Here is a 56,143-nt window from a genome sequence, read left to right as displayed (position 1 = left end):
CTGAGCGACCTCTCCGCCGAAATGGAATGACGCGAGGGCTTCCGGCGCAGGTCGGGAGCCCTTTTTGCCGGGCGCAATCCGTCCGAAGACCTCGCTCGCAATCCCACGATGCTCTAGAGATCCGGTCCCGGTCTTGCCTCGGTCTCCCGCCGCCCAGGATCAGACCTCGGCTTCATGGAGATCCAGCGATGCAGCCAGCCGCCGCGACCGTCCGGGTGGTGGACCACCCCCTCGTGCAGCACAAGCTGACCCTGCTGCGCCAGCGCGAGCGTTCGACCAAGGGCTTCCGCCAGATCCTCAACGAGATCGGCATGCTGCTGGCCTACGAGGTCACCCGGGACCTGCCCCTGGAGACGGTGACGATCGAGACGCCGATCCAGTCGATGGAGGCGCCGCAGATCGCCGGCAAGAAGCTGGTCCTGGCGCCGATCCTGCGGGCCGGCGTCGGCTTTCTCGACGGCATGCTGTCCCTGGTGCCCTCGGCCCGCGTGGCGCATGTGGGGCTCTACCGCGACCCCGAGACTCTGGAAGCGGTGGAATACTACTTCAAGGCGCCCTCCGATCTGGTCGACCGGACGGTTCTCGTGCTCGACCCGATGCTCGCGACCGCGAACTCGGCGGTGGCGGCGATCAACCTCCTGAAGCAGCGCGGCGCGCAGGACCTGCGCTTCGTCTGCCTGCTCGCGGCCCCGGAGGGCATCGACCGCCTGCAGGCCGCCCACCCGGATGTCCCCGTCTGGACCGCCGCCATCGACAGCCACCTCAACGACCACGGCTACATCGTCCCGGGCCTCGGCGATGCCGGCGACCGGATGTACGGCACCCGCTGAGCGCCGCCCGCGCGGCGTGATCTCGCCAAGCCGCGATCTTGCTAAGCCGCGATCTTGCCAAGCCGTGATCTTGCCAAGCCGTGATCTTGCCAAGTACCAGCCGGGCGGCACATGACGGGGCTTCCAGGAGGAGACCCCGATGACAGCCAGCCTGCCCGAGACCATGCGACAGATCCGCTTCACCGCTGCCGGCGGGCCGGATGTGCTGGCCCTGGAGACGGTGCCGCTGCCGCAGCCCGGGCCCGGCCAGGTGCTGATCGAGGTCGTCGCCGCCGGGATCAACCGGCCGGACATCCAGCAGCGCGAGGGCAAGTACCCGCCGCCGAAGGGCGCCACCGAGATCCCCGGCCTCGAGGTCGCCGGCCGCATCGTCGCCCTCGGTGAGGGCGTCTCCCGCGTCTCGGTCGGCGACGAGGTCTGCGCCCTGGTGATCAGCGGCGGCTACGCCGAGTTCGCCGTGGCCGAGATCGGCCAATGCCTGCCGAAGCCCGCGTCGCTCTCGCTGGTCGAGGCCGGGGGCCTGCCGGAGAACTACTTCACCGTCTACAGCACCGTGATCGAGCGCGGGCGGCTCAAGGCCGGCGAGTCCTTCCTCGTCCATGGCGGATCGAGCGGCATCGGATCGACCGCCATCCAGATCGCCAAGCATCACGGCGCCCGCGTCTTCGCCACCGCCGGCTCAGCCGAGAAGTGCGCCTTCTGCCGCGACCTCGGCGCCGAGGCGGCGATCAATTACCGCGAGGCCGACTTCGTCGAGGAGGTGAAGCGCCTCACCGACGGCAACGGCGTCGACGTCATCCTCGACATGGTCGGGGCGCCGTACCTCGCCAAGAACCTCTCGGCCCTGGCGATCGAGGGGCGCCTCGTACAGATCGCCTTCATGCAGGGCTACAAGGTCGATGCCTTCAGCATGACCCCGATCATGATGAAGCGCCTGACCTTCACCGGCGCGACGCTCCGAGCCCGGCCGAAGGCCGAGAAGGCGGCGATTGCGGAAGGCCTTGCCCGGGGCGTCTGGCCGCTGCTCGAAGCCGGGACGATCCGCCCGGTGATCCACGCCACCTTCCCGTTGGAGGAGGCCCGCAAGGCGCACGAACTGATGGAGTCGAGCGCCCATCTCGGCAAGATCATGCTGGTGACCGGCCGCTAGGTCGAACCTCGGCGGGAACTCCGCTCTCGACCGTCGCGTTTCAGACCCGAGCTAGAATCACGGGCAGGATTCACGGGAATCCGTGCTCGGGTCGAAACATCGGTCTTCGGACCGTTCAAGCGAGGATCGCATGGCAGAGAATCTACACGGTCAGGAAGCCCGGCAGGGCAAGCGCGGCAAGCCGGTACTCTATGTTCTCGTGGCCAGCCTCGTGCTGCTCGCGATCGCCATCACCGGCCTGATGACCTGGCAGGGCGCGAACTCGCCCAAGGACTACGCCAGCCAGAGCCAAGACGCCTCCCGCCAGGAAGTGACGGGGTCCGTGAAGGGTTCGTCGAACGCGACGTCGTCGTCGAACACCGGTTCGGTTCCGGCCGCGAACCCGGCCTATCCGAGCCCGGCCCAGCCGGCCGCGAACGGCAACAAGCAGTAAGTCTGAAGGTCGTCCGTGCCGGTCCGCTTCAGCGGGTCGGCACGGGCGTTTCGCCGCGATAATCGTAGAAGCCGCGCTTGGACTTGCGGCCGAGCCAGCCGGCTTCGACGTATTTCACGAGCAGCGGACAGGGCCGATACTTCGAATCGGCCAGTCCCTCGTAGAGCACCTGCATCACGGACAGGCAGGTATCGAGGCCGATGAAGTCGGCCAGCTGCAGGGGCCCCATCGGGTGGTTCGCCCCGAGCTTCATCGCGGTGTCGATCGATTCCACCGAGCCGACGCCCTCGTAGAGCGTGTAGATCGCCTCGTTGATCATCGGCAGCAGGATGCGGTTGACGATGAAGGCCGGGAAATCCTCCGACATCGTCGACGTCTTGCCGAGCTTGGCGATGAAGGCCTTGGCCGATTCGTAGGTCGGGTCTTCCGTGGCGATGCCGCGGATCAGCTCGACGAGCTGCATCACCGGCACCGGATTCATGAAGTGGATGCCGATGAAGCGCTCCGGCCGATCGGTCGAGGCGGCGAGTCGCGTGATCGAGATGGACGATGTGTTGGTGGCGATCAGAGCCTCGGGTTTCAACGACGCGCAGAGCGTGCTGAAGATCTGGCGCTTGGTCGATTCGTCCTCGGTGGCCGCCTCGATGACGAGGTCGCAAGGCGCAAGGTCGTCGAAGCTCTCCGCCGCCACGATCCGCGAGACCGCGCTGCGGCGCTGATCGTCCGCGATGGTGCCCTTGGCCACCTGTCGGGCGAGATTGCCGTCCACGGTGGCGAGGCCGTTGTGGATGCGGGCCGGGTCGCGGTCGTTCAGGCGGACGTCGAGCCCCGCCATCGCGCAGACATGCGCGATACCGCTGCCCATCTGCCCGGCGCCGATGATGCCGACCGTCCTGATATCGATGCCCATCGTCTGCACTCGCACCCCTGGGTCGTCCCGCCGTCGCGGTCCGGGTCCCGCCCGGCCGCCGAGGACGCCCGTCTCGCTTATAACGTTTCGCGGCAGCAGCGTCCTAGAGCATTTCCACGCTGGAAGGCCATCCGTACCGGGCGATCGGTGCGCGCGCGGCGCGCACCGGCCTGACGTGCCTGTTCCGCCTCAGCCCTTCGCCTTGGCGATTTCGGCCTGCAGCTCGGGGACGATCTGGAACAGGTCGCCCACGAGGCCGTAATCCGCCACCTGGAAGATCGGTGCGTCCTCGTCCTTGTTGATGGCGACGATGACCTTCGAGTCCTTCATGCCGGCGAGGTGCTGGATCGCGCCCGAGATGCCCACCGCGACGTAGAGCTCCGGTGCCACCACCTTGCCGGTCTGCCCGACCTGCCAGTCGTTCGGGGCGTAGCCGGCATCGACGGCGGCGCGGGAGGCGCCCACGGCGGCGCCGAGGCTGTCGGCCAGGGGCTCGATCAGCTCCTTGAACTTGTCCGAGGAGCCCAGCGAACGGCCGCCGGACACGATGATCTTGGCTGCGGCCAGCTCGGGACGGTCGGACTTGGCGATCTCCTCGCCCTTGAAGCTCGACTTGCCCGAGGAGGCGGCCGCCTGGACCGGCTCGATCGGGGCGGCCGCACCGCCCTCGCCGGCGGGCTTGAAGGCCGCCATGCGGACGGTGATTACCTTCTTGCCGGTACCGGCCTGCACGGTTTGGATCGCGTTGCCGGCGTAGATCGGACGCTCGAAGGTGTCGGGGGAGACCACGCTGATGATGTCGGAGATCTGCGCCACGTCGAGGAGGGCGGCCACCCGCGGCAGCACGTTCTTGCCGGTGGTGGAGGCCGCCGCGACGACGTTGTCGTAGGGCTCCGCCAGGGCGACGAGCAGCGCGGCCGTCGGCTCGGCGAGGAGGTGGTCGTAGGTGGCGTCCTCGGCCAGCAGCACCTTCTCGATCCCGTCGAGCTTGGCGGCGGCTTCGGCGGCGGGGCGGCTGCCGGCGCCGGCCACGAGGGCGTGCACGGGTCCGCCCAGGGCGACGGCGGCCGTCAGAGCCTTCAGGCTCGCGTCGCGGACCGCGCCGTTGTCGTGCTCGATGAGGAGTAGGGTGGCCATGGTGTGCGAACCTCGAAATCGATCAGCAGGAGGGTCCCGGACCCCGTCTCACCCGCCGCGTCGGCGCGGCGGGGTCTTGAAGCCATCGGCGGGGCGGGGTCTCAGAGGACCCCGGCCTCGCCCTTCAGCTTCTGCACGAGTTCGGCCGGGGACCCGACCTTGATGCCGGCCTTGCGCCCAGCGGGCTCCACGGTCTTGAGCACGGTGACCCGCGGGGTCACATCGACGCCCAGGGCATCGGGGGCCAGCTCCTCGAGGGGCTTCTTCTTCGCCTTCATGATGTTGGGCAGCGAGGCGTAGCGCGGCTCGTTGAGGCGCAGGTCGGTGGTGACGATGGCCGGCAGGGTCAGGGTCACGGTCTGGAGGCCGCCATCGATCTCGCGGGTAACGTCGATCGCGCCCTCGCCGAATTCGAGCTTGAAAGCGAAAGTACCCTGGGGCCAGTCGAGGAGGGCCGCCAGCATCTGGCCGGTCTGGTTCGAATCGTCGTCGATGGCCTGCTTGCCGAGGATGACGAGGCCGGGGGCCTCCTTCTCGACCAGGGCCTTCAGGATCTTGGCCACCGCCAGCGGCTCGACCACGCCGTCGGTCTTCACCAGGATCGCCCGGTCCGCGCCCATGGCGAGGGCGGTCCGAAGAGTCTCCTGCGCCTGCTGCGGACCGATCGAGACGGCGACGATCTCGGTGACCTTGCCCTTCTCCTTCAGGCGAATCGCCTCCTCGACGGCGATCTCGTCGAAGGGGTTCATGGACATCTTGACGTTGGCGAGGTCCACGCCCGAACCGTCGGCCTTGACCCTGATCTTGACGTTGTAGTCGACGACCCGCTTGACGGGCACCAGAACCTTCATGGCGTTCACAATCCTCCGCGCGGATAATGTTTTTCGACCAGGCCGGCGCGGCGCGCAAAGGACCTCCGGGAAACCCGGATGTCCAGAACCCTGGTCATTGAGGCGGCGGACCGTAACGGCCCCATTTCCGCCTTGTCAACGCGCCCCGCCGCCGCCCGCCCCGGCGAGTGTCGTCCGGCGCTGCGGACCGGCCGCACGGCCCCGGGCCCGCAGCTCCGTGGTATTCCGAATGCCTGGCTCTCAGCGATTCTTGCCCGGCACCCAGAGCACGTCGTCGGCGCCGTTGGCATTGGCGGTCCGGCTTGCCACGAACAGGAAGTCCGAGAGCCGGTTCAGGTATTGCAGGGCTTCCGGCGAGACGATCTCGCCCTCGGTGGCGGCCAGGGCCACCGCCAGGCGCTCGGCCCGCCGACACACCGTCCGGGCAAGATGCAGAGCGGCCGAGGCCGGCGATCCCCCGGGCAGCACGAAGGACTTCAGGGGCGAGAGGTCGGCATTCAGCGCGTCGATGTCGCGCTCGACCCGCTGCACCTGCGCGGCGACGATCCGCAGCGGCTCGTATTTCGGCGGCTCGGCGCTTTCCGGTGTTGCGAGGTCCGCGCCGAGGTCGAACAGGTCATTTTGGATCGCGCTCAGCATGGCGTCGAGGCGCGGATCGGCATGCAGCCGCACGAGGCCGATGCAGGCATTGGTCTCGTCGACGGTGCCGTAGGTCTCGATCCGCAGATCCGCCTTCGAGCGCCGTTCGCCGCTGGCGAGGGCGGTCGAGCCCTTGTCGCCGGTTCGGGTGTAGATGCGGTTGAGGGTGACCACGATGGCGTCCGATCCTGAGCGGGGCTGGCAAGTGAGGCCTGCAGGAGCGGGAACCTAGCGCAGTTTGCCGCCGCTGGGAGTCGCTGAATCGGAATGAGAAGGGCCGGCTCCGCATCGGCGGAACCGGCCCCTGAGGCTCACGGCGGATGCGAGCGCGGCGAACTCAGAAGGTGTAGCCGAGCTTGCCGCCGAAATTGGTCAGGCCGCGGTTGTTCGCGCAGAGGCCGGCATTCGACATGTGCTCGACGGTGGCCATGATGCTCCAGTGCTCGGTGAGCCGGAAGCCGAGGGCGGCCGCCTCGCGGAAGAGCGGGTTGCAGCCCAGCGTGTTGAACCCGGCCGGGGCGGTCGGCTTCGGGCCCGTGTAGCCGTTATGGGCGCCGGCGCCGAAGAAGCCTTCGAGGAAGACGATGTTGTTCAGGGTCTGCGGGAAGAGATCCACGGTCCAGGTCGCGCCGATATAGGCGTAGCTGGTGCGGCCGCCGAAGTTGTAGCTGCCGCCGACGGTGGCCCGGGGCACGAAGGCCTGCCAGAACGGATCGACGCTCACCAGCGGCTTGGAGAACAGAATCTCGCCGTTGATGTTGCTGGTGTTGTGCTCGGCACTGCCGGGATCCTGCACGGCGCCGCCGATGCGGACCTCGGAGACGATGCTCAGGGGCTTCACAGGGCTGACATAGGCGGCCGGCGGCGCGGACGGGAAGTCGGCGGCCTGGACCGGCATGGCCGTGGCGAGCACGGCGGCGGCAGCGGCGAGGCGAAGCGGGTGGGACTGCATCGGGATGGTTCCGGGTTGACCGAACGTGTCTAGCATGCCCGCTCACGGCATCGGCAGGCATCGCACGTCGCGGGGCGGCGATAGCTGTGCGGTGAGACCTCCCGGCCACACTCGCTCCGTTCGGGCGCTCAGCCGGCCGGAGGGGGCGCCAGCGCCCCGGTCACGCACCGATCTCAGGACGCGACGGCGCCCCGCGCGACGGGGTCAGGCCGAGCGCCACCAGACCACGCCCATGATGAAGATGATCGCCAGGAACTGCAGCAGGACGCGCAGGCGCATGAGCTTCTGCGAGAGGTTGGCGCTGCCCCCGCGCATCATGTTGAACAGGCCGAGGATCAGGACCACCGCCACCGCGACGCAGGCGAGGAGCACGAGAGAATTGGAGGAGATCACGGCGTCAGGTCTCGTGGCTGTCGGGTCGGGAATTATCGCTCCCCATATGGGCCCCTCCGGGGGAGGAGCCCAGGGGGCGGTTCGATGCGTCAATTGCGGCGCAGGAGACGCTCAAAGTAGTCGAGCTCCTCGCGCGGGCGGCTCGGGTCGCCGAGCTTGCGCCGCAGCTCCTCCATGATGCGGCGGGTGCGCTGCACGGTGGATTCGTCGGCCGTCGGCACGCGGGCATTGCCGTTGGTCATGTCGCGGCCCTTGGTGGGTCGGCCGAGGGGATCGTCGTCGCGGTTGCCGGCCTGGCCCTGCTGACTCGGCTTCTCGCCACCCTCGCCCTCGCCTTTCCCGTCGCCTTCCCCCTCGCCCTCGGCCATCTCCTGCATCTGCTTCTGCATGCCTTCGGCGCCGCGCTTGAGTCCGTCCAGGGCTCGGCCCTGGGCCTCGACCGCGTCGCCGTCCTTTCCCTGGCCGAGGGCGCCCTCGGCCTCGCGCATGGCCTCCTCGGCATCGGACAGGCCGTCCTCGCCCTGCATGCCGAGGTCCTTCATGCGGCGCTGCAGATCGTCCAGGCGCTCGCGGAGGGCCTGCTGGCGCTGACCGGCGCCGCCCTTCTGGCCATCGCCCTTCTGACCCTGCTGTCCTTCTCCTTGTTGTCCTTGACCCTGCTGACCCTGTTGACCCTTCTGGCCTTCGCCCTGCTGGCCCGGCTGCCCGCGCTGCGGGCGCTGGCCCCGCTGACCCTGGCCCTGCTGTCCGCGCTTGTCCTGGCCGTCCTTGAAGGTCTCGTCGCGCAGGTCCTGCTGCTCGCGGGAGAGCTTGTCGAGCTCGTCGGCCTGCTTGCTCATCTCGCGGCTGTTGGGGTCGGACTTGCCGCCGGGCTCCGCGGTCTGGAGATTCTCGAGGATCTCGCGGAGCTGGTCGAGGAGTCGCTGCGCCTCCGCGGTGTCGCCGCGCTTCATGGCTTCGGCCATGTCGTTCAGCATCTTGTCGAGGTCGTCCGGCGTCACCGTCTTGGCGTTCGCGTTCGGCTGGCTCTTCTCGGCCTGGGGCTTGCCGTCCTTGCGCTGGCGCTCGGCCATGCCCTTCATGAACTTGTCGAGGGCCTGTTTCAGGTCCTCCGTGAGCTTCTTGATCTCCTCGTCGGGCGCGTTGCGCTCGATCGCCTGCTTGAGGTTGTCCTGGGCGGCGCGGAGGCTCTTCTCCGCATCCGAGAGGTCGCCGTCCTCGATCTTCAGGGCCATCTCCCAGAGGAGGTCGGCCACCGCCATCAGGGCCTCGTCGCTCCGCGCGGCCTTCAGCCGGCGCGAGGCGGCCTTGAGCCCGAGGTAGACACTGGCCTGGGGCGTGAAGGTGTCGGGCGCGATGAGCAGTGCGTCGACGGCGGTCTGGACCCGGACGCGGCTGTCGTCGGGCGCGGTGATCAGGCGCCGGCGCTCCTCGGCCAGGGCGCGGGCCAGGGGTTGGGTGAAGACCCGCGCGGGCAGCGTCACCTCGGCGGTGGGCGTACGCCCCTCCTGACCGGCCTCGTCCTTCACCACCAGGGTCAGGCGCACGCGCGCGCCGGACCACGGATTGTCGGTGAGATCGACCAGGGTCTTGGTATCGCGCTCGCCGGTGGCGTCCGCCGGCAGGGCCAGGGCGATCCGCGGCGGCGGCACCAGGGCGCGGGTGTTGGCCAGGGGTTCCACCACCCCCTCGGCGGAGGCGATGCCGTAATCGTCCTTGGCGCGGTAGGTCAGGTTGAAGGTCCCGCGCGCGTTCACCTCAAGGGCACCGATGCGCTCCACCTCGGGGGGCGTGTCGGGAATCGTCTCGACCAGGAGGTGCTGCGTCGTGCCGCCCGCCGCGACGGTGAGGTCGGCGACACCGCCGGTGAGCTGGAACCGGTCCTCGCGCAGGTCCGCATGGGGCGGCTTGCCGGGCAGCGGCTTCAGACCGGCCTTCGGCGTCAGGACCGCCTCGCTCTGGCCGGCGATCCGGACGATCAGGGTCGCGTTCACCGGCGCGCGCAGGCGCTGCTGCTCGCCGTTCATCGTCACGACAAGGGGCGGCAGGCGGGTGTAGACGGGCGGATCGATCCAGCCGTCGACCCGGAAGGTCGGGCCGGGCGGTGGCGGCGCCTGCCAGTCGAAGGCGCCGAGGATGCGGGAGCGCCACTCGGCACCGGCCACGAACAGGCTCGCCACGGCCGCGACGATCAGGCCGGCCCGCAAGGCGAAGGGATCGCGCCGTGCCATGGCGGGCCGGGGCGGCGGCGGCTTCAGCCCGGCCACGGCCTCGGCCGCACGCGCCTGATGCAGCGCCCAGAGGGCGCGGGTCGCCGGGTCGGTGGTGCCGACCGCGAGGGTGTCCTCGATGGAGGAGGCGGGATTATGAGACAGCGTCCCGCCCCTGGCGGCGGCCGCGCGGTCGATCCGCGCGAGGGCCTCGCGGCGGGTGTCGCGCCGCAGGCCGGTCAGCGGCAGGAGCGCGGCGACGAACGCCAGGGCGAAGAGCAGGAGGCCAACGATCCGGCCCAGGGGCGGCAGGTCGAGCCAGAGCCCGAGCCAGGACAGGGCGAGGAAAGCCAGGATCAGCCCGAGGCCACGCCACAGGATCGGCCAGGCCCGCTCCCAGAGGCCGGCCGCCTGCGAGCGGGTGACCAGCCGGTCGAGCCGCTGGCGCAGCACCGGACCGCCGGTGCCCTGCTCTGAACCGCTGCTCGTGGAGGTCGCCGGGTCGGCCTCGCCCATCGTGTCTGGCTCCTCGCGCATCGCATCGGCGTCGCGCCTTCCCCGCAAGGCTAGCATGGTGGAGGCGCCGCGCGACGGGGTCAAATCATCCCAGGTGGCGGGGAAGGGCGCCGAGCCAATCCCGTCCGCGATCTGAACCCGCGGCGTCTCTCGCGTGTTGCCGCCTCGCGTTCAATGCGTGAGAAGGATGCCCGCCATGGTCGATGTGAAGCCCCTCGTCGAGGCTCTGGTGCATGCGCGCCGCGGCCGTCTGGCCGCCGGTGCGGCCCTCGGCGGCCTCGCCCTGGTGGCGGGCCTCGCCGCCCGGGCCCTGCGCACGCCGACTACGCCTGAGGGGGCCGCGGCGCCGGCCGCGCCCGCCGTCGGCGAGGACGAGGCCCGGCTCATGCTCCGCGCCATGGTGGCGGCGACCCTGGCCGACGGGATGATCGACAAGGACGAGCGACAGCGCCTCGATGCGGCGGTCCAGGCTTCCGGCCTCGCCAGGGACGGGGCCGCTTGGTTGGAGGCGGAGATCGCCGATCCGGCCGACCTCGACACCATCGCGGATGCGGTGAACACGCCCGAGCAGGCGACGCGGATCTATTCGGCGGTGCGCCTCTCCGTCCTGGCGGATACGCTGCAGGAGCGCGAATTTCTCAAGCGCCTCGCCGAGGCCCTGGACGTTCCGGGCGAGGCGGTCGACCGGATCGAGGGCGAACTCGCCGCCTGACGCTCAGGCCTGCGGGCTCAGCCAGTCCGGCATCCGGTCGAGGGCGATCAGGTCCTCGTAGCTCTGGCGCGGACGCACGATGGCGGCGTCCGCGCCGCGCACCAGCACCTCCGGCACGAGGAGGCGGGAATTGTAGGTGCCGGCCTGCACCGCCCCGTAGGCGCCGGCGCTCATCACGGCGATGAGGTCGCCCGGAGCGACCTCGGGCATCTCCCGGGCGAGGGCGATGTAATCGCCGCTCTCGCAGACTGGCCCCACCACGTCGGCCACGAGGCGCGGCGTCTCGGCCGTGGGTTCCCGAACCGGCCGCAGGCCGTGATAGGCCTCGTACAGGGTCGGGCGGATCAGGTCGTTCATCGCCGCATCGACGATGACGAAGGTCCGCCCCTCGGTGCGCTTCACGTAGATCACGCGGGTGACCAGGATGCCGGCATTGCCGGCGATCATCCGGCCGATCTCGAAGACCGGACGCAGGCCCAGCGGCGCGAAATGCGGACGCAGGATCTCCGACAGGGCCGCCGGCTCCGGCGGCGGCGCGTTGTCGTCGCGGTAGGGGATGCCGAGGCCGCCGCCGAAATCGATGTGGTGGAGCGGATGCCCCTCCGCCATCAAGTCGCGGGCCAGGCCGGCCAGGAGGCCGGCGGCGTGGTCGAAGGGAGCCAGGTCGGTGATCTGGCTGCCGATATGCATGTCGACGCCGGAAATCGCGAGGCCCGGCAGGGTCGCCGCGTGGGCGTAGACCGCCCGGGCCCGGCTGATCGGGATGCCGAACTTGTTCTCGGACTTGCCGGTCGAGATCTTGGCGTGGGTCCCGGCATCGACGTCGGGATTGACCCGGATGGAGATCGGCGCCGTCAAACCGAGGCTCGATGCCACCGCGGAGAGCTGGGCCAGTTCCGGCTCGCTCTCGACGTTGAAGCAGAAGATGCCAGCCTTCAGGGCGGCAGCCATCTCGACTTGGGTCTTGCCGACGCCGGAGAAGACGATGCGCTGCGGATCGACGCCCGCCGCCAGCGCCCGGCGCAGCTCGCCCTCGGAGACGATGTCCATGCCGGCCCCGAGGCGGGCCAGGGTGGCCAGCACGGCCTGGTTCGAATTCGCCTTCATGGCGAAGCACACGAGGGCGTCGTCCTCGCCGAAGGCCTTGGCGAAGACCGCGTAGTGGCGCTCCAGCGTCGCGGTCGCGTAGCAGTAGAACGGCGTCCCCACCGTCTCGGCGAGGGCGGTCAGGTCGACATCCTCCGCCTGGAGCCGACCGTCACGATAGTGGAAGTGGTGCATCGGCCTGCCTGCGGGCATCCCGCCCGGGAATTGCGGGCCCCGCGCGCGGCGCGACCGGGCGGGCGCGCCTTCCCGCACGAAGCTGGGGAAAGGGCTCTGGTGATCCGCTTCTACAGCAGCGGGTCGAGCAGGAAAGGCTCCTTGGGCACGACGTAGCCGCGCTTGGCGCCGCGCGTCGTCTTGACCGGCGCCTCGGCGCCCGAGCCCGGCACCGCCAGGGTGTCGAGTTCGTCACCGGCGCGGACCGCATCCGGCTCCGGCGTCGCCGCTTCCCCGCCGAGGCCGACGCTCTGGGGCAGCGCGCGCGGGCTCGCGACGCCGGGCAGGCCGGGCCGCGCCACCGAGCGCGCGGCGGCGGTGCCGGGCGGCGGCTCGAGAGCGCCGCGCCGGCCACAGGCCGAAGCGGACAGCGCGATGAGGCCGATCGCGGCGATCGTCGGCAGGGGGCGGGAACGGAGGAACATCAACGCTTGCGGTCCGGAACGCGGTGGCGGACAGCATAGCCGCTGCGGCTCGGCGATGCGAGCGAAACGGCTACGCTGTCCCGCGCGGCGTCGGGCGGGGCTCAGCCCTTCTTCTTGCCGTCCGTCTTCTGGTAGACGTCGATGGCGCGACGGCAGTTCTCCGAGAGCTTGGTCCAGTTGGTCTGGAAGCACTTGTCGAGGGCCGGATCATCGGTGGCGAGGTTGCCACAATAGGTCAGGTAGTCGCCGGTGCAGTACTTCTTCAGGGTTTCATTGCCGCGCTTCGTCTGCGGGGCGGTCGTGGCGCCTTGCGGCTGCGCCGCGGGCTGAGCGATCGCCGGTGCGGTGGAGACCGTGACGGCGAGGAGGAGGGCAAGCGACGTGAGCTTAAGGGCCATAGGGGGGCGCGGTCCGTCTCAAGAAACAGGGGAATGGGCGATCCGATGAAGCGCCGGGATGGTCGAAACATGGCGCGCGGATGGTCGCCGCGTGGTCAGGCCGCTTTCTACGCCGCGTTTTCCCGTCCGTGCAACGTCCGCGGCGTTTTCCCGCGCACATGACGCGCCGGGTTCGGCCCGTGAGCGGCATTCAGTTGGAGCGCGCCGGAATCGCGTACGCCGAGACGGGCGGAAGCCGGTCGCGCTGCATCAGGCTGTCGGCCACGTCGGAGATCCGGCGGCGCAGATCGGCGGCCTCGCCCTCGCGGCGCGCCATCACTTCGGCCAGGGCTGTCTCGGCCGCATTCAGGCTGGCCCTGAGGGTCTCGCGCTCGGCGACCAGGGCCGCGGTCAGGTCGGGGACCTCGGACCCGGTGGCGGCGGGAGTGCCGGCCGGGTCCGGCGGGACCTGGGCGGACCGCGCGGCGATGAGGTCGTCGAGCACCTCCTGATGCGCCTGCTCGAGCACCTGCAGGGTGGCGAGGCCCAGCGCGGTCTCCTGGCGCGCCGCTTCCAGATCGCGCTCCACGCCGCCGAGGGTGGTGCGGGTCGCGGCCAGGGCGGCTTCGCGCTCGCTCAAGGTCGCGTCGCGGGCCTCGACCGTGCGGGTGAGGGCGGCGGCCTCCATGGTCCGGGCCCCGATGGCGGCGAGATCGGCGTGGCGATGGGCCTTCACGGCCTCGACCTGACGCTCCAGGCGGCGCTGGGCCACGGCGAACTGCGCCCGCAGGTAGTCCTTCTCGGCGGCGACTTCCGAGAGCGAGAGGGGCAGGCGCGCCTCGATGCGGCGCTCCGACAGGCGGGCGGCTCGGGCATTCACGGCGGGCAGAAGCAACAGGGCGCACAGGCTCGCGGCCAGGAAGCCGAGCGCGAAGATCATCACGGTTTCGATCACGCGGAAACGCTCGCTCAACATGCCGTGGACGACAATGACGACGGAGCTGGCCGTCGACCCTCGTCGGCTTGTTTAGCCCATGTCCCCCCGGGATGGGCAAGACGCGCGGGGACACACCCCGGTCGTCCTGCGAATCAGAAGGGATTCCAGGTCGGCTTCGACGTGAACTTGAGATAGCCGATGTTGATGCCCAGCCGGGCGCCGACGCCGGTGCGGATCGGCACCACGACGATGTCGTCGGCGGTCACCGCCGTCATCCCGAAGCCGCCGACGAGGTAGGCGGAGCCGTCGACGCCGCCGAAGCGGCGGTAGAGGCCCGACACGGCCGGCAGGTTGTAGACCAGCATCATGGTGCGGTCGCCGTCACCGCCGACGTCGAAGCCGATGGAGGGGCCCTGCCAGTAGATCCGCCGTTGCCCGGCATTGCGCGTGTAGAGCGTCCCCTCGCCGTAGCGAACGCCGCCCACGATGGCGCCGGAGGCTTCCTGGCCGAGGATGTAGCCGTTGGGCTCGCCCCAGCGCCGGGTCGCCTCCTCCACCAGCTGGGCGAGGCCGCGCGACATCGAGCCGAAGAAGCGATGGCCGTTGTCGACCAGCTCCTCGGGACGGAACTTGCCGGGCGCTCCGTCGCTCACCGCGAGGGCGCGGGACGAGACGCCGAGGAGGAGGGCGCCCGCCAGCGCACCGACGACGGTGCGCCGGGTCGCAGGTGCGTGCGATGGGCGGGCGCGGACGGCCCGATGGTTCGACGTCATGCCTCGTCCCTCCTGTCTGCCGACATCCGCCCGAGGGCGCTATCGTCTTGCTAACCGAGACCGCGCTATGGACCGGGCTGTCATCCGAGAGACCGTTCCGGCCGGGGCCGGTGCGCCTCGATACGCGGCGATCATGATGCGAAACAAAGCAACATGTGGTTAACGCGCCGTCACCTGCTTCGCGTCGCCGCGGCCGGTGGGCTGCACGCCGCCGGCGCCCGCGCCGCGACCCTGCCGCGCCTGCCCGCGGGCCGCATCGCCCTCGGGGGGTTCGATGCCGTCAGCTACTTCCTCGACGGTCCCGAAGCCGGCAGAGCCGCCTACGAGATCCTCTGGGACCGGCTGACGTGGCGCTTCGCGCGGGCGGCGAACCGGGAGGCCTTCCGCGGCGACCCTGCCGCCTACGCGCCACGCCTCGGCGGCTTCGATCCGATCGGCGTCCTCGCCGGCCGCCTCGTGGACGCCGATCCCCTGATCTATGCGCGCCTGCCTGGCCCGGACGGGATCGACCGGCTTTACCTCTGCCGCAGCGACGCGCACCGGTTGCGCCTCATCGCGGAGCCGCATCTCGCCGCCGAGGCGGAGCTGCGCTGGCCGACGCTGACGGATCAGATCGAGCGGGATTTCCCGGAATGAGGGCGCCCGGCGCTCAGATCCGGTGCGCGTCCTGCGGCGCGTGCCGGTCGGCGGGACGGGTGGACGGGCTGCGCTCGGGCAGGACGAGGTTGGCCGCATAGCTCGCGTCGCCCAGGGCGGCGAAGGGACCGTTGCGGTAGTTCCGCGTGTAGTGCCCGTAGGTCATCGGACGGCCGGCCGGCGCCACGACGCAGCCACCCGCCACCGTGAGGATGTGGTCGCCGGCCGCCGTATCCCATTCCATGGTCGGACCGCAGCGGACGTAGATGTCGGCCTCGCCGGCGGCGATCAGGCAGAACTTCAGGGCGGAGGCCGCCGACCGGGTCGAGCCCACCCGGAGCGCGCCGAGGCAGGTCTCGGTCTCGATGTCGCCGTGCCGGTTGCTGCGCAGGGCCACCAGCCCCTGGTCCGGCCGCGGTCGCACCGCGATCGGCAGGCGCGCGCCGAGATGTCCGTTCCGGATCTCCGCTTCGAACGCCTGGCCGCCTGCGCCCCAGACCCGGCCGAGGCCGGGGGCGGCCAGAGCGGCCGCGATCGGACGGTCGCCCGCGATCAGCCCGATATTGACGCTGTACTCCGCGTTGCCAGCGAGAAAGTCCCGGGTGCCGTCGAGGGGATCCACCAGGAAGAACAACGGCGCCGGGGGCTGGTCGTAGGACGATTCCTCGGCGATCACGGGAATGCCCGGCCAAGCCCTGGCGAGTTCCGCGAGGATGAAGGCCTCGGATTCGGAATCCGCCTGGCTCGCCGGCGAACCGTCGGGCTTGAGCACGTGCGGGCAGTCGCCCCCGTGGTGCCGCTTCAGGATCTCGCCCGCCCGGCAGGCAATTTCCATCAGGGTCGCCGCAATACGGTCGCGCGTCGGCGCATTGATCGACATGATACCGGTCATGATGCCCGCGCCACCGGCCCTTGTCGACCCGGATCGCGATCCGTCCGGGTGCTTTTCAAAGCTTCCGGCGCCGTCTATCGGTGCCGTTCACGACCGGACGCGGCCCCGAAACGCCTGCGCGGAGCGCACCATGACCCCCCTCAATCTCGACGCCCTCGATCTGTCCGCCCTCCTGTGCTCACGGGTCTGCCACGACGTGATCAGCCCCGTTGGCGCGATCGTGAACGGGTTGGAGGTCCTGGAGGACGAGAGCGACACCTCCATGCGGGAATTCGCCCTGGAGCTCATCGCCAAGAGCGCGCGTCAGGCCTCGGCCCGCCTGCAATTCGCCCGCATCGCCTTCGGGGCCGCCGGCTCGGCGGGCGCCTCCATCGACCTCGCCGACGCCGAGAAGGTGTCGCGGGGGATGTTCGCCGACGACAAGACGCAGCTCGCCTGGAGCGCGCCGCAGGCGCTCTACCCGAAGAACAAGGTCAAGCTCCTGCTCAACCTCGTGATGATCGCCCAGAGCGCGATCCCGCGCGGCGGTCTCATCGACGTGGTGGTGCAGGGCGACGGCGAAGCTCCGACCCTGACCCTCAAGAGCAAGGGCTCCCACGCCCGGATCCCCGCCCACGTGGAGCAGATGATCGCCGGCACGCCCGAGAACGGCACCGTGGACGCCCACGGCATCCTGCCGTTCTATGCCGGCCTCGTCGCCCGCGCCGCGGCCATGGACGTGCGCTTCGCGATCGAGGGCGACACCGTGACCATCACGGCGACCGCCACGGCCGCCGCGATGCCCGAGGCGCCCGCCACGGCTCCCGCGGATCCGGAAGCCGATCGCCCGTCGGATTCGGAGCCGCCGGAGACGGCGCTGGCCTGACGCGCGGCGAGTTTCGGCCCATCGGCGGGAGATCGACAAATATTGTCGCGGTCTCCCGCTTTGTCGTTCGGGGTGAAACCCTTCCCTAACCGGTTAGGGGGCAAGGTCGGTCCTGCACAGACTGTAGTGCGCGTATGGACTGAGTACCCCTCATGGACGACTTGTTGCGTGAGTTCCTGACCGAGAGTGCCGAGCACCTCGACACGGTCGATGCCGAGCTCGTCCGGTTCGAACAGGATCCGAACAATCAGACGATCCTGCGGAACATCTTCCGCCTCGTCCATACCATCAAGGGCACCTGCGGGTTCCTCGGCCTTCCGCGCCTCGAAGCCCTGGCGCACGCCGCCGAGACCCTGATGGGCCAGTTCCGCGACGGCATGCCGGTCACCGGCCCCGCGGTCAGCCTCATCCTCGTCACCCTCGACCGCCTCAAGGCGATCCTGGGCGACCTCGAGGCCACCGGCTCCGAGCCGGCCGGCAGCGACGACGATCTCATCGGCGCCCTGGAGGAGATGGCCTCCGCCCCGATCGCCCCCACCGCCCCCGCGCCCGTCGCGGAGATCACGCTGCCCGATCCGGTCATGCGCGAGCTGAAGCCTGGCGAGGTCAGCCTCGAGGACCTCGAGCGCGCCTTCATGGAGGCGGAAGGGCCCGATCCGTTCGACGCGTCCGTCGCCTCCGCGCCGGAACCGGTCGCCGCGGCCCCTGAGCCGGTGCGCGAGGCACCCGCCCCGATGCCGGTGAAGGCCGCAGAGGCGCCCGCGAAAGCCGCCGACGCGCCCGCCGCGTCCGACGGCGAGGGGGGCATCGCCAAGGTTCAGACCATTCGCGTCAACGTCGACACCCTCGAACACCTGATGACGATGGTGTCCGAGCTGGTGCTGACCCGCAACCAGCTCCTCGAGATCGCCCGCCGGCACGATGATTCGACCTACAAGGTTCCGCTCCAGCGCCTGAGCCACGTGACGGCCGAGCTGCAGGAAGGCGTCATGAAGACGCGCATGCAGCCGATCGGCAACGCCTGGCAGAAGCTGCCCCGCGTGGTGCGCGACCTGTCGTCGGAACTCGGCAAGCAGATCGAGCTCGTGATGAGCGGCGCCGAGACCGAACTCGACCGCCAGGTGCTCGAGGTCATCAAGGACCCGCTCACCCACATGGTGCGCAACTCGGCCGATCACGGCATCGAGTCGGCCGCCGACCGCAAGGCCTCCGGCAAGCCGCTGCGCGGCACGATCCGCCTCTCCGCCTATCACGAGGGCGGCACGATCACGATCGAGATCGCCGACGACGGCAAGGGCCTCGATCTCGCCGCCATCCGCCGCAAGGCCGTGGAGCGCAAGGTCGCCAGCCAGGCGGAAGTCGAGCGGATGACCGACGCCCAGGTGGCGAAGTTCATCTTCCATCCGGGCTTCTCCACCGCCGCCGCCATCACCTCGGTCTCCGGCCGCGGCGTCGGCATGGACGTGGTGAAGACGAACATCGAGCTCATCGGCGGTGTCATCGACATCAACACGCAGCTCGGCCGCGGCACCACCTTCACCATCAAGATCCCGCTGACCCTGGCGATCATCGCCGCCCTCATCGTCAAGGCGGGCGAGCAGCGCTTCGCGGTCCCGCAGGTCGCGGTGCTCGAACTGGTGCGGGTCGACAAGGCGACGGCGCAGAAGGTGGAGCGCATCAACGGCTCGCCGGTGCTGCGCCTGCGCGAGCGCCTCCTCCCGATCGTCACCCTCACGGGCGTCCTCGGCCAGGACCAGGCCGCCGACGCCGTGGATTCCGGCTTCGTGGTGGTCGCCCAGGTCGGGCGCCAGCGCTTCGGCATCCTCGTCGACGAGGTCTTCCACACGGAGGAGATCGTCGTGAAGCCGATGTCCTCCAAGCTGCGTCACCTGCCGCTGTTCGCCGGCAACACCATCCTGGGCGACGGCGCCGTGGTGCTGATCGTCGATCCGAACGGCATCGCCCAGCAGGTCAGCCAGGGCTCGCAGACCGGCGCCATCCCGGTCGAGGCCGAGGTCGAGGAAGTCGAGGCCGCCGACGCCAAGGCGACGCTCCTCGTCTTCAAGGGCGGCGCCGGCAGCTACAAGGCGGTGCCGCTCTCGCTGGTCACCCGCCTGGAAGAGATCGAATCGGCCAAGGTCGAGTGGGTCGGCGGCCGTCCGCTGATCCAGTACCGCGGCCGCCTGATGCCGCTGGTGCCCGCCGATCCGTCGATCGAGATCCGCACCTCCGGCACCCAGGCCCTCGTGGTCTTCTCCGACGGCGAGCGCGCCATGGGCCTCGTGGTCGACGAGATCGTCGACATCGTCGAGGAGCGTCTCGACGTCGAGATCTCGGCCGACCGCTCGGACCTCATCGGCTCCGCCGTCCTGCGCGGCCGCGCCACCGAGATCATCAACATCGCCCACTTCCTGCCGCTCGCCTACGACGACTGGGCGCGGGGCCCCAAGAAGACGGTCAAGCGCAGCTCGACGCTCCTCCTCGTCGACGACTCCGCCTTCTTCCGCGAGATGCTGAGCCCGGTCCTGAAGGCCGCCGGCTACAGCGTGGTCACCGCGGCCAGTGCCGATGAGGCGGTGGCGGCCCTGCTCTCCAACGGGCGGATCGACGTGGTGGTGTGCGACCTCGAGATGCCGGGCCGCAGCGGCTTCGACCTCGTGGGCGCCATGCGCAAGGTGGAGGGCCGCGTCGCCGGGCTTCCCGTCATCGGCCTCTCCGGCACTATCGGGACCGAGGCCATCGAGCGGGCACGGACCCTCGGCATCGCCGACCTGGTGGCGAAGTTCGACCGCAGCGGCCTGATCTCGGCCCTGGCCGAGCTCGACGTCGCCAGCCTCGCCGTCGCCGCCTGACCGGCCCGCCCCCTTCGGAGTCCACCCCATGATGCAGGCCGCCAACACCAACGCCGCGGAAACCGTCGGCACCCACGACTTCGTCACCGTGTTCGTCGGCGAGACCATGTTCGGTCTCGCCATCGACCGGGTCCACGACGTCTTCATCCCGGCCGGCGTGACGCCGGTGCCGCTCGCCCCGCCCGAGATCGTCGGGCTCCTGAACCTGCGCGGCCGCGTCGTCACCGCCCTGTGCCTGCGTCGGCGTCTCAGCATGGCGCCCCGCACCGGGGACGGCGCCCAGATGGCGATCGGCCTCGAGCAGGGTGGCGAGACCTTCGCCCTCATCGTCGACGGCGTCGGCGAGGTGCTCAAGCTCGGGGCCGAGACCCACGAGCCGGTGCCGATCAACCTCGATGCCCGCTGGCGCGACCTCACGCTCGGCGTCCACCGTCTCGACGGCCGCCTCCTCGTCATCCTCGACGTCGATGCGCTCCTCGCCTTCGGGACGAACGCCCGAACCGCCGGCGCGGCCTGAGCCCGAGCCAGGAGAAGGACCCGATGAAAACCTGCCTCATCGTCGACGACTCCGCCGTCATCCGGAAGGTGGCGCGCCGCATCTTCGAGACCATGAACTTCGAGGTCGGCGAGGCCGAGGACGGCGAGAAGGCCCTCAGCGCCTGCGGCAAGACCATGCCGGACGCGATCCTGCTCGACTGGAACATGCCGACCATGGACGGCTACGACTTCCTGCGGGCCCTGCGCAAAACGCCGGGCGGCGAGAAGCCCAAGGTCCTGTTCTGCACCACGGAGAACGACGTCGGCGCCATCGCCCGTGCCCTCCATGCGGGCGCCGACGAGTACATCATGAAGCCGTTCGACCGCGACATCGTCACGGCGAAGCTCGCGCAGGTCGGCTTCGCCACCGAAGCCGACGCGGCCTGACGCGGACCTGGACCGGGCATTCCGCCCCGTCCGGGGCCAGTTCCCACCCCGACTGTTCCTCCGCGTCGCTTACAGCGTGAATTCATGATGGCCGCCACCGCACCGACCTTCGCGTCGACCCATGCCGCGCCGCCGCCGCTCGCGGGGCAGCGGGTCCGGGTTCTGATCGCAGACGATTCGGCGGTGGTGCGCGGGCTGGTCGCCCGCTGGATCGGCGAAGCCGGCCACGAGGTCGTCGCCACGGCGGCCAACGGCCGGATCGCCCTGGAGGCGATGGCGCGCCACGACCCCGACGTCATCCTCCTCGACATCGACATGCCGGAACTCGACGGCACCCAGGCGCTGCCGCTGCTGCTCGCCAAGAGCCCCGGCGTCCAGGTCATCATGATGTCGACCCTGACCACCCGCAACGCCGACATCTCCCTGCGCTGCCTCGCCCTCGGGGCCGTGGACTACATCCCGAAGCCCGAGAGCAACCGGGGCGTGACCACTTCGGACGCCTTCCGCACCGACCTGATCGAGCGGGTGCGCCTCTTCGGCTCCGCCCGGGCGCGCAAGCGCGGCGCCTCCGGCGTGCCGATCCCCGTCTCTTCCGGGTCGCACGCGCCCGCACCGGTCTCGGCCCTGCGTCCGACCGCCCCCCTGGTGCTGCGGCCGAAGGCCCGCACCGGCGTCGCGCCCCGCGTCCTGCTCATCGGCGCCTCCACCGGCGGGCCCCGCGCGGTGGGCGAGGTGCTGGAGAAGATCGGCAGCGCCACGCTCCGTCAGTTCCCGGTCCTCATCGTCCAGCACATGCCGCCGGTCTTCACCGCGGTCTTCGCCGAGCATCTCGGCGTCCGCACCGGCCTGCCGGCCGCCGAGGGCAAGGCCGACGAGCGCCTGCAGCCGGGCCGGATCTACGTGGCGCCGGGCGGACGGCACATGGGCCTGGGCGGAAGCCGCCAGGACGTGACCATCCGCCTGCATGACGGGCCCGTAGTGAATTTTTGCCGGCCCGCCGTGGACGTGCTGTTCCAGGATGCCGCCGCGATCTTCGGCGCCGCGGCCCTCGCGGTCGTCCTCACCGGCATGGGCTCGGACGGGACGGGCGGGGCCCGCGCGCTGACGGAGGCCGGGGCGGCGGTGCTCGCCCAGGACGAGGCGACCAGCACGGTCTGGGGCATGCCCGGCAGCATCGCCAAGGCGGGACTCGCCCAGGCGATCCTGCCTCTGGGCGAGATCGGCCCGGCGCTGCGCAATCTTCTGACGGGGCAGGGCGCATGACCGACGTCGAGTTCGATTTCCTGCGCGCCTACCTCAAGACCCGCTCCGGCCTCGCGCTCAGCGGAGAGAAGCGCTACCTCGTCGAGAGCCGCCTCGGTCCGATCTGCCGGCGCTTCAACCTCGCCGATCTCGGGGCGCTGGTGAACGCCCTGAAGGGCGGCCGCGACCTGGCGATGGAGCGGGCTGTGGTCGAGGCGATGACCACCAACGAGACCTTCTTCTTTCGCGACCGCACGCCGTTCGACCTGTTCCGCGACGTGCTGCTCCCCGAGGCCATGGCCCGCCGGGCCGTGCAGCGCCGCCTGCGGATCTGGTGCGCCGCCGCCTCCACCGGCCAGGAACCCTATTCCCTGGCGATGATGCTGCAGGACGCCGCCCCGCGCCTCGCCGGCTGGACCGTCGACCTCGTCGGCACCGACCTGTCGACCGAGGTGCTCGAGAAGGCGAAGGCCGGGCTCTACAGCCATTTCGAGGTGCAGCGCGGCCTGCCCGTGCAGTCGCTCATCAAGCACTTCGAGCAGGTCGGCGAGCAGTGGCGCATCTCGGCCAGCTTGCGGCAGATGGTGGATTACCGCCCGCTGAACCTGCTGCAGCCCTTCGATTCGCTGGGAACGTTCGACATCATCTACTGCCGCAACGTGCTGATCTATTTCGATGCGCCGACCAAGGGCGACGTGCTGGCTCGCCTCAGTGGCAGCCTGGCCGCCGACGGTGCCCTGCTGCTCGGCGCCGCCGAGACGGTGATCGGCCTGACCGAGAAGCTCGTCCCGAACACCAAGCACCGGGGCCTGTACAACCAGGCCGCCGCGTCCCTCGCACCGCAGGCTCGGCCGCTGCCGGTGCTCAACCCCGCCGCCGTGGCGGTTGCGCCGGCCTTGGCCGTCGCCCCGGCGCTGCGCCGGGTGGTCGGCCTCTGAGCGGCATCCGACGGATCGTGGCGCGGGCGCAGGCCCGCGCCATCTGCGCTTGGTCGGTCGACGCCGCGCGGGGGAGGGGACGACGGGTGTCCGCACGAACAAAAAAGGCCCCGCTCGCGCGGGGCCGTTTCGTCGTCCGACCGGTGGTTCAGACGGCGATCCGCTCTTCGCCCTCGTTGGGCTCGCGCAGCACGTAGCCGCGACCCCAGACGGTCTCGATGTAGTTCTTGCCCTGGCTGGCATTGGCGAGCTTCTTGCGCAGCTTGCAGATGAAGACGTCGATGATCTTCAGCTCGGGCTCGTCCATGCCGCCGTAGAGGTGGTTGAGGAACATCTCCTTGGTCAGCGTCGTGCCCTTGCGCAGCGAGAGGAGCTCCAGCATCTGGTACTCCTTGCCGGTCAGGTGCACGCGGCTGCCGGAGACCTCGACGGTCTTCTGGTCGAGGTTCACGATCAGGTCGCCGGTGGTGATCACCGACTGGGCGTGACCCTTCGAGCGGCGCACGATCGCGTGGATGCGGGCGACGAGTTCGTCCTTGTGGAAGGGCTTCGTCAGGTAGTCGTCGGCGCCGAAGCCGAGGCCCTTCACCTTGTCCTCGATGCCGGCCATGCCGGAGAGAATCAGGATCGGCGTCTTCACCTTGGCGACGCGGAGGTTCCGCAGCACCTCGTAGCCCGACATGTCGGGCAGGTTCAGGTCGAGCAGGATGATGTCGTAATCATACAGCTTGCCGAGATCGATCCCCTCCTCACCGAGATCGGTGGTGTAGGTGTTGAAGCTCTCGGACTTGAGCATCAGCTCGATGCTCTGCGCGGTCGCGCTGTCGTCCTCGATCAGAAGTACCCGCATCGTCGGTCCCCAGCCCAGCCGGCCGTGTGCAGCGTACGGGCAAGCCCCCGCCGTTCGTTCGCCACCGGCCCGTGGCGAACGCTCCCTCGTCAATGACGTGAAACGCTATTCGTTAATCGTTAACAAACCCTGTTTCACGGACGCAAGCACCCAATTGGACCCGCGGCCTGGCCACGCTTCGAACCGTTGACGATCTGTTCTCGTCCGACCGTCTTCGGGTGTGATGCGAAACCTTCGCATGTCCCCTCAAGTGCCTCACCCGCATGGGCTTGTTGCGCGCTGTCTCTCCGGAACAACGGCACCGGAATGTCGTCGGCCGAACGAAAATTTTTTACGTCCCGGCGTGAGCCGGCGGCGCGCTACAAGCCCGATGCACACAGTGTTAAGGAGGGAGGTAAACGAATGGTTGAGAGACGCGCCGATGACCGATCGCGACCCTAGCGTCGGACGCTTGCGCCTGGCTGACGCGCGCAGTGCCCTCGCGGGAATCCAGGTGCTGGAGACCTACGGACGGGTCGTGGCGATTCGCGGCCTGTTGATCGAAGTGGCGGGTCCGGTGGCGGCCATGCGCCTCGGCGGACGGCTCGACATCGCGGTGGAGAACGGCCTCGGCGCCGTGCCCTGCGAGATCATCGGCTTCCAGGGCGATCGGGCGCTGGCCATGCCCTTCGGCTCCCTGGAGGGAGTGCGGCGCGGCTGTCCGGCGCTGGTGCGGGACGAGGCCGCCGGCGCGGTGCGCCCCTCCGCCGCCTGGCTCGGCCGGACCATCGACGCCCTCGGCCGGCCCATCGACGGCCTTGGGCCGCTGCCCCCCGGCCCGGCGATCTATCCGCTGCGGGCCGATCCGCCCCCGGCCCATGCCCGGCAGCGGGTCGGGCCGCCCCTCGACCTTGGTATCCGCTGCATCAACACCTTCCTGACGATGTGCGCCGGGCAGCGCATGGGCATCTTCGCCGGGTCCGGCGTCGGCAAGTCGGTGCTGCTGTCGATGCTCGCCCGCTACACCGCCGCCGACGTGGCGGTGATCGGCCTCGTGGGCGAGCGCGGCCGCGAGGTGCAGGAATTCCTCCAGGACGACCTCGGCGCCGCCGGCCTCGCCCGGTCGGTGGTGGTGGTGGCCACCTCCGACGAGCCGGCCCTGATGCGCCGCAACGCCGCCTACGTCACCCTGGCGATGGCGGAGTATTTTCGCGATCAGGGCGCACAGGTCCTGTGCATGATCGATTCGATCACCCGCTTCGCCATGGCCCAGCGCGACATCGGCCTCGCGGCCGGCGAGCCGCCCACCGCGAAGGGCTACACGCCCACCGTGTTCAGCGAGCTGCCCCGGCTCCTCGAGCGGGCCGGGCCCGGGACGGGGCAGGGGGCGATCTCCGGCCTGTTCACCGTCCTGGTCGAGGGCGACGACCACAACGAGCCCGTGGCCGATGCGGTCCGGGGCATCCTCGACGGACATATCGTGATGGAGCGCGGCATCGCCGAGCGCGGGCGCTACCCGGCGATCAACGTCCTGCGCTCCGTCTCCCGCACCATGCCTCGCGCCTGCGACCCCGCGCACCTGCCGACGGTGCGCCGGGCCCGGCGCCTGCTCTCCACCTACGCCGACATGGAGGAGCTGATCCGTCTGGGCGCCTACCGGGCGGGCGCCTCGTCGGAAGTGGACGAGGCGATCGCGCTGATGCCCGAAATGGAGGCTTTTCTGGGTCAGGGTAAGGAAGAAGCAACTTCGATCGGCGAGGGTTACCGTCGCCTGGCAGAGATCGTCGGCGCGCCCTGAGAGGACGCCCCGGCTCCATCTCCCGATGCCGGGCCCGGGGCGCGGCCGGTCGCGCACCGGCGAGCCGTGCGTTGCGTGGAGTGAACCCGCCCATGAAATCCCGTGACACGTTGATCCGGCTGCGACGCTTCCAGGTCGACGAGAAGCGTCGGCGCGTGACGCAGATCGAGATGATGAAGGCGGACTTCACCCGCATGGCGATGGAGCTCGACCGCGAGGTCGCCCATGAGGAGAGCCGCGCCGGCATCACCGATCCGGCCCATTTTGCCTACCCGACCTATGCCCGGGCCGCCGCCACGCGCCGGGACAACATGCGCCAGTCGGCCGCCGCCCTCGAGGGGCAGCTCGCCGAGGCCAAGGCCGAGCTCGGCGAGGCCTTCGAGGACCTGAAGAAGATCGAGATCCTGGACGACCGGGAGCGCACCGCCGAGCGCGTCGCCGAAGCAGCCCGCGACCAGGCCGCCATGGACGGTATCGGCCTCTCGCGCATCCGCGCCTGAGGCGGACGGGGTGCCGGCGCCCCGCGGGGCGACCGGCACGAAACCGTCATGATCCCGTGGGATGAGCCATCCCTGCCGGGGCCGCGCGGAACCTTGCTTGCGATGCCGCGCATCGTCGTGCAGGGAGGGCCCGAACAGGGGCGTGTCCGGACCACCATGAAGAAGATCAGCGATTTTATCTGGCCGATCATCGGCCTCGCCGCCGTGATCGGTTCGGGTTACCTGCTCTACAAGGAGTTGGCCGGCATCTCCATGGCGGAGATCAAGGGCAGCTTCGCCGCGATTCCAATCCACCGCTTCCTCTTCGCGGCCCTCTCGACCCTCGTCGCCTACGCGGCGCTCGCCTGGTACGACCGGATCGCGCTCCTGCATCTCGGCGTGCGCCACATCTCGTGGTTCTTCGTCTCGGTCTGCTCGTTCACGACCTACGCGCTCTCGCACAATATCGGCGCCTCGGTGTTCTCCGGCGCCGTGGTGCGCTACCGCGCCTACACCGCCAAGGGCCTCTCCGCGGCCCAGGTCGCGGTCCTGGTGGCGCTCTGCTCCTTCACCTTCGGCCTCGGCACCATCCTGCTCGGCGGCTTCGTGCTCACCGTCCTGCCCGACACCCTGACGCGCCTCAACGGCTACCTGCCGGCGATCCTGACCGACCCCGCCACCGCCCGCATCCTCGGCTGCTGTCTGCTCGCCTTCGTCGCCCTCTACGTCGCGGGCTCGCTGCTGCACCTGAAGCCGCTCACGATCCGCAAGTTCAAGCTCGAATATCCCCGCCCGCGCATCATGGGCCGCCAGCTCATCGCCGCTCCGCTCGAGCTGCTGGGCGCCGCCGGCATCATCTACTTCGCCCTGCCGGAGGCCGGGAACCCCGGCTTCCTCGTCGTGCTCGCGGTCTTCCTCGCCTCGTTCTCGGCGGCCCTGGTGTCGAACGCCCCCGGCGGCCTCGGGGTGTTCGAACTGGTCTTCGTGGTGGCGATGCCCGACATCGCCCGGCCGTCGGTGATCGCCGCGCTGCTCGTATTCCGGCTGTTCTATTTTTGGCTCCCGTTCCTGATCTCGGTGGTGGTCGTGCTTCTCTACGAGCGCAACCGCCTCGCCTCGGCCCTGCGGGACGAGCCCCACGACGCGGCCGCCCCCGAGCCGCCCTTGACCGCCCCCGGCCTCGACGCCCATGCCCTCGAGCGCCGCATGGAGAAGAAGCCGGTCTGATCCGTCCTCGTAAGGGGAGATCGAACCCGCATCGCCCGGTCCGCGACGGCCGGCTTCGGGCGCGAACATCCGGACCCGCTCCCGGGGCTTTCGCGTCGACGACTCCCCGACGGATCGCTGGCTGCGCTATACGGATCGCGCGCGGATTCGTCCGCTCCGGAGGACCGGGATGAGACAGCTTCTGAAATTCGGCCGCGGGACGGAGGACCGCGACCTGCCGAAGGATTTCGATGCCGCGGAATATCTGCGCCTCAATCCCGACGTGGCGACGGCGATCCAGGACGGGAAAATCCGGTCCGCCGAGGACCACTACCGGCAGCACGGCCGAGCGGAAGGACGCCGGCACGTCGCCGGACCGGACGGATCGGGTCTGAGCCCGGACCTGCTCGCCCTCCTGCCGAAGGATTTCGATTCGGCGACCTATCTCGAGCTTCACGGGGACGTCGAGGAAGCCATCGCGGCGGGGTACTGCCCGTCCGCCGAGGTCCACTACCTGAACATCGGTCGGCACGAGGGACGGATTCACGCCCTCTCCACCGAGATCGTGGCGGCGATGACGGCGGATCTGGGACGGGAGCTGTTCCGCTACCCCTATCGGGCAGTGGGGGCGATGCCGCCCTTCCGGTTCGAGGTGCCGTCCCGGAGCGCGGCGGACCGCGCGATCTGCGAACGGATCATCACGGCCTGGCACGTCTCCGCCGCCGCGGATCCCGGCAAGACCGGCGGGATGTGGGATCAGCTCACCGCCGGCCACACGCGGTTGAAGACGGCCCTGGCGCAGCGCGATCCCGATCTGCTGGCGGATCTCCTCGCCAACATGTTCCAGGAGCACCTCGTCCACGGCCTGGCCATGGGCAAGAGCACGGCCGCCCGCGCCCGCAGCGTGCCGGATCGGCATGCGGCCATGTGGTGCGACCGCCTGCTGCGCCTGGGCGAGGCCGTCGGCGTCTGTCCGGTCCGGTCGCCGGAGCAGGGCGGCACCGATGCCCCCCTCGAATGGCTCGACATCGTTGCCGAGGTGGAAGCGGTCCTGGGCTTCCCGTTGGCGTTCCCCGCCATCGGAGCCCCCTTCGGCGTGGCCCTGCAAGGGTCCGCCTTTCCCGAGCAGTCCTTCATGCATGCCTACGCCGCCTGGCGGGTCGACACGCTCGGACCCTTCCGGCGCATCGCGGAGATCGGTGGCGGCTTCGGCGGGCTGTGCGCCTATCTCGCCGGCGGTGATCGAACCTACACGATCTACGACCTGCCCTACACGAACCTGCTGCAGGGCTATTTCCTGCTCCGATGCGGTCTGCCCGTCTCCCTGAGCGGCGAACGCCCGGAGCGGATCCAGGTCCTGCCCTGGTGGATGATCAACGATCCCGCCGCCCGGTTCGACCTGGTCATCAATCAGGATTCCATTCCGGAAATGTCACCGGCAACCGGGCGGGCCTATATCGATCGCATCAAGGAGATCGCGCCGGCCTTCTACTCGGTCAATCAGGAGGCCTCGGCGATGAACCTGCGGGCGGACCGCCAGCTGCGCGTCCCGGAGATCATCAGGGCCGCCGGCGGCTATACGCGGCGATCGCGGAACCTGTTCTGGCTCCGGGACGGCTACGTCGAGGAATTCTACCTCTGCGGCGCGGCAGACTGATCCGCGTCACCCCCGCGACGGGGCCGACCGCGACAGGCGCGCGCGGCGAACCCGGATGGTCCGCGAGACCGGTTCACCGCCGGGGCGCGGGGTCGCCTCTCAGACCGAGCCGACGGTCCGGAGCCGGGCCCGGGGATGGATCTCCGCCTGGCTCATCACCGGCGTCTCGCGCCGGAAGCGCTCGATGATCGAACGCACGAAGGGCCGGGCCTGGACCGAGGTCACCAGCACGGGCATCTCGCCCATGCGGGCGGCGGTCTCGAAGCGGTCGCGCACCGTGTTGACGAAGTCCGAGAGCTTCGAGGGCTGCATCGCCAGGTAGCGCTCGTCGCGCTCGCCCGCGATCGAGTCGAGGAAGGCCTGCTCCCAGGCCGGCGACAGGGTGATGATCGGCAGCATGCCGTCCGGCCCCTGGTACTGGGCGCAGATCTGGCGGCCGAGGCGGGCGCGGACGTGCTCGACGATGTCGCGCGGGTTCTTCACGTGCCCGGCCACCTCTGCGACGCCCTCGATGATCGCCCCGAGGTCGCGGATCGAGACCCGCTCGGCCAGCAGGAACTGCAGCACCCGCTGGATGCCGGTGGTGCCGATCTGGCTCGGCATCACCTCCTTGAGGAGCTCGGCATGCTCCTTCGAGACCTCGCGCAGGAGCTTTTGCACCTCGACATGGTTCAGGAGCTCGGAGACGTGCGCCTTGATGATCTCGGTGAGGTGGGTTGAGACCACCGTGGCGGCGTCCACCACGGTGTAGCCCTTGAGCTGGGCCTGGTCCCGCAGGGAGGCGTCGATCCAGGTGGCGGGGAGGCCGAAGGTCGGCTCCAGCATGTGCTGGCCGGGCAGCTGCACCTGTCCGCCCATCGGGTCCATGGCCATGAACTGGCCGGGGAAGATCTGGCCCGTGCCGGCCTCGATCTCCTTGACCCGCACCACGTAGGCGTTCGCGTCGAGCTGGACGTTGTCGAGGATCCGGACCGAGGGCATCACGAAGCCGAGCTCGGCGGCGAGCTGGCGGCGCAGGGCCTTGATCTGGTCCGTCAGGCGGTCCTGGCCCTCCGGGCCGTTGACCAGGGCGAGCAGGGCGTAGCCCATCTCAAGCTTGAGGTCGTCGAGCTTCAGGAGGTCGGTAACGGTTTCCTCCTTGGCGGCCGCGGCGGCGGCCACCGCCGAGGCGTCCATCGGCGCACCGTCGGCGTCGAGGGGCGGCGCTTCGCGGGCGACCTTGGCGAAGTGCCAGGCGGCGTAGCCGGACGCGCCGGCGAGCGCCAGGAAGGGCAGCATCGGCATGCCGGGCAGGAGGGCGATCAGCACCATGACGCCCGAGGACATGCCCAGGGCCTTGGGGTAGTTCGCGAGCTGCTTGCCCAGGGCCTTGTCGGCCGAGCCCTTCACGCCCGCCTTGGACACCAGGATGCCGGCCGCCGTTGAGACGATGAGGGCAGGGACTTGCGAGGCGAGGCCGTCGCCGATGGTGAGCAGGGTGTAGGACTTCGCCGCCCCCAGGAACGGCATGCCCTGCTGGGCGACGCCGATGATGATGCCGCCGATTACGTTGATGAAGGTGATGAGCAGCGCGGCGATCGCGTCGCCGCGGACGAACTTGGAGGCACCGTCCATGGCGCCGAAGAAGGAGGATTCTTCCTCCAGGGCGGCGCGGCGGGCCTTGGCCACCTTCTCGTCGATGAGGCCCGCCGAGAGGTCGGCGTCGATGGCCATCTGCTTGCCGGGCATCGCGTCGAGGGTGAAGCGGGCGGCGACCTCGGCGATGCGGCCCGATCCCTTCGTGATGACGACGAAGTTCACGATGATCAGGATCGCGAAGACGATGATTCCGATGACGAAGTTGCCGCCCATCACGAAGTTGCCGAAGGCCTCGATAACGTGGCCGGCGGCCGCCGTGCCCTCGTGCCCGTGGCCGAGGATGAGGCGGGTGGAGGCGAGGTTCAGCGCGAGGCGCAGCAGCGTCGCCACGAGGAGCAGGGTCGGAAAGACCGTGAACTCGAGCGGATTGTCGATGAACAGCCCGGTCATCATGATCAGCACCGAGATGATGATCGAGACCGCGAGCAGCAGGTCGAGCAGGAAGGCCGGCAGCGGGAAGATGAGCACCGTGAGGATGCCCATCACGGCGGTGGCGAAGAACAGGTCCGTGCGCTTGGAGAGCGCGTTCAGGTTCGCCCGGTTCGGGATCGCGAAGCTCGCGAACTGTGCGAGGCTCCCCCCGGCCCCTCCCGCCGGAGCCGGCGCGCCGGCAGCCGTCTCGCTCATCGTCACCCTCGCTGCCCCCGAGGGTCGGGGGCTCGGCAAGATTTGCCGAGCACAGGGTTAGCGAAGGGTTAACGCCAGGCCGTCCGCCGCCCCGCCTGAGCGGAAATACCGCGTCAGGCGAAGTATTTGCGGGTGACCACCGCGAGCGCGAACACCAGTCCGGCACCACCGGCGATGAGGCTGATCATCAAGAGGCGCCGGGGCTCCTGGGAGGATTCGGGCTTCACCGGCTCGACGATCATGCTGAAGAACTCGATCTGGCGCTCCGCGATGATCCGCGCCCGCTCGTTCGCGGCCAGCACCTTGGCGAAGTACTTCTCCGCATCCGCCCGGTCGGCGTCGTAGGCCTCGAACCGGGTGAGGGCGTTCGCCAGGATACGGCGCTGTTCCGGATCCTCGCTGGCCGACTGGCGCTCGATCCGCGCGATGTTGTCGTCGAGGTCCTTGATCTGGGCCTTCATGTCCTGGATGCGGCGGGTCTCCGGCGAGAGGTCGCGCTGACCTTGGATGAGCTGGACGGCCAGGTTGATGCGGGCCGTGCGCAGCTCCGACAAGACCTTCAGGTTGCTCTCGTTGGTCTTCTGCGCGTCGAGGACGCCGTCGCGGTTGCGCAGGGCCGCCACCTCGGTGCGGATCTTCTGCATCCGCTCCTCGGCCCGCTTGAGCTCGCGCTGGCTCTCCAGCACCGCGTCCTCGCGGGCCCGGCCGCTGAGAGCGTTCACCATGCGCTCGCTCTCGGCCAGGATCGCGTTCGAGAGGTTGAGGGCATCCTGCGGATCGAAGGCGTTCACGGACAGGAGGATGATGCCCGATCCGGACTCGATCTTGGTGTGGACCCGCTCGTGCCAGTACTTGACCAGCTTCTCGATCGGCTTCTCGGGATCGAAGCGCGAGAGGATGTCGATGCCGGGCCGGGAGAACATCTCCCGCAGGGGGTAGGTCTTCTCGATGGCCTCGATCATCGGCCGGCTCATGATGTAGTTCGTCGCGATCAGGCTGTCCTGCGCCACCATCTGCTTCATGGGGGAGCCGGAATTGGTGCCGACCTGATCGGGCGAGGCCTTGTCGACGTTGCCGAGGGCCGGCCGCAGGGCGAAGCGCGACTCGATCACGAAGCGGTCCGACGCGATCACGCCGTAATAGGCGATGGCCGCCAGGGTCGGGATCAGGAAGCAGACCAGGAAGAGCACCGGGATCAGCGGATCCGTCTTCACGTGGCTCTGGTAGGAGCGGATGCCCTTCTTGCGGTCGGCGAAGCGCGAGACGCGGGCGATCTGCTTCAGAGATTCGGCCACCGCGTTCGAGCGGTCGGCCGTGGTCAGCGGTTGACCCTGCGGGTTGCGGATTTCGATGCTCATGCGCCCCGGTATTCCATGTCGTCCGGCCATCCCGCCGCCAGGGTACACCCTTTGCACCGCCGCCGCGGCAAAACCGTGGCCACCGGCGCGCCGGCGCAACTCAGGCGTTCAGGCGGCGATAGACCTCGATGGCGTCGTCGATGCTCTCGTAGACGATCGCCCGCCCGTTGATGATGACGATGCCCTGCTGGCACCAGGTGCGCAGGGTGTCCATGCCATGGGAGACCATGATCACGTCGGCATTCTCCCGGCGGGCCGCGAAGGCCTCCTCGCAGCGCTTCTGGAAGCGGGCATCGCCCACCGCCGTGACCTCGTCGATGAGGTAGCAGTCGAACGGGATGGCCATGCTCATGCCGAAGGCGAGGCGCGAGCCCATGCCGGACGAGTAGGTCCGGATCGGCACGTCGAGGTAGCTGCCGAGCTCCGAGAAATCCTCCACGAACTCCAGCACCTTGCGCGGGTCCTCGCCGTAGATGCGCGCCACGAAGATGATGTTGTCGCGCCCGGTCATGGCCGGGTGGAAGCCGCCGGCGAAGCCCAGGGGCCAGGACACGCGCGTGGTGCGGACCACGCGGCCCTTCGTGGGCATCTCGGTGCCGGCCAGGAGGCGCAGGGAGGTCGACTTGCCGGCGCCGTTGATCCCCAGGATGCCGTAGCTGGTGCCCGGCTTCAGGGTGAAGGAGACGCGCTCCAGGATCGTCCGGCGATGCCCGTCCGTCCGGTAGACCTTGGTCACGTTGTCGAAGCGGATCACGGCGGAGCACGACTCCCGAAGCCTGGCCCTGCGCGCATCGGCTGCAAAAGCGGCGAATCTGAGAACGCGGCGCCGCGACCCCCGAGGGGCGGGTGCCCTCGGCGGGGAAATCGCACGGGAATCGTCAGCTTTGCCGTTCCGAGGCTTGCACGCCGTCCATGCGGCTTGTACAGGACGCCTCCCGGCGCGATCGCGAAGCCCGGCCGCCCCGGCGGCTGCGAGACGCGGCGACGGGACCGGAGGGGTGGCCGAGTGGTTGAAGGCGCACGCCTGGAAAGTGTGTATACCGGAAACGGTATCGCGGGTTCGAATCCCGCTCCCTCCGCCAGATCCTGACGTCCGACATTCGGCTCGTGCGAGAACGCCCAGCGTTCTCCGCGCATCGCCATGGCTTCCGTCCTGTTCGAAATGACAGGGCTTCACCCACCCTCCCAAGACTGACGGCGCGCCCCGCCGTCTGTCTTACAGGCTCGGCAGCACCGCACATCGTCGCGTCGTTGTCGTCGCCCGGCTTTGTTCGCGGGCGGCACCATCGTCATCCTCGCCCCCACCGCCGGCCACGGTATCCTGCATAGGGCCGGCGAGCGCTGCGGTGAGGACCTGATCGGCGCGCTCTGCGCTGAGTTTAGGCGGGCGTCGGGACATCCGTGGCGCCGCCGGCCCCGGTTCGGTGAACCCGGAGACCGGGCCGCCGCGCAGGGGTCGGGTGACCCAGTCCAAAAATTGGACTCGTCTTGCGGAAAGTCTGGCGCTAAATGACGTCTCATCTGAATTTTATCGGTTAATTCAGATGATTCGCGGCGCGCGCAGCCACAAAGCAGGTCCAGGTCCATGCGGTTGACCTTTCTGTTCGATCCCTTGTGCGGCTGGTGCTACGGGGCCGCTCCCGCGTTGGCCTGGATCGCCCAGTCGGGGGCGGTCGCGCTGGACCTCGCGCCCACGGGCCTGTTCGCGGGCGAGGGCGGCCAGCCCATGGATCCCGCCTTCGCGGACTATGTCTGGCAGAACGACCAGCGCATTACGGACCAGACGGGGCAACCGTTCAGCGACGCCTATCGCGCCCTGATCTTCCGGACGCCCGGCGCCGCCTTCGATTCGGCCGCCGCCACCCTCGGCCTCGTCGCGATCGGACTGACCCGACCCGGCCGTGAGCTCGAAGGCCTGCAGGCGCTCCAGCAGGCCCGCTACGTCGCGGGCCGGGACACTGCGGATCGCACCGTGGTTGCGGACGTGCTCGCCGGCGCCGGCTTCGCGGAGGCCGCCGGCCGGCTGGAGGAGCCCGACCCCGAACTGCGCGAGGCGACCCGGCATCGGATCGAGGCCGCCGTTCGGATGGCGGCCCGGTTCGGGGCCCGGGGCGTCCCCGCCCTCGTCCTCGCGGACGAGGAAGGCGCCCGACGCCTGCCGAGCGGCATCCTCTTCGGCGACCGGGACAGACTGGCGGCCGAGCTTCGCGCCGGATCGGGAGAAACACCATGATGGAGGAAACGCCGATGCAGACCGGGCTTGGCCCGACCATCGCGATGCCGCTGACCGGGCTGGCCGGACCCGGGCTCGCCTGGACGCACTTTCCCGCCGGCCCGAAGGGGTTCTTCCGCGCCCCGGTGCTGATCGAGGGGCCGACCGAAGCGATCATGATCGACGGCGGCTTCACCGTCTCCGACGGTCGAGCCGTCGCGGCGGCGATCGCGGCGACGGGCAAGCGCCTCACGACGATCTATGTCAGCCAGTCGGACCCGGACTATTACTTCGGGCTGAAACCCCTCTGCGAGGCCTTTCCGGAGGCCCGGGTGCTCGCTGCCTCCGCCACCGTGTCGGCCATCGCCCGCACGGTCGATGCGAAGATCGCCGCCTGGGGCCCGCAGCTGGGGGCCGAGGGTCCGGGGACGCGGGCCGACGTGGTCATGCCCACGCCCTTCGACGGCGCTGCCCTGTCGGTCGATGGAGAGACCGTCGAGATCGTGCCCGCCATGGGCCTGCCCAACCGCCGCACCCTGTTCGTCCCGGCCCTGAACGCGGTGTTCGGCGGAGTCCTGATCTTCTCCGGCGTCCACGTCTGGACCGCCGACACGCCGAGCCCGGAGGCCCGCGCCGCCTGGATCGCCGAACTCGACCGGATCGCCGCGCGTGCGCCGTCCGTCGTCGTGCCGGGCCATCTGGCGGTCGAGGCCGCCACCGACGGCTCGGCCCTCGCCTTCACCCGAAGCTACCTCCTGGCCTTCGAGGAGGCCCTCGCGGCGGGCGGGGATGCCGCCGCGCTGAAGGCCGCGATGCTGGCCCGCTTCCCGGGCCTCGGCATGGACATCGCCCTCGACATCGGCGCCAAGGTCGCCACGGGCGAGATGGTCTGGGGGTGAGGCGAAGCGGCACACCAGCGGGGGCGGCGGACGGTGGCCGGGCCGCCGGCCCCTTCAGAACGCGTACCGCACCGTGCAGTAGGGCATGCGCTCGGCGAGCAGGGCCTTGAAGCGGGCGAGCCACTGACCCTTCCAGCCGGTGCGGTAGCGCAGGTTAGCGCCGCCGCCCTCGGAGACCTTCGCCTCCTGGATGTCCGGCCGCCAGAGCAGGTCCTCGGCCTTGGGGTGCCATCCGAGATTGACTGCGTGCAGGTCGGCGTTGTGGGTCAGCAGGATGATCTCCGCTTTGAGCTGCGCCCGGGCCGCCGGGCCGATCGCGCCGTCGATGGCGGCGAACAGGGCCGCCCAATCGGCCTCCCAGCCCTCGTAGAGGATGACCGGCGAGAAGTTGACGTGGACCTCGTAACCGGCGGCGACGAAGTCGTCGATGGCGGCGATGCGCTCGGGGATCGGTGCCGTCCGCACGTCGACGATGCGGGCGATGCGCTCGGGCATGAGCGAGAAGCGGATCCGGGTCTTGCCCTGGGGGTCGTAGGCCAGGAGATCGCGGTTCACCGCCTTGGTGGCGAAGGACGCCTTGGCGTTGGGGATGTCCCGGAAGAGCGCCACGAGATCCCGCACCGTCTCGCTCACCATGGCGTCCACCGAGAGGTCGCCGTTCTCGCCGAGGTCGTAGACCCAGAGGGCGGGATCGATCGTGTCGGGCTCGGGCAGGGGCCCCTGGCGGGCGGCGTGGCGCGCGATGGCGGCGGCCACGGCCTCGACGTTGACGAAGAGCGAGATCGGATTGGCGAAGCCCTTGCGCCGGGGCACGTAGCAGTAGGCGCAGGCCATGGCGCAGCCGTTGGAGGTCGAGGGGGCGATGAAGTGGGCGCTGCGCCCGTTCGGCCGCATGGCGAGGCCCTTCTTCACCCCCAGCACCAGGGTGGAGCGCTTGATCCGCACCCAATCCTCCACCGAGCCGGCATTGCCGTGCAGACTCGGGATGTTCCAGTGCGAGGGGACGACGATGCGGTCGGCCTCCGGAAACCGGTCCAGGATTTCCCGCCCGCGCGGGTAATCCGGCACGGCGGGCTCGTGATAGATCGTTGTGACGTCGAGGAGGTCGCGGGGTCGAGCCATCAGCCTTGCGGAATCTCTGCCGCGATCCGCGTCCTGCGCGCGGCACCGGTTCCAGGCCAACGCAGCCGGCCCCCGGGCGATCCGGCCCGCGTCGTTCGGAGCCTGGCGATCAGAGGCGCGCGAGCAGCTCGGCCTTCTTGGCGGTGAACTCGCCCTCCGTGAGGATGCCCTTGCGGCGCATCTCCGACAGGCGCTCGATCGTCGAGAGCACGTCGCTGCCGCCCACCGGCCCGGCGCTGCCCGGATGCGACGCCTCGGCGCCCGGATGACCGGGCTCGAAGGGTTCGGGCGCGAAAGGTTCGGGGGCGACGGGTTCGGGGGCGAAGGGTTCGGGGGCGAAGGGGCGGGCCTCGCCGCGCTCGGCCTCGTCGAGGCGCTTCAGGCTGGCAAGGTCCACGGGGCCGCCGGGGCCGGAGAAGCGCAGGCTCGTCGCGCTGCCCTGCTGCTGCGAGACGCCGCTGATGGCGTGATCGGCGGTGTCGTAGATCGCAGCCCGCCCCTCCGATTCGACCACGAGACGCCGTTGGACCGGGAAATAGGCGTAGCGCATCCCGTTCTTCGATCCGGCGGTGGCCGGTGCCCCCCATTCGGGAGGCCAGGGCGCCCCGGCGCCGCGCGGCACCTCCGACCAGGCGCCGGCCGGCAGCGCGGCGGCGAGGGCGGTGCAGAGGGCGTCCACCCGGGCCTTGAGCTCGGCGTTGAACATGTCGCCGATCATGGTCATGCCCGCGCCCGACCATTGGCCGAAGCCGCCGAGCTCGGGATGGTTGAACTGCGCCATCCGGCCGTGGCCCGCTTCGAGCGCCTGGACGAGGTGGCGCACGGCGTCGAGGCTGACCCGGTAGCGATCGGCGATCGCCTGCAGGCCGTAGGGCTGATCTGTCATGCGCCGGTCTCCTTGCCCCGGGCGGCCCCCGCCGCGCCGTGTTCGCAGTCTTGATGTTCGCAGTCTTGCCGTTCGCAGTCTTGCCGTTCGTAGTCTTGCCGCAACCGCTCGCGCCGTGGAAGCGGCTGCGGGGCACCGCGCCGTGCGATGCAAAAAGATTTGCCCCGTGGCGGACCTTCCGGCGAAGCGTGAGCGTTCCTGTCCAGGTTTCCAGGACGGGGCGTCGCGCAGCGCCCTGTCTCGACGCACCCACCGATACCGCCCGGAGCGAACATGGCCGACACGACGAATCCCGCGGACCGCTCAAGCCCGCAGGGCCGCGCTAAACGTTCGCGCATCAAGGAAGGCTCGCCCTATCCGCTCGGCGCGAACTGGGACGGCCTGGGCGTGAACTTCGCCCTGTTCTCGGCCCACGCCACCAAGGTCGAACTCTGCCTGTTCGACGATGACGGCGTGAACGAGATCGAGCGGATCGAGCTGCCCGAGTACACCGACGAGATCTGGCACGGCTACCTGCCCGACGCGCGCCCGGGCACCATCTACGGCTACCGCGTCCACGGCCCCTACGAGCCGACGGCCGGGCACCGCTTCAATCCGAACAAGCTGCTCATCGACCCCTACGCCAAGGGGCTCGTCGGCTCCATCACCTGGAACCCGGCCCTGTTCGGCTACCAGATGGAGACCGGCGACGACCTGACCTTCGACGACCGCGATTCCGCGCCCTACACCCGCCGCTCCCGCGTCATCGACCCGGCCTTCACCTGGGGCCGGGACCGCAAGCCGCACGTGCCGTGGGAGAAGACCATCTTCTACGAGACCCACGTGAAGGGCTTCACCAAGCTCCACCCGGCGGTGCCGGAGAAGCTGCGCGGCACCTATGCGGGCCTCGGCACGCCGGCGGTGCTCGACTACATCAAGAGCCTCGGCGTCACCTCGGTGGAGCTTCTGCCGGTCCACGCCTTCGTGCAGGACGATTACCTGCAGGAGAAGGAACTGGTGAACTACTGGGGCTACAACACCATCTCGTTCTTCACCCCCGCCCGGCGCTACGCCGCCGTGCCGGACTTCGCCTTCTCCGAGTTCAAGGAGATGGTGGCGCGCATGCACGGCGCCGGCCTCGAGGTGATCCTGGACGTGGTCTACAACCACACCGCCGAGGGCAACGAGAAGGGTCCGACGCTGTCGTACAAGGGCGTCGACAACGCCTCCTACTACCGGCTCATGCCCAAGGAGCCGCGCTACTACATCAACGACACCGGCACGGGGAACACCTTCAACCTGTCGCACCCGCGGGTGCTGCAGCTCGTGACCGACTCCCTGCGCTACTGGGCCACCGAGATGCGGGTGGACGGCTTCCGCTTCGACCTCGCCACCATCCTGGGCCGCGAGCCGCACGGCTTCGACGAGGGCGGCGGCTTCCTCGACACCTGCCGGCAGGACCCGGTGCTGAACGGCGTCAAGCTCATCGCCGAGCCCTGGGATTGCGGCCCGGGCGGCTATCAGGTCGGCGGCTTCCCGCCGGGCTGGGCCGAGTGGAACGACCGCTTTCGCGACGACGTGCGCGGCTACTGGCGCGGCGACGAGGGCATGCTGCCCGATCTCGCCGCCCGGCTCACCGGCTCGGCCGACAAGTTCAACAAGCGCGGGCGCAAGCCCTGGGCTTCGGTGAACTTCCTGACCGCCCATGACGGCTTCACGCTGAACGACACCGTGTCGTACAACGAGAAGCACAACCTGGCGAACGGCGAGGACAACCGCGACGGACACTCGCACAACCTGTCGAACAACTACGGGGCCGAGGGACCGACGGACGATCCGGAGATCCGCGCCGTGCGCCTGCGCCAGATGCGCAACATGCTGGCGACGCTGCTCCTCTCCCGCGGTACCCCGATGCTGCTCGCGGGCGACGAGTTCGCCCGCACCCAGAACGGCAACAACAACGCCTATTGCCAGGACAACGAGATCTCCTGGCTCGACTGGGAGGCCGTCGGGCCCGAGGAGCGGGATCTCGCCGAGTTCACGCAGCGCCTGACCCTGCTGCGCGAGGCGCTCCCGATCCTCACCCGCGGCCGATTCCTCACGGGCGCCTACGACGAGGAGTTCGGCGTCAAGGACGTGACCTGGCTGCGTCCCGACGGCGGGGAGATGTCGCCGGAGAACTGGACGCAGGGCGATGCCCGCGCCATCGCGGTGCTCCTCGACGGCCGGGCCCAGGCCTCGGGCATCCACCAACGCGGCGGCGATGCCACCCTGCTGTTGCTCTACAACGCCTACCACGACCTCGTGTCGTTCACCCTGCCGGAATCGGTGGGCGGCGTCGGCTGGACGCGGCTCCTCGACACGAACCTGCCCGACAGCCAGGACGTGGTGAGCAAGCCGATCGGCGCGACCTACGAGGTCACCGGACGCTCGATGCTGATGTTCGTCCTGAAGCCCGAGGAGGTCGAGGGCGTCGAAGCCAGCGACGGGGAGCGTTCCTACCAGCACGTGATGCAGGCCTTCGAGCGGGCCAACGTCAACAGCGTCCGCTTCGAGACCGAGCAGCGCTGACCCTCCGACCGGCCGCGCGTCTCGTGACGCGCGGCCGGTCCTCGCTGAATCGTCATGCCGACGGTGAGATGCCTGGGCCGGCACAGGGAACGATGATGGCGCCGGGAGTTTGACCCGTGTAAGGGGCGACCTGCCAGGCTCGCCTGCGAAGCCCCGCCGATGTGATAGCGCGACGATGATCGACACGCCCAAGATGCCGCCGAACGGGGCGCTCGCGCAGGACCCGATCCGATCCCCGATCAGCCCGGAAGCGGCCTTCTTCTTCGCCTCGGTGGCCGCCTCGCGCATGCCGATGGTCGTGAGCGACCCGCGCCTGCCGGACAATCCGATCATCTTCACCAACGACGCCTTCCTGGAGATGACCGGCTACCGCCGCGACGAGGTGCTGGACCGCAACTGCCGCTTCCTCCAGGGGCCGGACACCGATCGGGGGGCGGTGCGCGAACTCGCCCGGGCGATCGCGGCCCGCGAGAACGTCGCCACCGAGATCGTCAACTACCGCAAGGACGGCACGCCGTTCTGGAATGCGCTCTTCGTCTCGCCGATCTACGACGCGGGCGGAACGCTGGTGTACTTCTTCGCCTCGCAGCTGGACGTTTCGCGCCGGCGCGACGCCGAGGAGGCCCTGGGCCAGGCCCAGAAGATGGAGGCGCTCGGCCAGCTCACCGGCGGCATCGCGCACGACTTCAACAACCTGCTGCAGGTGATCGTCGGCTATGTCGACATCCTGGGCGCCGGCCTCGACGATCCGAGCGCCGACCGCAACCGCCTGCGCCGGGCCACCGACAACATCCGCACCGCCGCCGAGCGCGCCACGACCCTGACGCAGCAGCTCCTGGCCTTCGCACGCAAGCAGCGCCTCGAAGGCCGCTCGGTGAACCTGAACGCCCTGGTCCAGGGCATGGCCGACATGGCCGGCCGGACCCTCGGCGAGACCGTCTCCCTCGACTTCGACCTCAGCCCCGACCTCTGGAACTGCCGGGTCGACCCGAACCAGGCCGAGGTCGCCCTCCTCAACGTCTTCATCAACGCGCGCGACGCGATGCCGGAGGGCGGCCGTCTCACGGTGCGGACCGAGAACCACGTCATCACCGGCGAGGTCGACGGTCCCCTGGCCCCCGGCCGCTACGTCACCATCAGCGTGAGCGATACCGGCAGCGGCATCCCGGCCCATGTCCTGGCCCGGGTCATGGATCCGTTCTTCACCACCAAGGAGGAGGGCAAGGGCACCGGCCTCGGCCTGTCGATGGTCTACGGCTTCGCCAAGCAGTCGGGCGGCGCCGCCCGCATCGAATCCGTCCTGGGGGCGGGAACCGTGGTGCGCCTGTCCTTTCCGGCCACCGAGACCGCGGTGTTCGAGGCGGCGCCGGCCGCGGTCGGCCCCCAGGAGGGGTCCGGCACCGAGACGATCCTCATCGTCGACGACCGGGAGGACGTGGCCGAGCTCGCCCGCACCATCCTGCGGGATTTCGGCTACAGCACCCTGATGGCGCAGAACGGCCGCGAGGCCCTCGAAGTGCTGGAGAGCGGGAACGCCATCGACCTGCTCTTCACGGACCTCATCATGCCGGGCGGCATGAACGGCATCGCCCTGGGACGTGAGGCCAAGCGCCGGCGGCCCGACCTCAAGGTCCTGCTCACCACGGGCTACGCCGAGGCGAGCCTGGAGCGAACCGATGCCGGGGGTTCGGAGTTCGATCTCCTGAACAAGCCCTACCGCCGGACGGACCTGGTCCGCCGCGTTCGGGCGGTTCTCGACGGGCCCGTCGCGATCGGCTGACGCCTCGCCCGGGTCCTCCAGCGGAGTGGATTCGCGATGAGCCAGGGTGACAAGTCGAAATACACCGACAAGCAGATCCGCAAGGCGGAGCACATCGCCGAGTCCTACGAGGCGCGCGGCGTGCCCGAGAAGGACGCCGAGGCGCGGGCCTGGGCGACCGTCAACAAGGACGATGGCGGCGGCAAGAAGCCCGGCGGCTCCGGGCGGGGCAAGGCGACCCGCCATCCCGCGGCCCATCGCGGCGGCGCGGTCGGCGGCAAGGCCTCGGCCAGCCGCACGGCGGAAGAGCGCTCCGCCTCCGCCAAGAAGGGCGCCGCCACCCGCAAGCGCAACGCGGACGCCGCGCGGCACGCGTCCTGAGGATGACCTGGGTCGAGGCGTGCCGGGTGGTATCGACCGTCCGACCCGACGGGGCTCGGGCGTTGGATGGACGCCTCGAGCGCTGACGGTTTCAACGCTCCCTCCCGTGCGGTCGGGGCGATCGCCGATGGCGCCGCGCCGTCAGTCCGGGGTACCGCAGGTAAGACCGGACCCGACGGGGCGCGCCGGCAGCGTGCCATTCCAGAAGCCGCTCACGGGATGAAGTCCTGTAAGGCCCACGTTTCCTGATGTGGGGCTCCGTTGCGCGGCCCCGGGATGACGGGGTGCTGAGCGCGGGTTTTCACCGGATGCCGCGCGCGGGCAGACGCCCCCCCGACCCAGAGCGGGGAACGGTGAGGACCCCGCAACAGAGAGAGGCGCGCACCCATCCGCGGACGCTGGACCGTATGATCCAGCGTCCATCGCAGACGATGCGTCCGCGCTACGACGTCGGCCCTCGGGCTCCGCCGAAGCCCGCTCAGGCCATCGCGGCCTTCAGGTGCTGGTCGACCTTGTCGAGGAAACCCGTGGTCGAGAGCCAGCGCTGGTCGGGGCCGACGAGCAGGGCGAGGTCCTTGGTCATGAAGCCGGCCTCAACGGTGTCGACGCAGACGGTCTCCAGGGTCGTGGCGAACGTGGCGAGCGCCGCGTTGTCGTCGAGCTTGGCCCGGTGGGCGAGGCCACGGCTCCAGGCGAAGATCGACGCGATGGAGTTGGTGGAGGTCTCCTTGCCCTTCTGGTGCTCGCGGTAGTGGCGCGTCACCGTGCCGTGGGCGGCCTCGGCCTCGACGGTCCGGCCATCGGGGGTAAGCAGCACGGAGGTCATCAGGCCGAGCGAGCCGAAGCCCTGCGCCACGGTGTCGGACTGCACGTCGCCATCGTAGTTCTTGCAGGCCCAGACGTAGCCGCCCGACCACTTGAGGGCCGAGGCCACCATGTCGTCGATCAGGCGGTGCTCGTAGGTGATCCCGGCCGCATCGAACTTCGCCTTGAACTCGTTCTGGAAGACCTCCTCGAACAGGTCCTTGAAGCGGCCGTCATAGGCCTTCAGGATGGTGTTCTTGGTCGAGAGGTAGACCGGGTACTTGCGGTTCAGGCCATAGTTCATCGAGGCGCGGGCGAAGTCGCGGATCGAGTCGTCGAGGTTGTACATCGCCTGGGCGATGCCGGGGCTCGGGAACTTGAAGACTTCCTTCTCGATGACCGTGCCGTCCTCGCCCTCGAACTTGATGGTCAGGCGGCCCTTGCCCGGCACCTTGAAGTCGGTGGCCTTGTACTGGTCGCCGTAGGCGTGGCGGCCGACCACGATGGGCTGGGTCCAGCCCGGCACGAGGCGGGGCACGTTCTTGCAGATGATCGGCTCGCGGAAGATGACGCCGCCGAGGATGTTGCGGATCGTGCCGTTGGGCGACTTCCACATCTCCTTCAGGTTGAACTCCTTCACCCGGGCCTCATCGGGGGTGATGGTGGCGCACTTCACGCCGACGCCGTGACGCTTGATCGCCTCGGCGGCCTGGACGGTGACCTGATCGTTGGTGGCGTCGCGGTGCTCGACGCCGAGGTCGTAATAGTCCAGGTTCAGATCGAGGTAGGGGTGGATCAGCTTGTCCTTGATCTGGCTCCAGATGATCCGGGTCATCTCGTCGCCGTCGAGTTCGACGACCGGGTTCGCAACCTTGATCTTGTCCATCTGCAGCACACCTTCCTGAGCCAGGATGTCCGGCGCCACGCAAGGCGGATGCCGAACCTGCGCCGCTCTTAGCCCGCGCGCTTCCGGGGCGGAAGCAGGCGGCTCCCTCCCGGCGCATGACAAACCTTTTGGCCTGTCAGGGACCGGCGACGAGGCGCGCCTTCCGGGTCGCCTGATCGAACATGGCGTTCAGCGCTTCCTGGATCTCGCTCGCCGAGTTCGCGGTGCGAAAGTAGCCCGACGAGGCGCAGTTCTGCAGCGTGGCGGGCACGCCCGGAATCAGGGTGTTCACGAGGAGGTTCTCGTTCGTGACCACCTGATCCGGGTGGTTCGCCGGCGAGATCGGGATGTACGGAATGTAGAGAATCGAGATGGTGATGCCGCGATCCTTCAAGGGCTTGCACAGCGAGGGATCGAGGAGCCTCGCCTGGGATCCGGTCCAACCGGTCGAATTGAAGTAATACTGGTTGTTGTCCATCCCATCCGTGATCACGAACACGAACGGCAGCGCCCGCTTGGCACTGAGCCCGTCCCCGACGCTGGTGATCTTGTTGTTGATGATCGGGAAGACGTTCTCGTAATGCGTGCCGCCGCTCCCGCGTGGCACGGACGAATTGCCGATATCCATGTAGTTTTCGAGATTGATGGTCTTGAGCGAATCCAGATCGGCCGTCACGTCGGCCGCGGTTTCGAGATTGCTCACGAAGGGATAGAGCCCGACCCGGTACTGGTTGACCAGGGTCGCGTTGGTCTTCGCCTTGGCGATAAGACCCTGGACGGCGTTGCTGACGGTCGCGATCCGAAGCTCGATGTTGTTCTGCTTGGAGATCGCGAAGCCCTGCCAGCCGGGGAAATGGCAGGCGAAGGCGCAATTGTTCGGGCCGCCGGATTTCATGTCGGGGTTGAGCTTGGCGAACTGCGTCTGCGCCGCGCTGGAGGTCGGGAAACCCATCGAGCCGGACGTATCGAGCAACAGGTAGAAGTCCACGTAGTTGCTCAAGGTGAGGCTGGACGTGGATTTCCCGGACACCTGAATCGCCTTCAGATCGCCCAGGACCTTGCTGAAGGGTGAGTTGAAGCTCGAGGCGTATGTCGCCCGAGCCGTTATGACCCCGGCGGTGCGGGTGACCGTGAGGTCCGGGACCAGCGGCAGGCTCTTGAGCATCGCGCCGGCATTGACTTGGAAGGCCGCCAGCCCGCGGGTCTTGGCGAGCGCCAGGGCCGAGGCGGTGGGGTCCGCCTCGTTCTTCGGGTTGGTGGAGATGTAATCGCGGGCCGTCGCGATCGCGGTGATGGTGGCCGCGTCGGCCGCGCGGTCGAAATGGGTGCGGTAGTTGATGCCGCGGACGTAATCGACGCCGAGCCCGGTCAGGCCGATCAGCGGGATCAGCGCCAGGGCGAAGACCATGAGGACATTGCCGCCCGTCTCATCGCGCAGGCGCCGCAGCAGGCGCCCTGGCGGAGAGACGGGATGCGTGGAGTCGGCGTGCATGGAACAGGCCTCGGGGTCAGGGGCAGGCATTGGCGGAGGTGCTCCCGCCGCTCGGATCGAAGGTGATGGCCGTGACGTAGCGCGGCGCGAAATAGAAGGACTTCGCGATGTCGATCGAGCCGACGACGGATTGGAGGATGAGGGGCTTGTAGCTGAAGACCACGTCGGCCACGACGAGGAAGCCGGGGCCGAACGTGTCGCTGGGCAGCGTCGTGGGACTCGGTCCGGCCGTATTGGGCGCCGCGACGGGCGGTGTCGTGCAGGAGCGCTTCTGGCCGGACGTCCAGACGACCTTCGGCGTATAGGTACAGTTGGACGTGCAACCGGCGACGGTCGGGGTGAACTGCACCCCCGACAGCGACCATCTCAGCAGGGTCCAGACCGAGACGTTGGCGTCCTTGGCGGCGGACATGGCCTCCGGGAACATGACCAGCTGGGATCGGGAGATCGCGAGGATGTCGGTCTGGGTGATCTTGCCCGTGTCGTTGCGCGCCACGAGATCCGCCAGGGTGCTGGCGGCGAGCTCGAGCTTGCGCATGTAGATGACGTAGCGGACGAGATCGAAGGTCACCGCCGAGAGCGTGAGCAGCAGCGGCAGGATCAGCGCGAACTCGATGATGGCGATGCCGCGCCCGTCCCGTCCGAAGCGCTTGAGGGTCTGGCGGCTCATGGCGGCGTCAGCACCCGGTCGAGACGCTGGCGGTGGTGAACGGCTCGTTCCGGAACGCCACCGCCGCCCGGGCGAACACGACCGAGGTCCCGTTCCAGGTCGTGCCCAGCTTCAGGGCGATCCAGACCGGGCTGAACACCGGGACGGCGTAGAAGACCTGGAGGTAACCGTAGGTGCCGGGGGCGCCGGTGCAGTACGCCGTCTGACTGTTGTTCATCGGCACCGGCACGAGGCTCTTCTCGTCCGGGCTGACGAACACCGAGTAGCCGCCGCCCGACCCGGTCAGGGTGGTGGTCTGCAGATTGGTGACGATGTTGTTGCAGGACAGGCCGGCGATCAGGTTGGCGCAGACCACCGAGCTGCGAAAGCCGTTGGCGGTGGAGGCCGTATCGGTCAGCGCGCCGATCATGATCGTCCGGCTGGCATCGGCGGTCGCCTTTTCCAGGGCCGCGTAGCAGAAGACGTACAGGCCACCCTGAAGAATTTCGACGAACACCAGTATGAAGAGCGGCATGACGAGGGCGAACTCGACTGCCGTCGCGCCGCTCGAAGATCGGCGAAAGCGGCTTACCCAGCCTGTTTTCTTGGCGCCGCAGGACATGGGAGTGCCGAAACCGATCGCATTCTGATGTTGCGGGTCGCTTGGCCTTGCCATCACGCTCCGACGGGGCGGTTCCTCTGATGTCCTGACGAACAGCCGATGAAGAGGTCCCGTATCGCTCAACGATGCATGGCGAGCCTTAAGGTCGAATTACTGCGATCCACGACGGTCGCCCGCATCCCCGATGCCCTGTGGATCGGCCGCGGGCCACGTACGACCCGGGCGGCGCGGACGGCGTCCGAAGGCGCGGCGGGGCCCCATGCGGCCATGGGGCTGGACATTGACGCCGACACGCGGAATCTGCCCGCCACGCGGCACAGCCCCCGCCGTCCTGTCCTCCGCTGTCCTGAGAGAGCCCCATGAGTGAACGCATCATCCTTCGCGCCGGCGAGGCCCTGGTCGCCGGCGGACCGCCGAACACGGCGTCCGAGCCCGAGGTGATTATCGGCGAACTCGACGGTCCGGTGGGCACCGCCCTCGCCACCCTCACGGGCGATCAGGTCGTCGGCCACAGCCGCGTCTTCGCGCTCCTCAACACCGACATCATGGTGCGCCCCGTCACGCTCTGCGTCTCGAAGGTGAGCGTCACCGAGAGCAAGTACACCTCGATCCTGATGGGCACGGTGCAGTTCGCCATCGCCAACGGCGTGCTCGATGCGGTGCGGGCCGGCTACATCCCGAAGGAGAAGGCCAACGACCTCGGCATCATCTGCTCGGTCTGGCTGAGCCCCGGCGTGATCGAGGCCGAGACCGTCGACCACAAGGCGCTGTTCGACATCCAGCGCCGGGGCATGACCGAGGCGATCCGAAAGGCGATGACCAACGAGCCCTCGATCGACTGGCTCCTGGAGAACCAGGACAAGATCATCCACAAATACTACCAGATGGGCCTCGACGGAAAGATCTGAGTCCGCTCGGGCCTCCCCGGGCCGGCGGCGCTTGGCCGTCGCGCCCGCCTCGTGCAAGACGGCGCGAATGAGCTCCGACCCGCACATGCCCGATCCCATGCCGACCGATCCCGCAACGACCGACCCCGTGACCACCGGCGCCGCGGCGGCCGAACCCGCCCCATCCCCCGCCGGGCCCGTGATCATCCTGGTCCAGCCGCAACTGGCCGAGAACATCGGCATGACCGCCCGGGCCATGGCGAATTTCGGGTTGTCGGAGCTCCGCCTGGTGGCGCCGAAGAACGGCTGGCCGAAGAAGGGCGTGCGCGAGGCGGCCTCGGGCGCCACCCACATCCTCGACAGCGCGGTGGTCTACGACACCCTCGGCGAGGCGATCGCCGACCTGCACTACGTGCTGGCGACGACGGCGCGCGAGCGCGGTCAGATGAAGCGGGTCTTCGCGCCCGACGAGGCCATGCGCGACGTTATGGGCCGCGCCGGCCAGCGGGTCGGCATCCTGTTCGGACGGGAGCGCTCCGGCCTCGACAACGACGAGGTCTCCCGCGCCGACGCCATCGTGACCTTCCCGGTCGATGCCCGCTTCTCCTCCCTGAACCTGGCCCAGGGGGTGCTGCTCATGAGCTACGAGTGGCGCCGGGCAGCCGGTCTCTCCGTGCTGCCCTTCACCGGCGAGATGCTGTCGCCGCCCGCGACCCGTGAGGCGATGGCCTCGCTCTTCACGACGCTGGAGGACAGCCTGGCGGCCGCCGGCTTCTATCCGCCGGAGAAGCGGGACATCATCGCCCGCAACATGCGCGACATGCTTCATCGCATGGCCATGACCGAGCAGGATGTGCGCACGATGCGGGGCGCGCTGCGGGCCCTGACGGCACGCGGGCCGCGCGCGGTGAAATAAAAGCCCAGGCCAGGCGCTCTTAACCCCTGCGCGATCTTTGCGTGTCACGGTCGGGCGTCATGACGACCGAACGGCTCATCACTCCTGCGGGCGCATTCGCCTCCCGTGCCCACGAAACGGCGTTCCGGGCGGAGCGGCTCCCCAGGATTCTGCGCCACACGCGGGCGGTCCTGTGCGCCTCCCTGGCGATCGACCTCCTGCTCCTCGTCGACGACCTCAGCCTGATCGAGGCCCGCAGCGGGATGCGGGCGATGCTGGTCACGCATCTCGGCCTCGTGGCGGCGACGCTCGGCGGTCTGGTCGCCCTGCGGTCCGTCAAGGACTTCGCGCAGCTGCAGCGATGGCTCCTCCCGTGGCAGGCCGCCGCGAGCCTGGGCCTCGGCGCCCTCTGCGTGGCGCGCCCCGAAATCCCGGTCCTGGCGGCGCTGCTGGTGCCGACCGCGTTCATGCTCGTCGTGCCCCTGAGCTTCATTCGGACAGCGGTCACCGGCAGTGTGTCGGCCCTCGTCCTGCTGTGGGGCTTCCTCGCCATGCGATCCCCCGGCGAGGTGAGCCTCGCCCTGGCGATCGAGCTCGTCCTCGGCCACCTGACGGTCCTGCTCTACATCGCCCGGTCGAACCGCCTGCGCCGCCTGGAATGGGCGGCGGCCGACGTGGAACGCAGGGCGAGCCTGGAACTCGCGGAGAGCCGGGAGCTGTTCGAGACGATGTTCCGGGCCGTGCCGGTGCCGATCGTGGTCTCCCGGGCGGCCAACGGGCAGATCGTCAGCACCAACGATGCCGGCGTCCAGTTCTTCGGGCTCGCCCCCGGCGACACCCTGGCGAACTACGCGAACCGCGACTTCCTCGCTGGCGCCGACCGCCGCCGGATGCAGGCGGTGCTGGACCGGCGCCAGGCGATCCGCGACTGGGAGGCGAGCATCGTCGTCCTCACCGGGGAGCGTCGCGACGTGCTCCTTTCGATCGAGTGCGTCCAGATCGACGGCATCGCCTGTCACGTCTCCAGCCTCGTGGACATCACGAGCCGCAAGGCCGCCGAGGCGCAGATCCGCTCGGCCGCCCATCACGACGTGCTTACGGGCCTGCCCAATCGCGCGCTGTTCCAGGCCACCCTGGAGACCGCCCTGGCGCGGGCGGAAGCCCAAGCCGCTGCGGTCGGCCTGATCCTTCTCGACCTCGACGCCTTCAAGGAGATCAACGACACCCTCGGGCACGATTCCGGGGACGCCCTGCTCAAGGAGGTCGCCCTGCGCCTCTGCGGCGTGATCGAACCGGACGACCTCGTGGCGCGCCTCGGGGGCGACGAGTTCGTCGTGATCTGCACCGGCCGCGATGCGGCGGGGCGACCCCGCATCCACGACCTCGCGGAGCGCATCCTCGACGTCCTGCACCCGCCGATGCCGATCAGCGGGCGGATCGTGGCGCCGCGGGCGAGCCTCGGTCTCGCCCTCTACCCCGACCATGCCGGGAACTCGGCCGACCTCTTCACCAACGCGGACCTCGCCCTCTACGCCGCCAAGGCCTCGGGGCGGAACCGCGCGACGCTGTTCGTGCCGGCCCTGCGGGCGAACATTGAGGAGCGGGTGGCGATGACCCGCGAGATGCGCGCGGCCCTCGACGGGGGCGGCGGCCTCGAGCCCCATTACCAGCCGAAGATCAACCTGCTCTCGGGGGCGGTGATCGGATTCGAAGCTCTGGCGCGCTGGCACCATCCCGTCCGCGGCCTCCTCGCTCCCGGCGCCTTCTCGGCCGTCTTCGACGATCCCGAGATCGGCGTCGCGGTAGGCGACGTCCTGCGCCGGCGGATCATCGCCGACCTCCTGCACTGGATCAGCCTCGGGCTCGATCCCGGCCGCGTCTTCCTCAACCTCTCGACGGCGCAGTTCGCCCAGGGTGACCTGGCCGGGACCTTCCTCGACGACGTCGATTCGGCCGGCCTGGCACGCAGCCGGATCGGGGTCGAGGTGACGGAGACCGTCCTCCTCGGCAGCCACGGCGACCGGGTCAGCGACGTGCTGGCCGAGCTGCACGGCTCCGGCATCCGGGTCGCCCTGGACGATTTCGGCACCGGCTACGCCTCGCTCACCCACTTGAAGCAGTTCCCGGTGGACGAGATCAAGATCGACCGCAGCTTCATCCGGGACCTGGAGCGCGACGCCAACGACGCCGCCATCGTCACCGCCGTGCTGCAGCTCGGCCGCAGCCTCGCCCTCGACGTCACCGCCGAGGGCGTCGAGACGGCGGAGCAGGCCGCTTTCCTGCGGGACGGAGGCTGCACCAACGTCCAGGGCTATCTCTACGGAAAGCCGATGCCGGCGAGCCGCGTCCCCTGGTTCCTGCGCAACCGCCCGGACCTGCTGGGCGACGCGGAGGCGGAGCCCACCCTGCGGATCGCCTGAAGCGGGCGCGCGGACCACGGACGGTCCGACGCCGCGCGTTCGCCGGTCGCCCGCGGGAGCCGGACTTCACGGCGCATCCCCCGGATGTGCGGCGAACGATCGGCCTTTCACTCCCTTGGCCGGCCCGCTGCGATGCCGCGGAGCCGCCGAAGCGGTCGAGGCCTCAGGCCCCGGATCATGGGAGCCGGTCGCCGCCCGCGCCGAGGGCGACCACCGCGACCCGAAAACGTCCGATGACATCGGTGCCCGGCGTGTCGGAACGGAAATCTCCCCAATAATAACCGCCGAAATGGGTCATAAAGAACTAATTTTGTCCACCAACGGCAGCTTATCCGGCTGGCTAGTCTGATTTGCGGACTTGCTCGATTGATGACACTATCATTTGAGAAGGTGCAGCAGGCCGTGACGACATGCAGGTCGATAATCTCAAGTTTTCTCCAGCCCAGTTTTTAAACCTGATCGAAAGCCATGGGCTCACCGGCACCTGGGGTTGGCAGTTTGCCGACAACCAACAGGTCTGGTCGTCCGGCCTGTACCATCGCCTGGGCCTCGACCCTCGGACCACGCGGCCGAGCTACGAGCTGCTGGTCGGACTGGTCCTCACGGAGGATCGCGCGAAACTGGCGACCGGGGCCGACCTGATCCAGGGTACTGCCCTCGGCAGCCAGACGGTGCGGTTTCGCCGGCCGGATGGCGCGATGCGGGTCCTGTCGGTGCGAAACGAGATCTATTTCGACCCGGACGGGCGACCGCGCGGGGCCGCGGGCGTCGTCCTGGACGTGACGGACCACGAAAGCCTCCGGCAGGCGCGCTTGGTCGACCAGCGCCGCAGCCGGGTCCTGTTCGGAGACGAGGGCACGCCGAGCCTCTTCGGCGATGCCGCCCTCCCATTCACCGAAGCGCCGGTCCCGGTGGATTCAGGCGGCGGGGCGGAGGACTGGGCTGGCCTCACTCGCTCGCTTGAGGCGGACGCGCACCCGCCCGGCCCGCCGTTCGACGAGGCTCTCGACGAGGCCCTCAACGGGGGAATCGACGGGCGTCACCTGCGCGCCGCCCGCGCCCTGCTGGACTGGTCGATGACCGATCTTGCGAAGGCCGCCGGCCTTTCCCTGTCGACGGTGAAGCGCATGGAGGAGCATCTCGACCACACCGCCCAACAGTCCCGGCACAAGGCGGTCGAGACGCTGCGCAAGGCGGGGATCCGGTTCTCGCGCCTGGACGGCGGCGTCATCGGCATCGGGCACCGGGAGGTCGCATCGACCTAACCCGGCGCGCGCACCGGCGCGCCCTTAACGTTGGGGGAACCATGTCGACGATTCGCGTGGAACCGTAAGGGACCTGGCGTAACCGAGCCGGTAAGCTTTGCCGCGAGACAGGCAAAGCGATGCAGATCGATCTCCAAACCCTCTGGTACCTGACGATCGGGACGCTACTGGTGTCGACGTCGCTTCTGCTCTGGGAGCGGCAGGCCCACCCGGCGCGGGCGCGGGGGCTCGCCGTGCTGGCTGCCGGTCTGGTGGCCTTCGTTTTGGGCTGCGTCGTGGCGATGAACCGCGGCCGCGTACCCGTCGCCCTCGGCATGGCAGCGACCAACCTCCTGATGGTGTCGGGCTACCTCCTGGTCCTGAACGCCGCGGCGAGCCTCGATGGGCGGCGGCACCTCCGCGCCTCCCTCGCCGCGCTGGCCGGCCTCGCGGTCCTGTGGGCGCTCGCTGGGACGCAGTTCCCGACCGCGTTCTGGAACCACGTCTCGGCCCTGCCCATCGCGCTGGCCTGCGGCCTGACGGCGTGGATCCTCCTGCGCAGCCGCACGGCCCGGGGATTGCGATCCCGGCCGGTGGCAGTCGCGATCTCGGCCGTCCACGCCGGGTTCTACCTCGGCCGCGCCTTCGTCGCCCCCGTCCTCGTCCAGTGGTACGGCCCGGACATGCTCGTCGTCGTGGCCAAGGCGACGATGGTCGAGGCAGTCCTCTATTCGGTGGCGATGCCGATGTCGTTCCTCGCCCTCGTCCGCGAGGAGGAGAAGCAGCACCTCCTGCGCCTGTCGCACACGGACCAGCTCACGGGGCTGGCGAACCGCCACGCCTTCTTCGAGCGGGGGGGCCGGATCCTGCGGGAGCAGCAGGGCCGCCCCGTCGCGCTCCTGGCCTTCGACCTCGATCACTTCAAGGCGATCAACGACCGCTACGGCCATCCGGCGGGCGATGCGATCCTGAGGCTGTTCGCCGAAACCGCCCGCGCGGGCGCGGGCCCCGACGCGCTTCTGGTTCGCCTGGGTGGCGAGGAGTTCGCCGCGCTCCTGCCCGACTGCGACCGCCTTCAGGCCCTGAGCCGCGGCGCCACCATCGCCAGCCGCTTCGCCGCCGCGGCCGCGCGGGCGGAAGGCCCCGGGATTCCGGCGACCGTCAGCATCGGTCTCGCGGCGCCGGATCGCGGCGACCTCACCACGATGCTAGCCAGCGCCGATGCGGCCCTGTATCGGGCCAAGGGACTCGGCCGCAACCGCATCGAGGCCGCGGGCCCGCCGACCCTCTCCGCCGCGGCCTAGAGTTTGTCAGGGATCAGCGGAAACCGGTGATTCCGAAACGCCAAACGACAAGACAGAATTTCGGGCCGGGCTCCGGCACCACGCCTCCGGCTCGTGCGCTCCGGGCAGGCAGATCGGCGGATGCGCAGGAGCGGCGGGCACCGCTTCGGGTTCACGACGCGCGTGCCCCCTGCCACCGGCCCACCACGCCGTCAGCGCTGCCGCGTCGCTGCGGATCTTCGGCGCTCGGCCTATGGCTGCCGAAGGTTACACCTGCGAACAAATAAATAAAGACTTCTGCATGTCTTGCTTTGTATTGCGCATGACGCCGGACGGACACTATACATCGGCCATGTCCATCGTTGGTGTTGCTCGGCACGACACAGATGAATGTTGAAAGCCTCGGATTCGCTTCCCAGCATTTGCTGAACCTGATCGAGAGCCAGGGCGCCACCGGGACCTGGGGCTGGCGCTTCGCCGACAACGATCATGTCTGGTCGCCGGGCCTGTTCCGCGTGCTGGGCCTCGATCCGCAGAGCACCCGGCCGGGCTACGACCGTCTGCTCGGCCTGCTCCATCCGCAGGACCGGGAGCGGGTGGAGACCGGCCTCGACCTGATCCAAGGCGTGACGTTCGGCCAGAAAACCGTCCGCCTGCTCCGCCCGGACGGCGCGGTTCGCGTGCTGTCGGCCCGGACCGAGATCTATCTGGCGGCGGACGGACGCCCCCGCGGCGCGGCCGGGATCGTGCTCGACGTGACGGATCAGGAGCGGCTGCAGCAGGCGCGCCAGGCCGATTTGCGGCGTCGGCGCGCCTTGTTCCAGCAGGGGCGGGCGTTCCTGTTCTCCAACGATCCGGACTACGCGTTCTCCATGCCCCAGGAGGCCAGCGATCTGACGGGCCTCTCGCTCGCGGACATCTCGGCCGATGGCTTCCTGTGTGTGGTCCATGAAGAGCGCGAGCACTGGCGCGAAGCCAGCATCGAGGGACAGCTTTCGGGGCGGGCGCACGTGACGAGACCCGTCCTGCACCTCGCCGGCGGCGATCGCGGGCCCTTCGAGGTGTTCTCCGTTCCGCTTCGCGACACGGCCGGCGTGGTGGTGGAGTGGAGCAACCTGACGCGCCCGATCGGATCGCACAGCCCCCTGGCCAGCGCCCCGTTCCGCGAAGGCCTGGAGCAGGCGATCGACAGGCGCCACCTGCGCGCCGCCCGCGCCCTGCTGGACTGGTCGATGACCGACCTCGCCCGGGCCGCCGGCCTCTCGCTCTCCACCGTCAAGCGCATGGAGGAGGACATCGGGGCGATCGCGGAGCGGTCCCGCCACAGGGCCGTGGACGCCCTGCGCCGGTCCGGCATCCGCTTCTCCCTGATGGAGGGCGGGGTCATCGGCGTCGGCCTGACCTGAGCCGTCTCGCCGGCCGAGGGGAGGGGTGCGGCCCGAGCCGGGCCAGGGCCTGCGCGACGTCGGCGTCGGGGGCCTCGACGGTCTCCAGGCCGATCGCGCGGCGCACCGTCCCAGGGGCCGCCCGGCGCGGCGGAGGGGTCGGCCGTCGCGCAGGAGAGGCGGGAACCGCGTCGGGTTCACGATGACCGTCGCTTCCGTCGCCGGCCCGCCACCCTTCGCGCACCGCAATGTTGCGGCGGATCATCAGCAGCCCGCAAAATATACCTGAGGTTTCAAAGGACCCCGCCGCATCTCATACTCTAGGTTTTCTGGGCCTCCATTGCACGCCACGCCACCCTGATACTATACCTTGGAAACGTTCTTATTATTTTTGCTCGGCACCTCACGAATGAATTTGGAAAGCCTCGATTTCGCGTCCCCCTATTTTCTGAACCTGATCGAGAGCCAGTGCGTCGCCGGGACCTGGGGCTGGCGCTTCGCCGACAACCACCATGTCTGGTCGACGGGCCTGTTCCGCGTGCTCGGCCTCGACCCGCAGACCACCCGGCCGGGCTACGACCGTCTGCACGGCCTGATCCATCCGCAGGACCGGGAGAGGGTGGAGACCGGCGCCGACCTGATCCGGGGCGTGACGCTCGGCCAGCAGAGCGTCCGCCTGCTCCGCCCGGACGGCGCGATCCGCGTGCTGTCGGCCCGGAGCGAGATCTACCTGGCGCCAGACGGACGTCCCCGCGGGGCGGCCGGGGTCGTGCTCGACGTGACGGATCAGGAGCGGCTGCAGCAGGCCCGCCAGGCCGAGCAGCGGCGCCGGCGAGCCCTGTTCCAGCAGACGCGGACGCTGGCCTTCTCCAGCGATCCGGAGCGCCGATTCACCTTCCCCCAGGAGGCCTTCGAATTGACCGGCCTTTCGCCGGACGAGATCGCAGCCGATGCCTTCCGGACGATCCTGGGCGAGGAGCGGGAGCACTGGCGTGACGTGAGCATCGCAGCCCAGTCAGATGGGCTCGCCCATCGGCTGACGCCGCTGCTCCATATTGCCGGCGGCAATCGTGAGCGCTTCGAGGTGTTCACCGTTCCGCTCCGCGACGCGGCCGGCGTGGTGGTGGACTGGAGCAGCCTGACCCGTCCGATCGGATCACACACCCCTTTGGCCAGCGACCAGTTCCGCGAAGGCCTGGAGCAGGCGATCGACGGGCGCCACCTGCGCGCCGCCCGGGCCCTGCTGGACTGGTCGATGACG

At 69.5% G+C, this 56,143-nt stretch carries 51 protein-coding genes and 1 tRNA gene (1 of these 52 cut by a window edge); 29 read left to right on the top strand and 23 right to left on the bottom strand.

Annotated features, from left to right (window positions below; translation table 11 throughout):
• From ASF20_RS12965 to ASF20_RS12950, 4 genes are all read left to right on the top strand, one after another.
• Positions 1 to 4, top strand: partial view of a DUF2852 domain-containing protein gene (locus ASF20_RS12965; RefSeq protein WP_056274750.1) — the 3' portion only. 449 nt of this gene lie to the left of the window's left edge; only the last 4 of its 453 coding nucleotides appear in the window; the start codon falls outside the window, past its left edge; it ends in the stop codon at positions 2 to 4.
• Between the two features lie 184 nt (positions 5 to 188).
• Entirely contained in the window at positions 189 to 830 is a 642-nt protein-coding gene (gene upp / locus ASF20_RS12960) for a uracil phosphoribosyltransferase (protein ID WP_056274748.1), read from the top strand.
• A gap of 139 nt (positions 831 to 969) precedes the next feature.
• Entirely contained in the window at positions 970 to 1,980 is a 1,011-nt protein-coding gene (locus tag ASF20_RS12955; protein ID WP_056274746.1) for an NAD(P)H-quinone oxidoreductase, read from the top strand.
• Positions 1,981 to 2,110: 130 nt separating this feature from the next.
• Positions 2,111 to 2,413 (top strand): hypothetical protein, encoded by a 303-nt coding sequence (locus tag ASF20_RS12950; protein WP_056222648.1) that lies wholly within the window; start codon positions 2,111 to 2,113, stop codon positions 2,411 to 2,413.
• Positions 2,414 to 2,441: 28 nt separating this feature from the next.
• Here ASF20_RS12950 and ASF20_RS12945 read toward each other — a convergent pair whose 3' ends face one another.
• The 7 genes from ASF20_RS12945 to ASF20_RS12915 form a co-directional block, all read right to left on the bottom strand.
• Entirely contained in the window at positions 2,442 to 3,323 is an 882-nt protein-coding gene (locus ASF20_RS12945) for a 3-hydroxybutyryl-CoA dehydrogenase (protein ID WP_056274745.1), read from the bottom strand.
• A gap of 189 nt (positions 3,324 to 3,512) precedes the next feature.
• Positions 3,513 to 4,460 (bottom strand): FAD-binding protein, encoded by a 948-nt coding sequence (locus ASF20_RS12940; protein ID WP_056274743.1) that lies wholly within the window; start codon positions 4,458 to 4,460, stop codon positions 3,513 to 3,515.
• Between the two features lie 101 nt (positions 4,461 to 4,561).
• The gene (locus tag ASF20_RS12935) at positions 4,562 to 5,311 is read right to left on the bottom strand and encodes an electron transfer flavoprotein subunit beta/FixA family protein (protein WP_056274741.1); all 750 of its coding nucleotides are present in this window, start codon (positions 5,309 to 5,311) and stop codon (positions 4,562 to 4,564) included.
• Between the two features lie 240 nt (positions 5,312 to 5,551).
• Entirely contained in the window at positions 5,552 to 6,124 is a 573-nt protein-coding gene (locus ASF20_RS12930; RefSeq protein ID WP_056222640.1) for a cob(I)yrinic acid a,c-diamide adenosyltransferase, read from the bottom strand.
• 163 nt (positions 6,125 to 6,287) lie between these two features.
• Positions 6,288 to 6,848, bottom strand: coding sequence for an acyloxyacyl hydrolase (locus ASF20_RS12925; protein ID WP_244472653.1), 561 nt, complete (start codon positions 6,846 to 6,848; stop codon positions 6,288 to 6,290).
• A 258-nt stretch (positions 6,849 to 7,106) separates the two neighbouring features.
• A complete protein-coding gene (locus ASF20_RS12920; RefSeq protein ID WP_056222977.1) occupies positions 7,107 to 7,292 on the bottom strand; it encodes a twin transmembrane helix small protein in 186 nt (61 codons plus the stop codon).
• Positions 7,293 to 7,384: 92 nt separating this feature from the next.
• On the bottom strand, positions 7,385 to 10,021 hold the full coding sequence (locus ASF20_RS12915) for a TIGR02302 family protein (RefSeq protein ID WP_056274872.1): 2,637 nt from the start codon (positions 10,019 to 10,021) through the stop codon (positions 7,385 to 7,387).
• Between the two features lie 196 nt (positions 10,022 to 10,217).
• Here ASF20_RS12915 and ASF20_RS12910 point away from each other — a divergent pair, with 196 nt between their 5' ends.
• Positions 10,218 to 10,733, top strand: a complete 516-nt coding sequence (locus tag ASF20_RS12910; RefSeq protein WP_056274739.1) for a DUF533 domain-containing protein — start codon at positions 10,218 to 10,220, stop codon at positions 10,731 to 10,733.
• A 3-nt stretch (positions 10,734 to 10,736) separates the two neighbouring features.
• Here the strand turns inward: ASF20_RS12910 and lysA are convergent, their stop codons facing one another.
• The 5 genes from lysA to ASF20_RS12885 form a co-directional block, all read right to left on the bottom strand.
• Positions 10,737 to 12,014, bottom strand: coding sequence for a diaminopimelate decarboxylase (lysA, locus tag ASF20_RS12905; RefSeq protein WP_056274737.1), 1,278 nt, complete (start codon positions 12,012 to 12,014; stop codon positions 10,737 to 10,739).
• A 110-nt stretch (positions 12,015 to 12,124) separates the two neighbouring features.
• Positions 12,125 to 12,478, bottom strand: a complete 354-nt coding sequence (locus ASF20_RS12900; RefSeq protein ID WP_056274735.1) for a hypothetical protein — start codon at positions 12,476 to 12,478, stop codon at positions 12,125 to 12,127.
• A 101-nt stretch (positions 12,479 to 12,579) separates the two neighbouring features.
• Positions 12,580 to 12,876 carry a hypothetical protein gene (locus ASF20_RS12895; protein ID WP_056274734.1) on the bottom strand — a complete coding sequence of 99 codons (297 nt, stop codon included), beginning with the start codon at positions 12,874 to 12,876 and terminating at the stop codon, positions 12,580 to 12,582.
• A gap of 190 nt (positions 12,877 to 13,066) precedes the next feature.
• Positions 13,067 to 13,810: a hypothetical protein gene (locus tag ASF20_RS12890; RefSeq protein ID WP_082501333.1), complete on the bottom strand. Its 744-nt coding sequence runs from the start codon at positions 13,808 to 13,810 to the stop codon at positions 13,067 to 13,069.
• A gap of 134 nt (positions 13,811 to 13,944) precedes the next feature.
• Positions 13,945 to 14,565 (bottom strand): DUF1134 domain-containing protein, encoded by a 621-nt coding sequence (locus tag ASF20_RS12885; protein WP_082487359.1) that lies wholly within the window; start codon positions 14,563 to 14,565, stop codon positions 13,945 to 13,947.
• A gap of 153 nt (positions 14,566 to 14,718) precedes the next feature.
• Between ASF20_RS12885 and ASF20_RS12880 the strand changes: the two genes are divergently transcribed.
• The gene (locus ASF20_RS12880; protein WP_056274732.1) at positions 14,719 to 15,201 is read left to right on the top strand and encodes a hypothetical protein; all 483 of its coding nucleotides are present in this window, start codon (positions 14,719 to 14,721) and stop codon (positions 15,199 to 15,201) included.
• Positions 15,202 to 15,214: 13 nt separating this feature from the next.
• Here the strand turns inward: ASF20_RS12880 and ASF20_RS12875 are convergent, their stop codons facing one another.
• Positions 15,215 to 16,093 carry a 3'(2'),5'-bisphosphate nucleotidase CysQ gene (locus ASF20_RS12875; protein WP_056274730.1) on the bottom strand — a complete coding sequence of 293 codons (879 nt, stop codon included), beginning with the start codon at positions 16,091 to 16,093 and terminating at the stop codon, positions 15,215 to 15,217.
• A 130-nt stretch (positions 16,094 to 16,223) separates the two neighbouring features.
• On the opposite strand from ASF20_RS12875, the gene ASF20_RS12870 reads away from it, so the two are divergent.
• The 6 genes from ASF20_RS12870 to ASF20_RS12845 all read left to right on the top strand — a co-directional run bounded on the left by ASF20_RS12870 (position 16,224) and on the right by ASF20_RS12845 (position 22,914).
• Positions 16,224 to 16,958, top strand: coding sequence for a histidine phosphotransferase family protein (locus tag ASF20_RS12870; RefSeq protein ID WP_056222608.1), 735 nt, complete (start codon positions 16,224 to 16,226; stop codon positions 16,956 to 16,958).
• 152 nt (positions 16,959 to 17,110) lie between these two features.
• Complete coding sequence (locus ASF20_RS12865; protein WP_056274728.1) at positions 17,111 to 19,810, top strand: hybrid sensor histidine kinase/response regulator; 2,700 nt, start codon at positions 17,111 to 17,113, stop codon at positions 19,808 to 19,810.
• Positions 19,811 to 19,841: 31 nt separating this feature from the next.
• A complete protein-coding gene (locus ASF20_RS12860; RefSeq protein WP_056274868.1) occupies positions 19,842 to 20,327 on the top strand; it encodes a chemotaxis protein CheW in 486 nt (161 codons plus the stop codon).
• A 23-nt stretch (positions 20,328 to 20,350) separates the two neighbouring features.
• A complete protein-coding gene (locus ASF20_RS12855; RefSeq protein ID WP_056222602.1) occupies positions 20,351 to 20,734 on the top strand; it encodes a response regulator in 384 nt (127 codons plus the stop codon).
• Positions 20,735 to 20,818: 84 nt separating this feature from the next.
• Entirely contained in the window at positions 20,819 to 21,997 is a 1,179-nt protein-coding gene (locus ASF20_RS12850; protein WP_056274727.1) for a chemotaxis response regulator protein-glutamate methylesterase, read from the top strand.
• Positions 21,994 to 22,914 (top strand): protein-glutamate O-methyltransferase CheR, encoded by a 921-nt coding sequence (locus ASF20_RS12845; RefSeq protein WP_056222596.1) that lies wholly within the window; start codon positions 21,994 to 21,996, stop codon positions 22,912 to 22,914. Before ASF20_RS12850 ends, ASF20_RS12845 begins: the two co-directional genes overlap by 4 nt.
• A gap of 148 nt (positions 22,915 to 23,062) precedes the next feature.
• Here ASF20_RS12845 and ASF20_RS12840 read toward each other — a convergent pair whose 3' ends face one another.
• Positions 23,063 to 23,764: a response regulator transcription factor CtrA gene (locus ASF20_RS12840; RefSeq protein ID WP_056222591.1), complete on the bottom strand. Its 702-nt coding sequence runs from the start codon at positions 23,762 to 23,764 to the stop codon at positions 23,063 to 23,065.
• A gap of 421 nt (positions 23,765 to 24,185) precedes the next feature.
• On the opposite strand from ASF20_RS12840, the gene fliI reads away from it, so the two are divergent.
• The 4 genes from fliI (at position 24,186) to ASF20_RS12820 (ending at position 28,883) form a co-directional block, all read left to right on the top strand.
• Complete coding sequence (gene fliI / locus ASF20_RS12835; protein ID WP_056274725.1) at positions 24,186 to 25,541, top strand: flagellar protein export ATPase FliI; 1,356 nt, start codon at positions 24,186 to 24,188, stop codon at positions 25,539 to 25,541.
• Between the two features lie 92 nt (positions 25,542 to 25,633).
• Positions 25,634 to 26,041, top strand: a complete 408-nt coding sequence (gene fliJ, locus ASF20_RS12830) for a flagellar export protein FliJ (RefSeq protein ID WP_056222585.1) — start codon at positions 25,634 to 25,636, stop codon at positions 26,039 to 26,041.
• A 156-nt stretch (positions 26,042 to 26,197) separates the two neighbouring features.
• On the top strand, positions 26,198 to 27,247 hold the full coding sequence (locus ASF20_RS12825; RefSeq protein WP_056274866.1) for a lysylphosphatidylglycerol synthase domain-containing protein: 1,050 nt from the start codon (positions 26,198 to 26,200) through the stop codon (positions 27,245 to 27,247).
• 169 nt (positions 27,248 to 27,416) lie between these two features.
• Entirely contained in the window at positions 27,417 to 28,883 is a 1,467-nt protein-coding gene (locus ASF20_RS12820; protein ID WP_056274723.1) for a putative sugar O-methyltransferase, read from the top strand.
• 99 nt (positions 28,884 to 28,982) lie between these two features.
• On the opposite strand, the gene flhA is transcribed toward ASF20_RS12820, so the two are convergent.
• The 3 genes from flhA to ASF20_RS12805 form a co-directional block, all read right to left on the bottom strand.
• On the bottom strand, positions 28,983 to 31,148 hold the full coding sequence (gene flhA / locus ASF20_RS12815; RefSeq protein WP_056222579.1) for a flagellar biosynthesis protein FlhA: 2,166 nt from the start codon (positions 31,146 to 31,148) through the stop codon (positions 28,983 to 28,985).
• Positions 31,149 to 31,261: 113 nt separating this feature from the next.
• A complete protein-coding gene (locus tag ASF20_RS12810) occupies positions 31,262 to 32,506 on the bottom strand; it encodes a hypothetical protein (RefSeq protein WP_056274721.1) in 1,245 nt (414 codons plus the stop codon).
• 100 nt (positions 32,507 to 32,606) lie between these two features.
• Complete coding sequence (locus ASF20_RS12805) at positions 32,607 to 33,260, bottom strand: ABC transporter ATP-binding protein (protein ID WP_055953674.1); 654 nt, start codon at positions 33,258 to 33,260, stop codon at positions 32,607 to 32,609.
• A gap of 238 nt (positions 33,261 to 33,498) precedes the next feature.
• On the opposite strand from ASF20_RS12805, the gene ASF20_RS12800 reads away from it, so the two are divergent.
• The 3 genes from ASF20_RS12800 to ASF20_RS12790 all read left to right on the top strand — a co-directional run bounded on the left by ASF20_RS12800 (position 33,499) and on the right by ASF20_RS12790 (position 35,617).
• A tRNA-Ser gene (locus ASF20_RS12800) sits at positions 33,499 to 33,588 on the top strand.
• Positions 33,589 to 34,091: 503 nt separating this feature from the next.
• Positions 34,092 to 34,739, top strand: coding sequence for a DsbA family protein (locus ASF20_RS12795; protein ID WP_056274720.1), 648 nt, complete (start codon positions 34,092 to 34,094; stop codon positions 34,737 to 34,739).
• 14 nt (positions 34,740 to 34,753) lie between these two features.
• The gene (locus ASF20_RS12790; protein WP_056274864.1) at positions 34,754 to 35,617 is read left to right on the top strand and encodes an MBL fold metallo-hydrolase; all 864 of its coding nucleotides are present in this window, start codon (positions 34,754 to 34,756) and stop codon (positions 35,615 to 35,617) included.
• 54 nt (positions 35,618 to 35,671) lie between these two features.
• Here ASF20_RS12790 and ASF20_RS12785 read toward each other — a convergent pair whose 3' ends face one another.
• Both ASF20_RS12785 and ASF20_RS12780 read right to left on the bottom strand, forming a co-directional pair.
• The gene (locus ASF20_RS12785; protein ID WP_056274717.1) at positions 35,672 to 36,739 is read right to left on the bottom strand and encodes a spore photoproduct lyase family protein; all 1,068 of its coding nucleotides are present in this window, start codon (positions 36,737 to 36,739) and stop codon (positions 35,672 to 35,674) included.
• A 109-nt stretch (positions 36,740 to 36,848) separates the two neighbouring features.
• A complete protein-coding gene (locus ASF20_RS12780; RefSeq protein WP_056274716.1) occupies positions 36,849 to 37,625 on the bottom strand; it encodes an SHOCT domain-containing protein in 777 nt (258 codons plus the stop codon).
• Positions 37,626 to 37,898: 273 nt separating this feature from the next.
• Here ASF20_RS12780 and glgX point away from each other — a divergent pair, with 273 nt between their 5' ends.
• The 3 genes from glgX to ASF20_RS12765 all read left to right on the top strand — a co-directional run bounded on the left by glgX (position 37,899) and on the right by ASF20_RS12765 (position 42,315).
• Entirely contained in the window at positions 37,899 to 40,175 is a 2,277-nt protein-coding gene (gene glgX / locus ASF20_RS12775; protein WP_056274714.1) for a glycogen debranching protein GlgX, read from the top strand.
• Between the two features lie 175 nt (positions 40,176 to 40,350).
• Positions 40,351 to 41,955: a hybrid sensor histidine kinase/response regulator gene (locus tag ASF20_RS12770; RefSeq protein WP_056274712.1), complete on the top strand. Its 1,605-nt coding sequence runs from the start codon at positions 40,351 to 40,353 to the stop codon at positions 41,953 to 41,955.
• A 36-nt stretch (positions 41,956 to 41,991) separates the two neighbouring features.
• The gene (locus ASF20_RS12765; protein ID WP_056274711.1) at positions 41,992 to 42,315 is read left to right on the top strand and encodes a hypothetical protein; all 324 of its coding nucleotides are present in this window, start codon (positions 41,992 to 41,994) and stop codon (positions 42,313 to 42,315) included.
• A 478-nt stretch (positions 42,316 to 42,793) separates the two neighbouring features.
• Here the strand turns inward: ASF20_RS12765 and ASF20_RS12760 are convergent, their stop codons facing one another.
• From ASF20_RS12760 to ASF20_RS12745, 4 genes are all read right to left on the bottom strand, one after another.
• Positions 42,794 to 44,005, bottom strand: a complete 1,212-nt coding sequence (locus ASF20_RS12760) for an NADP-dependent isocitrate dehydrogenase (RefSeq protein WP_056274708.1) — start codon at positions 44,003 to 44,005, stop codon at positions 42,794 to 42,796.
• A gap of 136 nt (positions 44,006 to 44,141) precedes the next feature.
• On the bottom strand, positions 44,142 to 45,497 hold the full coding sequence (locus tag ASF20_RS12755) for a pilus assembly protein TadG-related protein (protein WP_056274702.1): 1,356 nt from the start codon (positions 45,495 to 45,497) through the stop codon (positions 44,142 to 44,144).
• A gap of 16 nt (positions 45,498 to 45,513) precedes the next feature.
• Positions 45,514 to 46,167 (bottom strand): TadE/TadG family type IV pilus assembly protein, encoded by a 654-nt coding sequence (locus ASF20_RS12750; protein WP_056222542.1) that lies wholly within the window; start codon positions 46,165 to 46,167, stop codon positions 45,514 to 45,516.
• A gap of 7 nt (positions 46,168 to 46,174) precedes the next feature.
• Positions 46,175 to 46,768: a TadE/TadG family type IV pilus assembly protein gene (locus tag ASF20_RS12745; RefSeq protein WP_274534761.1), complete on the bottom strand. Its 594-nt coding sequence runs from the start codon at positions 46,766 to 46,768 to the stop codon at positions 46,175 to 46,177.
• Positions 46,769 to 47,127: 359 nt separating this feature from the next.
• Here ASF20_RS12745 and ASF20_RS12740 point away from each other — a divergent pair, with 359 nt between their 5' ends.
• The 7 genes from ASF20_RS12740 to ASF20_RS12710 all read left to right on the top strand — a co-directional run.
• The gene (locus tag ASF20_RS12740) at positions 47,128 to 47,676 is read left to right on the top strand and encodes a formaldehyde-activating enzyme (protein WP_055952093.1); all 549 of its coding nucleotides are present in this window, start codon (positions 47,128 to 47,130) and stop codon (positions 47,674 to 47,676) included.
• Positions 47,677 to 47,761: 85 nt separating this feature from the next.
• Positions 47,762 to 48,571, top strand: a complete 810-nt coding sequence (locus ASF20_RS12735; RefSeq protein WP_280136497.1) for an RNA methyltransferase — start codon at positions 47,762 to 47,764, stop codon at positions 48,569 to 48,571.
• A gap of 59 nt (positions 48,572 to 48,630) precedes the next feature.
• Positions 48,631 to 50,970, top strand: coding sequence for an EAL domain-containing protein (locus ASF20_RS12730; protein ID WP_056274700.1), 2,340 nt, complete (start codon positions 48,631 to 48,633; stop codon positions 50,968 to 50,970).
• A 410-nt stretch (positions 50,971 to 51,380) separates the two neighbouring features.
• Positions 51,381 to 52,235 carry a PAS domain-containing protein gene (locus ASF20_RS12725; protein WP_056274699.1) on the top strand — a complete coding sequence of 285 codons (855 nt, stop codon included), beginning with the start codon at positions 51,381 to 51,383 and terminating at the stop codon, positions 52,233 to 52,235.
• A 119-nt stretch (positions 52,236 to 52,354) separates the two neighbouring features.
• The gene (locus ASF20_RS12720; protein WP_056274697.1) at positions 52,355 to 53,518 is read left to right on the top strand and encodes a GGDEF domain-containing protein; all 1,164 of its coding nucleotides are present in this window, start codon (positions 52,355 to 52,357) and stop codon (positions 53,516 to 53,518) included.
• 365 nt (positions 53,519 to 53,883) lie between these two features.
• Positions 53,884 to 54,903: a PAS domain-containing protein gene (locus ASF20_RS12715; RefSeq protein WP_082501321.1), complete on the top strand. Its 1,020-nt coding sequence runs from the start codon at positions 53,884 to 53,886 to the stop codon at positions 54,901 to 54,903.
• Positions 54,904 to 55,297: 394 nt separating this feature from the next.
• Positions 55,298 to 56,143: PAS domain-containing protein (locus ASF20_RS12710; RefSeq protein WP_162242622.1), on the top strand; the 846-nt coding region annotated here is incomplete at its 3' end.

This window comes from Methylobacterium sp. Leaf88, from assembly GCF_001422795.1.
Taxonomy (GTDB): domain Bacteria; phylum Pseudomonadota; class Alphaproteobacteria; order Rhizobiales; family Beijerinckiaceae; genus Methylobacterium.
The sequence above is the reverse complement of the archived record's forward strand: the minus strand, read 5'-3'. Positions and strand labels throughout refer to the sequence as shown.

Excerpts from the sequence above, each read along its gene's own strand:
- ASF20_RS12750 (WP_056222542.1), bottom strand. The coding sequence starts at position 46,167 with ATGAGCCGCCAGACCCTCAAGCGCTTCGGACGGGACGGGCGCGGCATC.
- ASF20_RS12725 (WP_056274699.1), top strand. The coding sequence starts at position 51,381 with ATGCAGGTCGATAATCTCAAGTTTTCTCCAGCCCAGTTTTTAAACCTG.
- ASF20_RS12810 (WP_056274721.1), bottom strand. The coding sequence starts at position 32,506 with ATGAGCATCGAAATCCGCAACCCGCAGGGTCAACCGCTGACCACGGCC.
- ASF20_RS12740 (WP_055952093.1), top strand. The coding sequence starts at position 47,128 with ATGAGTGAACGCATCATCCTTCGCGCCGGCGAGGCCCTGGTCGCCGGC.
- ASF20_RS12745 (WP_274534761.1), bottom strand. The coding sequence starts at position 46,768 with ATGTCCTGCGGCGCCAAGAAAACAGGCTGGGTAAGCCGCTTTCGCCGA.
- ASF20_RS12785 (WP_056274717.1), bottom strand. The coding sequence starts at position 36,739 with ATGGCTCGACCCCGCGACCTCCTCGACGTCACAACGATCTATCACGAG.
- ASF20_RS12895 (WP_056274734.1), bottom strand. The coding sequence starts at position 12,876 with ATGGCCCTTAAGCTCACGTCGCTTGCCCTCCTCCTCGCCGTCACGGTC.
- ASF20_RS12780 (WP_056274716.1), bottom strand. The coding sequence starts at position 37,625 with ATGACAGATCAGCCCTACGGCCTGCAGGCGATCGCCGATCGCTACCGG.
- ASF20_RS12910 (WP_056274739.1), top strand. The coding sequence starts at position 10,218 with ATGGTCGATGTGAAGCCCCTCGTCGAGGCTCTGGTGCATGCGCGCCGC.
- fliJ (WP_056222585.1), top strand. The coding sequence starts at position 25,634 with ATGAAATCCCGTGACACGTTGATCCGGCTGCGACGCTTCCAGGTCGAC.
- ASF20_RS12820 (WP_056274723.1), top strand. The coding sequence starts at position 27,417 with ATGAGACAGCTTCTGAAATTCGGCCGCGGGACGGAGGACCGCGACCTG.
- ASF20_RS12735 (WP_280136497.1), top strand. The coding sequence starts at position 47,762 with ATGCCCGATCCCATGCCGACCGATCCCGCAACGACCGACCCCGTGACC.
- ASF20_RS12795 (WP_056274720.1), top strand. The coding sequence starts at position 34,092 with ATGCGGTTGACCTTTCTGTTCGATCCCTTGTGCGGCTGGTGCTACGGG.
- ASF20_RS12855 (WP_056222602.1), top strand. The coding sequence starts at position 20,351 with ATGAAAACCTGCCTCATCGTCGACGACTCCGCCGTCATCCGGAAGGTG.
- ASF20_RS12755 (WP_056274702.1), bottom strand. The coding sequence starts at position 45,497 with ATGCACGCCGACTCCACGCATCCCGTCTCTCCGCCAGGGCGCCTGCTG.
- ASF20_RS12715 (WP_082501321.1), top strand. The coding sequence starts at position 53,884 with ATGAATGTTGAAAGCCTCGGATTCGCTTCCCAGCATTTGCTGAACCTG.
- ASF20_RS12885 (WP_082487359.1), bottom strand. The coding sequence starts at position 14,565 with ATGACGTCGAACCATCGGGCCGTCCGCGCCCGCCCATCGCACGCACCT.
- ASF20_RS12770 (WP_056274712.1), top strand. The coding sequence starts at position 40,351 with ATGATCGACACGCCCAAGATGCCGCCGAACGGGGCGCTCGCGCAGGAC.
- ASF20_RS12880 (WP_056274732.1), top strand. The coding sequence starts at position 14,719 with ATGTGGTTAACGCGCCGTCACCTGCTTCGCGTCGCCGCGGCCGGTGGG.
- ASF20_RS12955 (WP_056274746.1), top strand. The coding sequence starts at position 970 with ATGACAGCCAGCCTGCCCGAGACCATGCGACAGATCCGCTTCACCGCT.
- ASF20_RS12860 (WP_056274868.1), top strand. The coding sequence starts at position 19,842 with ATGCAGGCCGCCAACACCAACGCCGCGGAAACCGTCGGCACCCACGAC.
- ASF20_RS12945 (WP_056274745.1), bottom strand. The coding sequence starts at position 3,323 with ATGGGCATCGATATCAGGACGGTCGGCATCATCGGCGCCGGGCAGATG.
- ASF20_RS12870 (WP_056222608.1), top strand. The coding sequence starts at position 16,224 with ATGACCCCCCTCAATCTCGACGCCCTCGATCTGTCCGCCCTCCTGTGC.
- ASF20_RS12915 (WP_056274872.1), bottom strand. The coding sequence starts at position 10,021 with ATGGGCGAGGCCGACCCGGCGACCTCCACGAGCAGCGGTTCAGAGCAG.
- ASF20_RS12790 (WP_056274864.1), top strand. The coding sequence starts at position 34,754 with ATGCAGACCGGGCTTGGCCCGACCATCGCGATGCCGCTGACCGGGCTG.
- ASF20_RS12900 (WP_056274735.1), bottom strand. The coding sequence starts at position 12,478 with ATGTTCCTCCGTTCCCGCCCCCTGCCGACGATCGCCGCGATCGGCCTC.
- ASF20_RS12730 (WP_056274700.1), top strand. The coding sequence starts at position 48,631 with ATGACGACCGAACGGCTCATCACTCCTGCGGGCGCATTCGCCTCCCGT.
- ASF20_RS12840 (WP_056222591.1), bottom strand. The coding sequence starts at position 23,764 with ATGCGGGTACTTCTGATCGAGGACGACAGCGCGACCGCGCAGAGCATC.
- ASF20_RS12760 (WP_056274708.1), bottom strand. The coding sequence starts at position 44,005 with ATGGACAAGATCAAGGTTGCGAACCCGGTCGTCGAACTCGACGGCGAC.
- upp (WP_056274748.1), top strand. The coding sequence starts at position 189 with ATGCAGCCAGCCGCCGCGACCGTCCGGGTGGTGGACCACCCCCTCGTG.
- ASF20_RS12940 (WP_056274743.1), bottom strand. The coding sequence starts at position 4,460 with ATGGCCACCCTACTCCTCATCGAGCACGACAACGGCGCGGTCCGCGAC.
- ASF20_RS12845 (WP_056222596.1), top strand. The coding sequence starts at position 21,994 with ATGACCGACGTCGAGTTCGATTTCCTGCGCGCCTACCTCAAGACCCGC.
- ASF20_RS12825 (WP_056274866.1), top strand. The coding sequence starts at position 26,198 with ATGAAGAAGATCAGCGATTTTATCTGGCCGATCATCGGCCTCGCCGCC.
- ASF20_RS12950 (WP_056222648.1), top strand. The coding sequence starts at position 2,111 with ATGGCAGAGAATCTACACGGTCAGGAAGCCCGGCAGGGCAAGCGCGGC.
- flhA (WP_056222579.1), bottom strand. The coding sequence starts at position 31,148 with ATGAGCGAGACGGCTGCCGGCGCGCCGGCTCCGGCGGGAGGGGCCGGG.
- ASF20_RS12720 (WP_056274697.1), top strand. The coding sequence starts at position 52,355 with ATGCAGATCGATCTCCAAACCCTCTGGTACCTGACGATCGGGACGCTA.
- ASF20_RS12925 (WP_244472653.1), bottom strand. The coding sequence starts at position 6,848 with ATGCCGGTCCAGGCCGCCGACTTCCCGTCCGCGCCGCCGGCCGCCTAT.
- glgX (WP_056274714.1), top strand. The coding sequence starts at position 37,899 with ATGGCCGACACGACGAATCCCGCGGACCGCTCAAGCCCGCAGGGCCGC.
- fliI (WP_056274725.1), top strand. The coding sequence starts at position 24,186 with ATGACCGATCGCGACCCTAGCGTCGGACGCTTGCGCCTGGCTGACGCG.
- lysA (WP_056274737.1), bottom strand. The coding sequence starts at position 12,014 with ATGCACCACTTCCACTATCGTGACGGTCGGCTCCAGGCGGAGGATGTC.
- ASF20_RS12865 (WP_056274728.1), top strand. The coding sequence starts at position 17,111 with ATGGACGACTTGTTGCGTGAGTTCCTGACCGAGAGTGCCGAGCACCTC.
- ASF20_RS12875 (WP_056274730.1), bottom strand. The coding sequence starts at position 16,093 with ATGACCGGTATCATGTCGATCAATGCGCCGACGCGCGACCGTATTGCG.
- ASF20_RS12935 (WP_056274741.1), bottom strand. The coding sequence starts at position 5,311 with ATGAAGGTTCTGGTGCCCGTCAAGCGGGTCGTCGACTACAACGTCAAG.
- ASF20_RS12765 (WP_056274711.1), top strand. The coding sequence starts at position 41,992 with ATGAGCCAGGGTGACAAGTCGAAATACACCGACAAGCAGATCCGCAAG.
- ASF20_RS12850 (WP_056274727.1), top strand. The coding sequence starts at position 20,819 with ATGATGGCCGCCACCGCACCGACCTTCGCGTCGACCCATGCCGCGCCG.